General features: G+C 33.6%; 73 protein-coding genes and 1 tRNA gene (1 of these 74 running past the window's edge). 34 read left to right on the top strand and 40 right to left on the bottom strand.

The features are described 5' to 3' along the window. Window positions 1–205: 205 nt before the first annotated feature. The 4 genes from ACW9W4_RS08660 to ACW9W4_RS08645 form a co-directional block, all read right to left on the bottom strand. Window positions 206–1,150, bottom strand: a complete 945-nt coding sequence (locus ACW9W4_RS08660; RefSeq protein WP_457762064.1) for a zinc metalloprotease HtpX — start codon at window positions 1,148–1,150, stop codon at window positions 206–208. 74 nt (window positions 1,151–1,224) lie between these two features. Beyond that, on the bottom strand, window positions 1,225–1,668 hold the full coding sequence (locus tag ACW9W4_RS08655; RefSeq protein WP_457762063.1) for a universal stress protein: 444 nt from the start codon (window positions 1,666–1,668) through the stop codon (window positions 1,225–1,227). 229 nt (window positions 1,669–1,897) lie between these two features. Next, entirely contained in the window at window positions 1,898–2,140 is a 243-nt protein-coding gene (locus tag ACW9W4_RS08650) for a hypothetical protein (RefSeq protein ID WP_457762062.1), read from the bottom strand. A gap of 102 nt (window positions 2,141–2,242) precedes the next feature. Further along, window positions 2,243–2,488 carry a hypothetical protein gene (locus ACW9W4_RS08645; RefSeq protein WP_457762061.1) on the bottom strand — a complete coding sequence of 82 codons (246 nt, stop codon included), beginning with the start codon at window positions 2,486–2,488 and terminating at the stop codon, window positions 2,243–2,245. Between the two features lie 256 nt (window positions 2,489–2,744). Here ACW9W4_RS08645 and ACW9W4_RS08640 point away from each other — a divergent pair, with 256 nt between their 5' ends. The 11 genes from ACW9W4_RS08640 to ACW9W4_RS08590 all read left to right on the top strand — a co-directional run bounded on the left by ACW9W4_RS08640 (window position 2,745) and on the right by ACW9W4_RS08590 (window position 11,445). Continuing rightward, on the top strand, window positions 2,745–3,878 hold the full coding sequence (locus tag ACW9W4_RS08640; RefSeq protein ID WP_457762060.1) for a hypothetical protein: 1,134 nt from the start codon (window positions 2,745–2,747) through the stop codon (window positions 3,876–3,878). 4 nt (window positions 3,879–3,882) lie between these two features. Next, a complete protein-coding gene (locus ACW9W4_RS08635) occupies window positions 3,883–4,179 on the top strand; it encodes a hypothetical protein (RefSeq protein WP_457762059.1) in 297 nt (98 codons plus the stop codon). Next, a complete protein-coding gene (locus tag ACW9W4_RS08630; RefSeq protein ID WP_457762058.1) occupies window positions 4,169–5,284 on the top strand; it encodes a hypothetical protein in 1,116 nt (371 codons plus the stop codon). Before ACW9W4_RS08635 ends, ACW9W4_RS08630 begins: the two co-directional genes overlap by 11 nt. A 63-nt stretch (window positions 5,285–5,347) precedes the next feature. Further along, on the top strand, window positions 5,348–6,091 hold the full coding sequence (locus ACW9W4_RS08625) for a hypothetical protein (RefSeq protein ID WP_457762057.1): 744 nt from the start codon (window positions 5,348–5,350) through the stop codon (window positions 6,089–6,091). Further along, on the top strand, window positions 6,081–7,091 hold the full coding sequence (locus ACW9W4_RS08620; RefSeq protein ID WP_457762056.1) for a hypothetical protein: 1,011 nt from the start codon (window positions 6,081–6,083) through the stop codon (window positions 7,089–7,091). Before ACW9W4_RS08625 ends, ACW9W4_RS08620 begins: the two co-directional genes overlap by 11 nt. Before the next feature lie 3 nt (window positions 7,092–7,094). Beyond that, on the top strand, window positions 7,095–7,640 hold the full coding sequence (locus ACW9W4_RS08615; RefSeq protein WP_457762055.1) for a methane monooxygenase/ammonia monooxygenase subunit B: 546 nt from the start codon (window positions 7,095–7,097) through the stop codon (window positions 7,638–7,640). Continuing rightward, window positions 7,637–7,813, top strand: a complete 177-nt coding sequence (locus ACW9W4_RS08610; protein WP_457762054.1) for a hypothetical protein — start codon at window positions 7,637–7,639, stop codon at window positions 7,811–7,813. Before ACW9W4_RS08615 ends, ACW9W4_RS08610 begins: the two co-directional genes overlap by 4 nt. A 59-nt stretch (window positions 7,814–7,872) precedes the next feature. Continuing rightward, window positions 7,873–9,144: a hypothetical protein gene (locus ACW9W4_RS08605; RefSeq protein WP_457762053.1), complete on the top strand. Its 1,272-nt coding sequence runs from the start codon at window positions 7,873–7,875 to the stop codon at window positions 9,142–9,144. 24 nt (window positions 9,145–9,168) lie between these two features. Then, window positions 9,169–9,837, top strand: coding sequence for a hypothetical protein (locus ACW9W4_RS08600; protein ID WP_457762052.1), 669 nt, complete (start codon window positions 9,169–9,171; stop codon window positions 9,835–9,837). A gap of 65 nt (window positions 9,838–9,902) precedes the next feature. Further along, window positions 9,903–10,751, top strand: coding sequence for a hypothetical protein (locus tag ACW9W4_RS08595; protein ID WP_457762051.1), 849 nt, complete (start codon window positions 9,903–9,905; stop codon window positions 10,749–10,751). Continuing rightward, complete coding sequence (locus ACW9W4_RS08590) at window positions 10,741–11,445, top strand: hypothetical protein (protein ID WP_457762050.1); 705 nt, start codon at window positions 10,741–10,743, stop codon at window positions 11,443–11,445. The genes ACW9W4_RS08595 and ACW9W4_RS08590 overlap by 11 nt, the downstream gene beginning before the upstream one ends. A 78-nt stretch (window positions 11,446–11,523) precedes the next feature. Here the strand turns inward: ACW9W4_RS08590 and ACW9W4_RS08585 are convergent, their stop codons facing one another. Beyond that, window positions 11,524–11,676, bottom strand: coding sequence for a hypothetical protein (locus tag ACW9W4_RS08585; RefSeq protein WP_457762049.1), 153 nt, complete (start codon window positions 11,674–11,676; stop codon window positions 11,524–11,526). 90 nt (window positions 11,677–11,766) lie between these two features. Between ACW9W4_RS08585 and ACW9W4_RS08580 the strand changes: the two genes are divergently transcribed. Together ACW9W4_RS08580 and ACW9W4_RS08575 are read left to right on the top strand one after the other, a co-directional pair. After that, window positions 11,767–12,384 carry an ArsR/SmtB family transcription factor gene (locus tag ACW9W4_RS08580; protein WP_457762048.1) on the top strand — a complete coding sequence of 206 codons (618 nt, stop codon included), beginning with the start codon at window positions 11,767–11,769 and terminating at the stop codon, window positions 12,382–12,384. A 3-nt stretch (window positions 12,385–12,387) separates the two neighbouring features. Then, complete coding sequence (locus ACW9W4_RS08575) at window positions 12,388–12,837, top strand: hypothetical protein (protein ID WP_457762047.1); 450 nt, start codon at window positions 12,388–12,390, stop codon at window positions 12,835–12,837. Between the two features lie 229 nt (window positions 12,838–13,066). Here the strand turns inward: ACW9W4_RS08575 and ACW9W4_RS08570 are convergent, their stop codons facing one another. After that, a complete protein-coding gene (locus ACW9W4_RS08570; RefSeq protein WP_457762046.1) occupies window positions 13,067–13,612 on the bottom strand; it encodes a hypothetical protein in 546 nt (181 codons plus the stop codon). Between the two features lie 194 nt (window positions 13,613–13,806). Here ACW9W4_RS08570 and ACW9W4_RS08565 point away from each other — a divergent pair, with 194 nt between their 5' ends. The 4 genes from ACW9W4_RS08565 (at window position 13,807) to ACW9W4_RS08550 (ending at window position 16,378) form a co-directional block, all read left to right on the top strand. Then, window positions 13,807–14,751: a matrixin family metalloprotease gene (locus tag ACW9W4_RS08565; protein WP_457762045.1), complete on the top strand. Its 945-nt coding sequence runs from the start codon at window positions 13,807–13,809 to the stop codon at window positions 14,749–14,751. A gap of 247 nt (window positions 14,752–14,998) precedes the next feature. Beyond that, the gene (locus ACW9W4_RS08560; RefSeq protein ID WP_457762044.1) at window positions 14,999–15,412 is read left to right on the top strand and encodes a hypothetical protein; all 414 of its coding nucleotides are present in this window, start codon (window positions 14,999–15,001) and stop codon (window positions 15,410–15,412) included. Next, on the top strand, window positions 15,409–15,570 hold the full coding sequence (locus tag ACW9W4_RS08555) for a hypothetical protein (protein ID WP_457762043.1): 162 nt from the start codon (window positions 15,409–15,411) through the stop codon (window positions 15,568–15,570). Before ACW9W4_RS08560 ends, ACW9W4_RS08555 begins: the two co-directional genes overlap by 4 nt. Before the next feature lie 127 nt (window positions 15,571–15,697). Further along, a complete protein-coding gene (locus ACW9W4_RS08550) occupies window positions 15,698–16,378 on the top strand; it encodes a hypothetical protein (protein ID WP_457762042.1) in 681 nt (226 codons plus the stop codon). Window positions 16,379–16,467: 89 nt separating this feature from the next. Here ACW9W4_RS08550 and ACW9W4_RS08545 read toward each other — a convergent pair whose 3' ends face one another. The 4 genes from ACW9W4_RS08545 to ACW9W4_RS08530 are packed head-to-tail and all read right to left on the bottom strand — an operon-like array spanning window position 16,468 to window position 19,702. Then, on the bottom strand, window positions 16,468–16,779 hold the full coding sequence (locus tag ACW9W4_RS08545; RefSeq protein WP_457762041.1) for a hypothetical protein: 312 nt from the start codon (window positions 16,777–16,779) through the stop codon (window positions 16,468–16,470). Then, window positions 16,776–17,756 (bottom strand): porphobilinogen synthase, encoded by a 981-nt coding sequence (hemB, locus tag ACW9W4_RS08540; protein ID WP_457762040.1) that lies wholly within the window; start codon window positions 17,754–17,756, stop codon window positions 16,776–16,778. The genes ACW9W4_RS08545 and hemB overlap by 4 nt, the downstream gene beginning before the upstream one ends. Before the next feature lie 30 nt (window positions 17,757–17,786). Beyond that, window positions 17,787–19,052, bottom strand: coding sequence for a glutamyl-tRNA reductase (gene hemA / locus ACW9W4_RS08535; protein ID WP_457762039.1), 1,266 nt, complete (start codon window positions 19,050–19,052; stop codon window positions 17,787–17,789). Beyond that, window positions 19,049–19,702: a precorrin-2 dehydrogenase/sirohydrochlorin ferrochelatase family protein gene (locus tag ACW9W4_RS08530; RefSeq protein WP_457762038.1), complete on the bottom strand. Its 654-nt coding sequence runs from the start codon at window positions 19,700–19,702 to the stop codon at window positions 19,049–19,051. The genes hemA and ACW9W4_RS08530 overlap by 4 nt, the downstream gene beginning before the upstream one ends. A 102-nt stretch (window positions 19,703–19,804) precedes the next feature. Here ACW9W4_RS08530 and ahbA point away from each other — a divergent pair, with 102 nt between their 5' ends. Next, window positions 19,805–20,821 carry a siroheme decarboxylase subunit alpha gene (gene ahbA, locus ACW9W4_RS08525; RefSeq protein WP_457762074.1) on the top strand — a complete coding sequence of 339 codons (1,017 nt, stop codon included), beginning with the start codon at window positions 19,805–19,807 and terminating at the stop codon, window positions 20,819–20,821. Here the strand turns inward: ahbA and ACW9W4_RS08520 are convergent. The 11 genes from ACW9W4_RS08520 to ACW9W4_RS08470 form a co-directional block, all read right to left on the bottom strand. Next, window positions 20,818–21,156: a hypothetical protein gene (locus ACW9W4_RS08520; protein ID WP_457762037.1), complete on the bottom strand. Its 339-nt coding sequence runs from the start codon at window positions 21,154–21,156 to the stop codon at window positions 20,818–20,820. The genes ahbA and ACW9W4_RS08520 overlap by 4 nt on opposite strands. 7 nt (window positions 21,157–21,163) lie before the next feature. Further along, the gene (locus tag ACW9W4_RS08515; protein ID WP_457762036.1) at window positions 21,164–22,162 is read right to left on the bottom strand and encodes an aldo/keto reductase; all 999 of its coding nucleotides are present in this window, start codon (window positions 22,160–22,162) and stop codon (window positions 21,164–21,166) included. Between the two features lie 78 nt (window positions 22,163–22,240). Further along, the gene (locus ACW9W4_RS08510; protein ID WP_457762035.1) at window positions 22,241–22,915 is read right to left on the bottom strand and encodes a chlorite dismutase family protein; all 675 of its coding nucleotides are present in this window, start codon (window positions 22,913–22,915) and stop codon (window positions 22,241–22,243) included. 45 nt (window positions 22,916–22,960) lie between these two features. Then, window positions 22,961–23,173, bottom strand: coding sequence for a DUF167 domain-containing protein (locus tag ACW9W4_RS08505; RefSeq protein ID WP_457762034.1), 213 nt, complete (start codon window positions 23,171–23,173; stop codon window positions 22,961–22,963). 33 nt (window positions 23,174–23,206) lie between these two features. Next, the gene (gene sufC, locus ACW9W4_RS08500) at window positions 23,207–23,977 is read right to left on the bottom strand and encodes a Fe-S cluster assembly ATPase SufC (protein WP_457762033.1); all 771 of its coding nucleotides are present in this window, start codon (window positions 23,975–23,977) and stop codon (window positions 23,207–23,209) included. Between the two features lie 94 nt (window positions 23,978–24,071). Then, entirely contained in the window at window positions 24,072–25,025 is a 954-nt protein-coding gene (locus tag ACW9W4_RS08495; RefSeq protein ID WP_457762032.1) for a transcription initiation factor IIB, read from the bottom strand. Then, on the bottom strand, window positions 25,025–25,291 hold the full coding sequence (locus ACW9W4_RS08490) for an H/ACA ribonucleoprotein complex subunit GAR1 (RefSeq protein ID WP_457762031.1): 267 nt from the start codon (window positions 25,289–25,291) through the stop codon (window positions 25,025–25,027). Before ACW9W4_RS08490 ends, ACW9W4_RS08495 begins: the two co-directional genes overlap by 1 nt. 74 nt (window positions 25,292–25,365) lie before the next feature. Further along, window positions 25,366–25,665: a signal recognition particle subunit SRP19/SEC65 family protein gene (locus tag ACW9W4_RS08485; RefSeq protein ID WP_457762030.1), complete on the bottom strand. Its 300-nt coding sequence runs from the start codon at window positions 25,663–25,665 to the stop codon at window positions 25,366–25,368. A gap of 2 nt (window positions 25,666–25,667) precedes the next feature. Then, window positions 25,668–26,051 carry a 30S ribosomal protein S8e gene (locus tag ACW9W4_RS08480; RefSeq protein ID WP_457762029.1) on the bottom strand — a complete coding sequence of 128 codons (384 nt, stop codon included), beginning with the start codon at window positions 26,049–26,051 and terminating at the stop codon, window positions 25,668–25,670. Between the two features lie 63 nt (window positions 26,052–26,114). After that, on the bottom strand, window positions 26,115–26,690 hold the full coding sequence (gene scpB, locus ACW9W4_RS08475; RefSeq protein ID WP_457762028.1) for an SMC-Scp complex subunit ScpB: 576 nt from the start codon (window positions 26,688–26,690) through the stop codon (window positions 26,115–26,117). Between the two features lie 14 nt (window positions 26,691–26,704). Next, on the bottom strand, window positions 26,705–27,382 hold the full coding sequence (locus ACW9W4_RS08470) for a chromosome segregation protein ScpA (protein ID WP_457762027.1): 678 nt from the start codon (window positions 27,380–27,382) through the stop codon (window positions 26,705–26,707). A gap of 94 nt (window positions 27,383–27,476) precedes the next feature. On the opposite strand from ACW9W4_RS08470, the gene ACW9W4_RS08465 reads away from it, so the two are divergent. Continuing rightward, the gene (locus ACW9W4_RS08465; protein ID WP_457762026.1) at window positions 27,477–28,529 is read left to right on the top strand and encodes an alcohol dehydrogenase; all 1,053 of its coding nucleotides are present in this window, start codon (window positions 27,477–27,479) and stop codon (window positions 28,527–28,529) included. Between the two features lie 51 nt (window positions 28,530–28,580). Further along, on the top strand, window positions 28,581–29,330 hold the full coding sequence (locus ACW9W4_RS08460; RefSeq protein WP_457762025.1) for a response regulator: 750 nt from the start codon (window positions 28,581–28,583) through the stop codon (window positions 29,328–29,330). Here the strand turns inward: ACW9W4_RS08460 and ACW9W4_RS08455 are convergent. Continuing rightward, the gene (locus ACW9W4_RS08455) at window positions 29,322–29,822 is read right to left on the bottom strand and encodes an Lrp/AsnC family transcriptional regulator (RefSeq protein ID WP_457762024.1); all 501 of its coding nucleotides are present in this window, start codon (window positions 29,820–29,822) and stop codon (window positions 29,322–29,324) included. The two genes, ACW9W4_RS08460 and ACW9W4_RS08455, sit on opposite strands and share 9 nt — an antisense overlap. Window positions 29,823–29,891: 69 nt before the next feature. Beyond that, window positions 29,892–30,455, bottom strand: coding sequence for a YkgJ family cysteine cluster protein (locus tag ACW9W4_RS08450; protein ID WP_457762023.1), 564 nt, complete (start codon window positions 30,453–30,455; stop codon window positions 29,892–29,894). A gap of 105 nt (window positions 30,456–30,560) precedes the next feature. Between ACW9W4_RS08450 and ACW9W4_RS08445 the strand changes: the two genes are divergently transcribed. Beyond that, the gene (locus ACW9W4_RS08445) at window positions 30,561–30,872 is read left to right on the top strand and encodes a translation initiation factor eIF-1A (RefSeq protein WP_457762022.1); all 312 of its coding nucleotides are present in this window, start codon (window positions 30,561–30,563) and stop codon (window positions 30,870–30,872) included. Between the two features lie 67 nt (window positions 30,873–30,939). Further along, a complete protein-coding gene (locus ACW9W4_RS08440; protein ID WP_179363254.1) occupies window positions 30,940–31,134 on the top strand; it encodes a cold-shock protein in 195 nt (64 codons plus the stop codon). 87 nt (window positions 31,135–31,221) lie between these two features. Here the strand turns inward: ACW9W4_RS08440 and ACW9W4_RS08435 are convergent. Further along, window positions 31,222–31,348: transfer RNA gene (locus tag ACW9W4_RS08435), tRNA-Tyr, on the bottom strand. A gap of 110 nt (window positions 31,349–31,458) precedes the next feature. On the opposite strand from ACW9W4_RS08435, the gene ACW9W4_RS08430 reads away from it, so the two are divergent. The 6 genes from ACW9W4_RS08430 to ACW9W4_RS08405 all read left to right on the top strand — a co-directional run bounded on the left by ACW9W4_RS08430 (window position 31,459) and on the right by ACW9W4_RS08405 (window position 36,680). Continuing rightward, window positions 31,459–32,070, top strand: coding sequence for a hypothetical protein (locus ACW9W4_RS08430; RefSeq protein ID WP_457762021.1), 612 nt, complete (start codon window positions 31,459–31,461; stop codon window positions 32,068–32,070). A gap of 33 nt (window positions 32,071–32,103) precedes the next feature. Beyond that, window positions 32,104–32,517: a translation initiation factor IF-5A gene (locus ACW9W4_RS08425; protein ID WP_457762020.1), complete on the top strand. Its 414-nt coding sequence runs from the start codon at window positions 32,104–32,106 to the stop codon at window positions 32,515–32,517. A gap of 113 nt (window positions 32,518–32,630) precedes the next feature. Beyond that, a complete protein-coding gene (locus tag ACW9W4_RS08420) occupies window positions 32,631–33,320 on the top strand; it encodes a diphthine--ammonia ligase (RefSeq protein WP_457762019.1) in 690 nt (229 codons plus the stop codon). Beyond that, complete coding sequence (locus ACW9W4_RS08415; RefSeq protein ID WP_457762018.1) at window positions 33,313–34,641, top strand: signal recognition particle receptor subunit alpha; 1,329 nt, start codon at window positions 33,313–33,315, stop codon at window positions 34,639–34,641. The genes ACW9W4_RS08420 and ACW9W4_RS08415 overlap by 8 nt, the downstream gene beginning before the upstream one ends. A 21-nt stretch (window positions 34,642–34,662) precedes the next feature. After that, the gene (locus ACW9W4_RS08410; protein ID WP_457762017.1) at window positions 34,663–35,802 is read left to right on the top strand and encodes a tRNA pseudouridine(54/55) synthase Pus10; all 1,140 of its coding nucleotides are present in this window, start codon (window positions 34,663–34,665) and stop codon (window positions 35,800–35,802) included. Window positions 35,803–35,972: 170 nt separating this feature from the next. Continuing rightward, window positions 35,973–36,680, top strand: coding sequence for a hypothetical protein (locus tag ACW9W4_RS08405; RefSeq protein ID WP_457762016.1), 708 nt, complete (start codon window positions 35,973–35,975; stop codon window positions 36,678–36,680). Between the two features lie 32 nt (window positions 36,681–36,712). On the opposite strand, the gene ACW9W4_RS08400 is transcribed toward ACW9W4_RS08405, so the two are convergent. Further along, window positions 36,713–36,898 carry a 30S ribosomal protein S27ae gene (locus ACW9W4_RS08400; RefSeq protein ID WP_179363264.1) on the bottom strand — a complete coding sequence of 62 codons (186 nt, stop codon included), beginning with the start codon at window positions 36,896–36,898 and terminating at the stop codon, window positions 36,713–36,715. Beyond that, entirely contained in the window at window positions 36,898–37,272 is a 375-nt protein-coding gene (locus ACW9W4_RS08395; RefSeq protein WP_457762015.1) for a hypothetical protein, read from the bottom strand. Before ACW9W4_RS08395 ends, ACW9W4_RS08400 begins: the two co-directional genes overlap by 1 nt. 82 nt (window positions 37,273–37,354) lie before the next feature. On the opposite strand from ACW9W4_RS08395, the gene ACW9W4_RS08390 reads away from it, so the two are divergent. Further along, the gene (locus tag ACW9W4_RS08390) at window positions 37,355–37,915 is read left to right on the top strand and encodes a DUF309 domain-containing protein (RefSeq protein ID WP_457762014.1); all 561 of its coding nucleotides are present in this window, start codon (window positions 37,355–37,357) and stop codon (window positions 37,913–37,915) included. Here ACW9W4_RS08390 and ACW9W4_RS08385 read toward each other — a convergent pair. After that, window positions 37,899–39,164 carry an alkaline phosphatase family protein gene (locus tag ACW9W4_RS08385; RefSeq protein WP_457762013.1) on the bottom strand — a complete coding sequence of 422 codons (1,266 nt, stop codon included), beginning with the start codon at window positions 39,162–39,164 and terminating at the stop codon, window positions 37,899–37,901. The genes ACW9W4_RS08390 and ACW9W4_RS08385 overlap by 17 nt on opposite strands. Before the next feature lie 255 nt (window positions 39,165–39,419). Between ACW9W4_RS08385 and ACW9W4_RS08380 the strand changes: the two genes are divergently transcribed. Together ACW9W4_RS08380 and ACW9W4_RS08375 are read left to right on the top strand one after the other, a co-directional pair. Further along, window positions 39,420–40,436 (top strand): galactose-1-phosphate uridylyltransferase, encoded by a 1,017-nt coding sequence (locus ACW9W4_RS08380; RefSeq protein WP_457762012.1) that lies wholly within the window; start codon window positions 39,420–39,422, stop codon window positions 40,434–40,436. Window positions 40,437–40,478: 42 nt separating this feature from the next. After that, window positions 40,479–40,919 (top strand): hypothetical protein, encoded by a 441-nt coding sequence (locus tag ACW9W4_RS08375; RefSeq protein WP_457762011.1) that lies wholly within the window; start codon window positions 40,479–40,481, stop codon window positions 40,917–40,919. On the opposite strand, the gene ACW9W4_RS08370 is transcribed toward ACW9W4_RS08375, so the two are convergent. From ACW9W4_RS08370 to thiD, 3 genes are read right to left on the bottom strand one after another with little or no spacing between them, the layout of a single operon-like run. Continuing rightward, window positions 40,916–41,353: a GNAT family N-acetyltransferase gene (locus tag ACW9W4_RS08370; RefSeq protein ID WP_457762010.1), complete on the bottom strand. Its 438-nt coding sequence runs from the start codon at window positions 41,351–41,353 to the stop codon at window positions 40,916–40,918. The two genes, ACW9W4_RS08375 and ACW9W4_RS08370, sit on opposite strands and share 4 nt — an antisense overlap. Further along, window positions 41,350–42,051: a nucleotidyltransferase family protein gene (locus ACW9W4_RS08365; protein WP_457762009.1), complete on the bottom strand. Its 702-nt coding sequence runs from the start codon at window positions 42,049–42,051 to the stop codon at window positions 41,350–41,352. Before ACW9W4_RS08365 ends, ACW9W4_RS08370 begins: the two co-directional genes overlap by 4 nt. 55 nt (window positions 42,052–42,106) lie before the next feature. Beyond that, complete coding sequence (gene thiD / locus ACW9W4_RS08360; protein ID WP_457762008.1) at window positions 42,107–43,408, bottom strand: bifunctional hydroxymethylpyrimidine kinase/phosphomethylpyrimidine kinase; 1,302 nt, start codon at window positions 43,406–43,408, stop codon at window positions 42,107–42,109. A gap of 93 nt (window positions 43,409–43,501) precedes the next feature. Here thiD and ACW9W4_RS08355 point away from each other — a divergent pair, with 93 nt between their 5' ends. The 3 genes from ACW9W4_RS08355 to thiC all read left to right on the top strand — a co-directional run bounded on the left by ACW9W4_RS08355 (window position 43,502) and on the right by thiC (window position 45,477). Next, window positions 43,502–43,693, top strand: a complete 192-nt coding sequence (locus tag ACW9W4_RS08355) for a hypothetical protein (protein ID WP_179363273.1) — start codon at window positions 43,502–43,504, stop codon at window positions 43,691–43,693. Beyond that, the gene (locus ACW9W4_RS08350; protein WP_457762007.1) at window positions 43,693–43,917 is read left to right on the top strand and encodes a hypothetical protein; all 225 of its coding nucleotides are present in this window, start codon (window positions 43,693–43,695) and stop codon (window positions 43,915–43,917) included. Before ACW9W4_RS08355 ends, ACW9W4_RS08350 begins: the two co-directional genes overlap by 1 nt. 231 nt (window positions 43,918–44,148) lie before the next feature. Continuing rightward, the gene (gene thiC / locus ACW9W4_RS08345) at window positions 44,149–45,477 is read left to right on the top strand and encodes a phosphomethylpyrimidine synthase ThiC (RefSeq protein WP_457762006.1); all 1,329 of its coding nucleotides are present in this window, start codon (window positions 44,149–44,151) and stop codon (window positions 45,475–45,477) included. Here thiC and ACW9W4_RS08340 read toward each other — a convergent pair. The 10 genes from ACW9W4_RS08340 to ACW9W4_RS08295 form a co-directional block, all read right to left on the bottom strand. After that, a complete protein-coding gene (locus ACW9W4_RS08340) occupies window positions 45,460–45,864 on the bottom strand; it encodes an NUDIX domain-containing protein (RefSeq protein ID WP_457762005.1) in 405 nt (134 codons plus the stop codon). The genes thiC and ACW9W4_RS08340 overlap by 18 nt on opposite strands. 5 nt (window positions 45,865–45,869) lie before the next feature. After that, on the bottom strand, window positions 45,870–46,721 hold the full coding sequence (locus tag ACW9W4_RS08335; protein ID WP_457762004.1) for a prephenate dehydrogenase/arogenate dehydrogenase family protein: 852 nt from the start codon (window positions 46,719–46,721) through the stop codon (window positions 45,870–45,872). Beyond that, a complete protein-coding gene (locus ACW9W4_RS08330) occupies window positions 46,718–48,088 on the bottom strand; it encodes an aminotransferase class I/II-fold pyridoxal phosphate-dependent enzyme (RefSeq protein ID WP_457762003.1) in 1,371 nt (456 codons plus the stop codon). The genes ACW9W4_RS08335 and ACW9W4_RS08330 overlap by 4 nt, the downstream gene beginning before the upstream one ends. Window positions 48,089–48,092: 4 nt before the next feature. Beyond that, complete coding sequence (aroC, locus tag ACW9W4_RS08325; RefSeq protein ID WP_457762002.1) at window positions 48,093–49,190, bottom strand: chorismate synthase; 1,098 nt, start codon at window positions 49,188–49,190, stop codon at window positions 48,093–48,095. 331 nt (window positions 49,191–49,521) lie between these two features. Next, a complete protein-coding gene (gene aroA, locus ACW9W4_RS08320) occupies window positions 49,522–50,790 on the bottom strand; it encodes a 3-phosphoshikimate 1-carboxyvinyltransferase (RefSeq protein ID WP_457762001.1) in 1,269 nt (422 codons plus the stop codon). Continuing rightward, window positions 50,780–51,634, bottom strand: a complete 855-nt coding sequence (locus tag ACW9W4_RS08315; protein WP_457762000.1) for a shikimate kinase — start codon at window positions 51,632–51,634, stop codon at window positions 50,780–50,782. Before ACW9W4_RS08315 ends, aroA begins: the two co-directional genes overlap by 11 nt. Next, window positions 51,634–52,455, bottom strand: coding sequence for a shikimate dehydrogenase (aroE, locus tag ACW9W4_RS08310; protein ID WP_457761999.1), 822 nt, complete (start codon window positions 52,453–52,455; stop codon window positions 51,634–51,636). Before aroE ends, ACW9W4_RS08315 begins: the two co-directional genes overlap by 1 nt. Before the next feature lie 42 nt (window positions 52,456–52,497). Then, window positions 52,498–53,169, bottom strand: a complete 672-nt coding sequence (gene aroD / locus ACW9W4_RS08305) for a type I 3-dehydroquinate dehydratase (RefSeq protein WP_457761998.1) — start codon at window positions 53,167–53,169, stop codon at window positions 52,498–52,500. Continuing rightward, window positions 53,166–54,224 carry a 3-dehydroquinate synthase II gene (locus ACW9W4_RS08300; protein ID WP_457761997.1) on the bottom strand — a complete coding sequence of 353 codons (1,059 nt, stop codon included), beginning with the start codon at window positions 54,222–54,224 and terminating at the stop codon, window positions 53,166–53,168. The genes aroD and ACW9W4_RS08300 overlap by 4 nt, the downstream gene beginning before the upstream one ends. Then, a protein-coding gene (locus ACW9W4_RS08295) for a 2-amino-3,7-dideoxy-D-threo-hept-6-ulosonate synthase (protein ID WP_457761996.1) crosses the window boundary here: on the bottom strand, window positions 54,217–54,726 show its 3' portion. The gene runs 273 nt beyond the window's last position; only the last 510 of its 783 coding nucleotides appear in the window; its start codon lies off the right edge, out of view — the gene reads right to left on this strand; its stop codon occupies window positions 54,217–54,219. Before ACW9W4_RS08295 ends, ACW9W4_RS08300 begins: the two co-directional genes overlap by 8 nt.

Genomic DNA, 54,726 nt, shown 5'->3' with positions numbered 1-54,726 from the left:
ATTTGAGGATTAACAATCCTCTTTTTTTATTTTAAAATTATGAACTTGAGTGTATTCCTGAATTAACTTAATTCAATTCCAATAATTAAACGATGGAAAAAAAAAATCTAACAATCCTTTCAATAGACTTGTCTGATTTTGTTAGATGAATTATTATCTGATTTGACAAACATGGAATTAGATGAAACCTAGAAATAAAATGAGATTAAAATCCTTTCTCAAGTTGATATAATTTTTCAATTCTTTTGAAAGTTAATGGATGTGTCCTGAAAATTTCCCCAAATTTACTAAAACTACTATTTCTTTCCCAATCCATTGCTTTCTTTACTTCTTCTTCTGAAATATTTTGATCTTCATAATATGAAGAAAATTTTGTTACCTCATAACTTGATGAAATCGGATCTACTGCATAAAATGAACGTAAAGTAGAGTTTTTTGCTTGTTGTTTTTGTAAGCTTAATCCATACGTGATCTTTGCTAAAGCATTTGCAAGCGTTGTTGGCTTTACTTGTCTTCCTGCAAAATCATCTGCATAATATTCCCTAAGACGTGAAAAGTAGAGAATCAATAAATTTGTAATAAAATATACTACGAATGCACCAATTCCAATTAGCATTGCAGAACCTCCTTGATTTCGTGTTCTTCCTCCAAACATAGTTGACAATGCAATAAAATATGCAATGGTTGGAATTACTGAAATGACTGTCATTACAACCATGTCGTTGTGTTTTATGTGAGCTATTTCATGAGCAATGACTCCTTTAACTTCATCTTTTGTCAATGTGCTAAGTAATCCTCTAGTTAGAGTCATTGTTGCAGATTTGCTTGTCCTGCCAAAAACAAACGCATTAGGCATACTTGTATTGGCTATTGTAATTTTTGGAATTTTCACTTTATTTTTGATACATATCTCATTAGTTGTTTCCTCAATCCAATGGTACTCTTCTTTGTTTAATGGAGTCATGTTTGTACTCCATCTAACTATTGATGGGCCAATGGCCCATTGAAACAAACCTAAACCTACTGCTAACCCTACTGTAACAAAGATTCCGAGATTAAAATAAAAACTCAAACCTGCAAGTAATGCAAAAAGTAAACCAAAAACTAGAACCATTGTAAGACCCATTGAAACCACAAGTCCCTTGATCATAGTAACCTAAAGTTTGACGTTGAGATATATTTGTTATAAAAAAAGAATACTTTCACTATGCCTGTATAATTTTACTATTCTTTTGTTGTTAAAAGATGACAATGAGATTCATGATGAATTGTGTTTATAATGTCATCATATAGTGTCATTTCTATTGTTGACAATTTGGGATAATCTACAATTAACAGATCAATTTTGTTATCTTTAACATAGTCTATCATCCAATGGGTGATAGAGTCAGTTAAGGCAAATTTAGTTTTAACATTAACTCCTTGGTCTTTTGCAATTTTTTTCCAATTATCTAATTCTGTTTTTAGTTTAGAAATTTGCGCTGCAGCTATTTTTTTGTCTGATTTTGTCTCAAAAAAATACAGTTTTGGCTGTATTTTGTACATGCATTCGATTATTGTTAGATCAGAACCTAATTCTTTTGCTAATTGAAGTCCAATGTTAAATGATTTTTTTGTATGAGTTGGAGTGATTATTCCTACTGCTATATTTTTGAATATTTTTGACATTGTGTGGGATCAGATGTTTACCTTCTATTCCAATATTTAATCATGTGGTTAATGTTAAAATCATCTTTACTTAGAAAGATAAAACCGCCAGAAGAAAAATGAAAATTATTGATTTTTTCCAATTTTAGATACAAAATCTATCCCTGAGATAGGGATTTTAGGTGTAAAATCTCTATTTTACAATAATCAACTAAATCTCAAATCATTGAAAAAAATCTAGAATTATGAATTAAATTAAAAAATTATTTGTTTTCAATTTTATAATTTCAGTAATTATCTCCTGATATGATTCTGTTGGATCTATACTAACTAATAATAAACAATTTTCATTAATTGGGGTACTCATACGTATTATTTTACTATATACAGCCATTGAGAAAATCCCATTCCCTAATTTTGAAATTAATTTTTTACGATCTTCCCATTTTGTAATTATATTACTGATAGATTCTTCTGTTTCAGAATCTGTCAATAACCTCACTAATCCTTTACGCTCTTTTGAAACAAATAATTTTTCATCAATAATCCCTGCAAATCTTATATGATCATTAATTTTTAAAAATTAAGAAATTGACTATTTTATTCTTGTAATCGTACAAAAAGTGTACGATAGTTTGTACGTTAGTGATTTTTTCATGTCTTGACAACACCACTCTTGAATGGTATGCCTGAACAATATCGGAGTTTCTGAATAATCCTGAATGCTTTTTTGAATTGGGTAGATGACATTTGTAACATACAAGCCTGAATATCTCTGAATATGAGATTTGACCGTTTTGTATGCCTGAACAATGTATGTATTCAAAGCATATTCAGGCATACAAAAAAAGAATAGAGTTTTGAATATTCAAAGATTCATTCAAATTCAATATGCTTCTGAATAATTCTGAAATTCAATGAATCAAAACATAAGTGAATGCTAGAAGTATCTGACTAGTTTGACAAAACTCTATAATGGTGCACATATTTTAGAAAAAATGCTTGTAGATACAAAACCTCAGAAGCACTTTTCAATGATACAATAGTCCGTACTTTTGATGGATGTTGTTCTCATTCTCATATCTTGGTTAATACTATTGGTTCCGGGATTTGATGACTCTGTTCCAGTTACTTCTGATAAAGTTTTCAAAATTGAGACTAGTCCTGATATGATTCAGTCGATAACAACACGTTCTGATGAATCTCTGGATTTTTTGGGTTTTGATATTAAATTAAAACAAGACTCTACTGGAATTCTTGATATCAAAATTCCAAAAAACCTGCCAACTCCTGCAAGCTTTACTACTTCGTGGCACCATGGTGAAAATCCAATCATGCTGACAGACGGTACTGAGATTGGTTATGACATAATCCCAAATCCGTGCTATTCTCATTACAAGATACATGTTGAGGGTGAGACAAACTTGGAGATTCTCTATCCCGTCATACTGGCAGGTTCGTGGCAGCTTTACAGTCCAGTACAATTTGATGAAAACCACCAATGCTACAACAATGTGTTTTATGAAAAATTTCCAGATTCTGCTCTAAACCAATTTCAAACTGGCATAATACAATGGGATTCTCGATGTTATTCTACTCATGATGTTGCAACTGTTACTGTGATTGATCAAGACATGAACGCTAATTCCAATGTTCCAGATCAGTTTCAAATTACTGTCTGGTCTGATTGGATGGAAGAAGAAACAGGAGAAAACAAGATTTTACCTGTAAATGTAATTGAGACTGGAAATTCTACTGGTGTTTTTGAGAGCCTTGTATTTCTTGGAAGTGCATATGATGAGACATCCGGACACAGAATTCCAGTTGGAATTGAAAATACTATCTTTGCAAAATATGTGGACTATACAGTATCGTCTTCTAATGAACTAAACATAATGGAGACTACCTCTGCAAAAATTCTTTCACTTGGAGGTTCTTGGGAGAGATGGGAAAAACTTTCATCTCTTTATGACATACCTCTGGTCTATGATCCATGCTTAAAAAAACAAATGGATCTTGTTGGCACTGGAGATGATTTTGCACACCTTGACATATTTTACCCTGCACCTCTCAAACAAATTGAATCTGGATTATATGTTGATGAGATACGATGTAAAGAAGGGCTAACAATGTTGTTGTCTCCTAAGGATTCCAGACCTGTTTGCGTAACTGGAGACACTTTTGACAAACTAATTCAAATGCATTGGAAAGTTTTAGTTTCCAGAGGATAGAAAGATGAAAACTAGATCTTGGATAATTATTGGAATAATGTTGTTAGGATTTGGAATTACATTGCATTTTTATTTTTTAAGTTTAGATATTGCATACTTTGAAACTTACTTAAATTCGTCTAGCTGTAAAATTATTTTATCTCAAATTTTTAATGATTTGAATGAATCTTTAGAAAATAATTGTCCTGTACAATTGCATTTGATTCAATCTGTTTTTGTTAAATTATTTTTGGGATTGGGAGTTATTTTGATTATCGGGCATTCCCTAATGTATTCAGGAGAAAAAGAAAATGAAAACTAGCATATTAATTTCATCAATAATTTTAGTTGTAATCGTGGCATCCATTGGTCTGCTTTTTGCAGACCATACACTTAGAACTTCAGAAAATACAAGCATTCAGAAGATTTTGTTTCCAACTACAATAGACTACAAGATGGCGCCACATAGTCATGTGGACATACAACGAAGTTGTGCAGGCTATTTTGTTCCAGCATTTCAAAACATCACGAATAACCAAGTACAGCAAAGCCAACTATTACAACAAGTAGTCTCTGGAAAAACAGGAGATGGTTTGTCATTTGATGCTACACATACAAGACAGATGCTCCAAGTTTTGGAAAAAATGCCAGACGAATCAGGAAAGGGCCAGTTTGGAATTAACCATGATGGAAAATCATACTATTTGAAATATGAATTTGTACATGAATTACGATCATATGTGGATCATGTAACAGGGTGCTACAGAGACGGGTTGCTCTCCCACTTTAAAGACGAACCAATAGTCAAGGCATTTGAAAGCCAATATGGTAACGATATTTTCAGAACTGCATCAGATGATTCGGTAAGCTTTTCTGATAGAGTAAGGGATGTATATTCTGCAAGGCTGCACATAGTTTTTGATGAAAATTTCAAAGCAGACAAGATTACTGTATTTTGCAATGATTATGAAAAAGAAATCTATTATGAAATCACAGAGTATGATGAAGCTTGGAATCATGTAAATAATTACCATTGCTATGACGACAAGTACCCTTATGCAAAAATCTCCATTAATGAGATTCAAAGCTCGTTTGCAGTAGGGGAAAAAGTAAATGACTTTACGATCAAACTGGAGGGATATTACCCTAGACCTCATGCCCCTGATATCAAATTAGTAAATGAGACAAATCATGTCCTGTGGACAAACTATGATGACATAGGACACGTCACACTCGGACGTATTTCTCCAGTTGATTTTTGCAAGGAATACAAATTCCATGACATTGGAGATCCTGTAATGCTAAACAACACCGGAGAATACAAGTTTGTCTTTTCTTTTGAAAAGTTTTCACTTGAGCACATATTTTTTGTGCGAGAAAACATATCCGGTAATATGGTTGACAAGTCAGGTTTTGGATGCAGTTAGGTTATGATTCAGATACAAAACATCAGAAGCACTTTTCAATGATAGGATGAAATTTCATACATTATGAAGTATTTTCTGATTTTGATTCTAACTGGATTCATTGCAATTACGTCTGTTGATATGGCATTTGGGATATGTGCTGTTCAGAATCCTGACTGGCCAGATGCTCCCTGTCATGACGCAGGAGAGTCTCTTGAAGAAAGAAGACAGGACTGGTCCCATTACTATGATCTAAAAGGCGATGACTGGATGACTGCGATGAAAATACAATTGATGATTGCATTGCGAGATGATGTTCTTAATGAGTGGCTTGATGAACAGGATGATGTGGCACATTGGAATGTGTATACATACTATGATCAGTTTGAAAATTTGGATAAATATGCCGGTGTTTTTTCGCCGTTAAAACAACTAGATTATGGATTCGGATTGGAAAATATAAAATGTAACGAGAATCTGGTTCTTGTCCAAAAATACGATGACTCTCCTGCATGCGTAACGGAACTGACTAAACAAAAACTGATTGAAAGAGAATGGACTAGAAATATTATATTGACACAATCACTGTTTCAAGATATTAAATCAAATATTTTGGGATTAGGTTATAGCATTTGTGAAATACAATTAGATGATGATAAAATTACAATTGACTTACACAAATTTTTCAAAGATTCAGAACCTGAAAAAAAGATAATATCGCAGATACCTTCTGTTGAATATGAAATAGTCTATCATGAAGGCTATTCTGATTATTTTATCAACACTATAACATCACATCAATGTGAAGGATTGGCAAATGAAGACTAGACTTTTGATAATGTTTACAATTGGAATAATTGGATTAACCGGACTATCTTTCCCTTTTGTTTTTGCGTGTGAGTGTGTAGGATCCACTCTTGAGCAAAGAATTGAAAACTCTGATGTGATCTTTTCTGGAAAACTATACCCAAACGTATGGGATTTTTCAGAACACAAAATTGCTGGAAATTTTAATGTGATCCAAGTCTGGAAAGGTGCCGACTCTTTTCCACAAATTGTGACAGGTGATGTTACAGTAGTTACTGGAGTGGATAGCGGAATATGCGGTGTCGAATTTGTTCCAAACAACAAATATCTGATATTTGCAAAAATTGATGGGGATGTTTTGGCAACAAGCAGTTGTTCAGGATCATGGTTTTTGGATGGGCGTGCAGATGATGTAAAGGCATTGAATGCCATGAAAGCAGAACCTGAAGAACCGGAACCTTATGAGGGAATATTTTCATTGCGTGAAAAACAAGTTAGGTACAACATTCCTTATGTCGTGTCAAACGGCATGATTGATGACATGACTCTGTTCTGTGAACATGGCTCGTTGCTGATTGACGTATCTTCTCAAAACGAATCTGATGTAACTCTAGACATTGAACTTCCAAGAAATGTACTTGATCCTAAAACAGATGGCAAGGACAGCCAATTTTTTATTCTGCGTGACGGTGATGAGATAGATTATGACGAGATCCCATATCAGGACTACCGAAAAATCTCTATGTCATTTTCACCTGATACAGATAAAATCGAAATCATTCATGCGTTCATACCTGAGTTGAAACCCGCTATGTGTAAAGTTGTAGACAGTCCGCCACACTCTTCAATACTGCCTCCTCTAAAGCAATTCAAATTCGGCATCCCTACAGATGAGATACTATGTAAAGATGGACTAACAATGTTGCTATCTCCTAAGGATTCCAGACCTGTCTGCGTAACTGGAGATACTGCTAGCAAACTAATTCCAAGACATTGGGGAATTTTAGTTTCAAGAGGATAGAAAATGAAAACTAGATTATTGATAATTATGGCAATTACAATCTCGATACTGTTTATGATTTCCAATGCGCATGCGCATGAAGTATTCTATCCCGCAACTACTTTTGTCAGGATAACTGATGAAACATTTGACAAATCACATATGCAGACAGGTGAGACTCTCACTATTGAAGGCAAGATTACAAGTAACGTGGACAAAGATATTCCAGCATGGATGTCTATTTTTTCTGAATCCTCTTATGCAGACAACAGGTGGGAAATATTGGCAAGGGATCCTCCTACAACTGTTTTTGATGTCGTGGGTGGCTCGTCTGTAGACTATTCCATAACTGTAAAAGCACTATATCCTGGTACATATCACATACACTCTCAGTTTAATCTGGACAAAATAGGGCCTCAATTAGGTCCTGGTCAAATGATAGTTGTTACCGGAGAACCAATTGACAAACCATCTGCATTTACAAATACTGCATACGAATTGATTCTGCTTGGCATTGGATGTGCGGTTGCAATTAGTATTGTGTATTGTTTTTGGAGAAAAATAAAATGAAGACTATTAGTGATAAATGCAAATGCGGTCATGGTATGACTTTACATCATCTGAAAATGGAATCAAAGAAAGGATTTGAATATTATTCATCAAACGACAAAAGAGTAAATTGTAGACAATGTGACTGTATAGAATACGTTCCAATAAAAAGAAAATGGGAGTTTTGGAAATAAAAACTAGATGTAAAACATCAGAAGACTTTTTCAATGACTGATCTTTCTTTTCATATGGTATGAAATATTTTGCAATATTTTTGATATTTGGTTTGTTGATTGCTGGTAGCATTGCGTTTGCACAGTCACAGAAAACCGAACAATACGTGCCATACACTGAAAACGAAAATGTAGAGTTTACTGAGAGTGGGAAAATTAATTATGATTTGCTTATTGCAAAAATAATGCCAGAAATATTTGAAAAAAAAATTCATGATGTTGGAATTGACGTAAGCAAGGAAGATATTGTACTTAACAGGGGATTCCAAATTCTGATTTATGAGCCACATAGCTATAACTGCGGCTTTGCAGTAAACCAAGAAAAGACCAAAGCATATTGGCTAGAGGCTGCAATTAACAGCACACACATACAGTATGCCAATATCTATGATGAGATTCCAAGAGAAGAAACATCTGTTGGTTTTTTTGGAGACTGTTTTGCGTTAATTGAATCTCAAGCTGCAGAGGTTTTACTAGATGAAAAATCCTTTTTTACTGATTTTGAGGAAAAACGTGCAGCTGCTATAGTCAAACATCACATAAGAGGAAATGACAATCTCAACAAGTATCAAGTCACTGTTGGCAAATTCAATTATGACTATGGCAATGAAAACAACATTTCGATTTGTGGAGAATTTGTAGGAAAAAATATTGGTTCTTCGTATTATCTGGCAGTATTGTATGAGACTGGAGAACTGCATTTTTCACTGGAGCAAAAACTATCTTCTCTTTGCGCAATCGAAGAAGATTCTACTCTTTATGATATCTTGTTTCAAGACTCTCCAAAAAATAAATTATTGCAGAGCTGGAAAAACTTTCGACATGAGCCTGTTTATCTGGAATCTGAATCTGCTGAAAGTCTTTTGGAGCGAAACTATCTTTTTGTAGATCACATCAAAGGACGCATCTTGTATTATTCGTCACACTTGGAGCTTGATTCAGTTGACTATCAACCAGAAAATAGTATCACTGTTCTAGGTTTTCCATCTGCTGAAAATGACAGATATGTGAAAATTAGACTAAATGATGATGGGGTCAATTATTACATGCCTTATGGAACCAAAGAATGGCAAATTGGAAAATTAATTGGCGTTTCTATCCAAGTTGACGACAAAGAAACAAACTATTCTACGTCTCATTATGTAAAATCCCCTGATGCCCCATATCCGACATACTTTACAGATTATGTTTTCATGGTTCCTGCAGGAGCATCTGCAATCTCAGTTCATCTTGATATTGAAAACTATGATTTCGATCCAGAAAAAGCTGACAAATCATGGGATGATTATTAATCATATCTAATTGAGAATAAGAAAATGAAAACTAGACTTTTGATAATTGTCGGAATGATTGTACTTCCCATGGTTTTTCCACAGGGATTCGCACAATGCCTATACAATGATGACTGGCCTGATGCTCCGTGCTTTGATATGGGTCCTGCAAGTCATCAGAAATTTCATGATGCATGGGCTCCGTACTATGAATACAAAGGTACAGAATGGATGGAATCAAAAAAAGTTGAAATGAATCAGGCACTAGATAATGGAATCATAGAAGAATGGGTCGAGGAAATAGAAAATTATAATGTCTATCGATATTATTTATCGCGAAATGAAATTCAAAGCAGTCTTCCTTATGATAGTCATTTTGTAAGGCTTGATCCTGATTTTACGACTCGTGCCTCTTTATCTGATGAAGATGTTTGTGGACCTAATGCTGTATTGGTAGATGGAATATGTACTCCTGATTGCAGGGAAGGAACTCGCTATGTAGATGGAGTTTGTTATGTTGATCTAGATCGTGACAATTCATCATATTTGGCAATACTCTTATTTTCTATGATTCCTGTTTGGTTTATTTTGTCAGGTGTGTATTTGATGTTTGGTAAAAGGCAGAAAAAACTAATTGTATCTGGCCTGGCGGTGATTGGGGTTGTTTGGATTTTGGGAATATACACAAACACCTTATCTGTATCATTTGGTTAGAGCATGAAGACTATGTGCAAAACATCAGAAGCCCTTTTCAATGATATGTTAGGATTTCATACAGTATGAAGTATTTTGTGATTTTTCTTGTAATATCATGCGTCATACTTGGGTTGGCAACTCCGGCACATACCGAAGAACAAAAACAATTTCATGAAGGATCTGTTGAATGGATAGGCAGTTGTTTCATGGTCGGCTCTGATGCTGTTCTTCAAGTAACTGATCCTGACATGAATCGTAACTCTGAACTTGTCGAGGAGATTAATGTAACGATGTGGTCTGATAATGACTACAGAAATGTAGAGTATGTTTTAACTGAAACCGAAAAGGATACGGGCATATTTGATGCCAATGTATTTTTTACTACAACGGACTCTAGTCCAGGCAAACGACTTCGTATAGTGGATGGCAGTACTATTTATGCAAAGTATGTTGATTACACATCTTTAGAATCCTATCGGGCAATTGACATAATTAATTCAGTTGTTACTGGACTATCGGTACTGGAAAGAAATACTAATGGCAGTATATCAAAAATCATCTATGATCAGTGTGCATTGGAGATTTTGATGCAAAACCCTGACATGTTTGAACAGATTGATGTTTTTTACCCTCCTCCACTAAAGCAGTTCAAGTCAGGTATTCCAATTTATAAAACAGAATGCAAAGAAACTTTACTTTTAATAAAAAAGCAAGACGGAACTCCAGTATGCGTAACTCCTGAAACTAGGGAGGAACTGATTGAAAGGGGATGGGCAAAAAATGATAACCATATGTTGCAAAAAGTTTTAGATCTTTGTGGTTGTCAGGAATCAGGAGGCCCATGCATTAACCCTATTATCCAATGGCAAAATGAAACCCATCATATTGACAGTATGGATTGTACATGGATGGAGTTTGAAAATGAAGACTAGATTTTTGATAATATTTGCAATTGGAATAATTGGATTTGTAGGAGTTTCTTTTGCAGAAAATAATTCTCAGCATAATTTGTTAGAGCACACTACTACAGATTCCCCACTAAAACAATTTAGTTTGGGAATTCCAATATTTGAAATCCAATGCAAAGAAAACCTAGTTCTTGTCCTAAAGCATGATGGAACACCTGCATGTGTAACAGAATCAACCAAACAGAAACTGGTTGAGCGAGGGTGGGCTAAAACTAGTAGCATTCAAATTCGAAAACCTGTTTCTGCATCGGCGTTACCAGATCCTATGTCTATTATGATAAATGACAATGACACACCACTTACAATTCCAATCAAAGTTGGGGAAACAAAGGAGATTAATGTTTTGTTAAAACCAAAAATTCCGATAATGTCTTCAACTATTGATGTTGAAAGTTATTTTGGCTCTGCAGGTAAATGTGATGACATTGACACAGATTCCTATTGTCCTGGACGAGGAATTGAAATGTATCTATCAGACACATTAGTCACATCACAAAAGGAACTACTATTGACAATTACCATTCCTGACAACATGACTGGTGGAACATATTCCTACCAAATCAATACTGATACCCTCTTTGAATCTACAGATCATAATGAATTAAGAACTGTAGGAAAGTCACTTCGGTTTGATCTCAAGGTGGAAAATGAAAACTAGGCTTTTGAATGTCAATCCGATAAGACCTGTTCCTTTGTAGGTGCATTTTTAGGGCAACTTTTTTGGGTTGAAAATAATTTAGAGGAGACTTGCCAATACAAATCCGCCAATACCTATTGCAACACTTGCAATGCCGATTGCACATGTTGTTTTTTCACAACCACATGGCTTTGCATCTGACTGCTCTGTATCGTCTCTGAATGTATTTTGTTCTTTTATGGTTTGACTCATAGTTATATTTGCAATATTTTCTAAATAAGACTTTGCTACAATCAGGATTGAACCAAAAGTTATAAGCAAAACAGACTAACCCAGAGATTCATGGGAACAAATAATGAGAAAGCAAACACACAAAGCTCTGTAGAGTATGAAAAAGATGCTATCCAGATTTTCCCAACAGATGATGACCGACTAAAATTACTAGGCGAGGTTTTCAGCAATGAGTCAAGCAGGAAAATTCTGATGCTGCTCTCAGAAAAAGAATTTACTATAATGGATATTTCAAAAGATTCAGGCCTCTCCCCTAATCTAATAATCCATCATCTTAAGAAAATGGTTGACACTGAAATTGTCACAATAACAAAAGAGTCTACAAACAGTCGCGGCCGTCCATTGAGGTTCTATCGTGCAAAGCCTGCAATAGTTATTCTATCAAAAGATGCAGCAAATCATGCCAACACTAGCAAGTCATTGAAAAAGACACTAGGCAAAATTACTAGATTTGCCTCTATTGGGTTAGCAGGTGTATTTACGTGGATTCTTGCATACTCTCCTCATGATCCTCTAGAGTCTGCAGCTAAATACCCACGACCAATATTGCCTCCATACATGACTTCAATAGAACCACAAGTGCAATCTGGAGAGTTTGTATTTGCAATAGTTATAACTGCAAGCGTTGTGGTTGCAGGACTTATGATCAATCGTATGGTTAAGAGATAGAAAATGAGAAATCATACGTTACTGTTTAAAGTTTCAATAATTACTGCAGGGATTCTTGTACCCTCTTCTGTTATTTTTTCTTATTTTCCATATTTTGGATTATGGGATGAGTCTAAAATATTTGCAAATTTCAATGAAATTGAAATAATTTCAAAGGCAAATCAATTAGAAGAAACCCAACTGTTCTTAGAAAAATATCCTGATGCCCAAACTGAAATCTTGTGGGAAAGAGGACATATTTTGTATGTCCAAGAACAGGATATTAAAACAGAATACGGTGATGAAAAAAGAAAACTAGACATGCAGATAAAATTTGATGCGTTTGGTATTCCTTCTCCATATATCATTGGATGTTCTGGGGAGAATGTTTCTGTTGGAGGGTTTGCAGATGTCTTGAAGAAACTAGAATCTGGTTGGTGCCTTGATGGCAAAATAATATCTGTTAAGGACTAGAATTCCATTTTAATCGGATCGCTGAAATAAACAAGCTCGCAAAACCAACTTATTTAATTCAAAATGATAGCATTAACTAATTTCACAAAACTTACCTCTGGTAAATTCAAAAAACGTGGACTATTTTTAAAGAATTAAAGTGTGATTTTATACTTTGAAAATAATTTGAATGCATTAATCGTACATTTTACGATGTTTTAAAATATCATTACATATTTCACGATAATTTTCAAAGTTTGACATTTTTAACCTCCTGTATTCTATTAATTTCAAAAGAAATGTGGTTTGTGTTAGAATCGATATTGGTTAATGAAATTTTTAATTCATTTAGAATTTTTTCTACTAGTGAATTTAGGAATACTGAAAAATTATGCCCTAATTCATGTTTGATGATGTATCTGTCAAATCCTGAATTAGATATGTGTCTATAACTGATATTGGATGTATCAAGCCACATATCAAAAACGCTTAAAAAATTATCAATTGTGAATTCTCCTTTGGAAAACAATATTGCATCTTTCATAGATATCATTGGATTCATTTTACATATTTCATCTAGTTTAACGGGTTCTATACTATTTAGTAAAACCGTTAGTGTTTTTTTGTTTATACTTACACTATCTATTTCACGAGAAAATCTATCCCATCTGATATGTCTAGAGATAATTTTATCAACCAGTGCATTTAATGTAATTCCTGTTAAATCCCCTTCTATTTCAAGAGCCTTTTTTTCATCATCATTAATTCGAATGGATACTACGGATGTTTTTTTCAAACAAATAACTCGTGTAAAATGATATCCACACACACATAGTGCTGTTCTAGGATTTATACCGTGTCAATTTTCTCTATTATCATCTCATGATTTGAGATTATTAGGCGTGCTTATGTAATATAAAATAGTTACACGTTTACAAACGATCACATTATGATCATTCCAGTTAACTTATAATCATACTATGTTATGGTATGAGCCTAATAGATAGCTACACTATCTTTGAATTAGATAAAAAAATTGAGTATCTTTTACAAGAAAAGTCATGTGTTTTAGAAGATGAACTTAGAATGACTAATGAAGTTCTTGAAAAAATCAAATTAAGTTGCCAAACATACTATGAATCAAATCTACAAGTTAAAAATCAAAAAAGTATCAAAATACCAAAAAAACACAAACCTGTTGCATTTCTTAGCATGGGCATTGTTATTCCTGTGTTGTTGCTGGTGATATTTTCAAGTAATTCCATTGATGCAACGAATGGCGATGTCCTTACAGGTGGTTATCTTGTCCAAAATCTAAGGGGAGACACAATAGATACTTGGAGTTATTGGGATATTCCATCTAACCGACCTTTGTATGTCAGTATCATTGGTTCTGATTTGATCAGTGAAGAGTATTATCTAGAATTAAAAAATGCCATTTTCTCTGAAGAAAAAATTAATATCGATAATTCACTATTGCAAAAAGGTCCTAAAGGCACTTCATCCATAAACTATCTCGGATGGAGTGGTGCACTAAAAAGCATTACAGATGAAACAATCCACCCAATACCATCTGTTTTTGAAATTCTCTCTCCAGATAAATCCAAAACATCAGGGGACATTATAATCACATTAACTACTAAGAGGAGCCCTAATGGCGTAACTGGATTTACAACTGCATTATTAGAAGAGAATCGAATTCTAAAATCACATATTACTATTTACGGTGTAGATCAATTATCAAAAAGTCAACTATCTACCATAATGAGACATGAATTTGGGCACGCAGTTGGATTGGCACATTCTACTGCCCCTGAAGATTTGATGTATCCTACCATTACTACCTCAATACCCCTCATTTCTGAATGTGATGTTGATGGAATTATTTCATTGTACGGTGGTAGTAAACAAAGTGAGGTTGTCTGTGAGATATGACCAAAAAAATATGTCGTTGTTGTAATGTCTTATTTGAGTTAACATCAGGTGATGTTTTCTATGATAATTATTTTTTTCATAAAAAATGTGATCCACAACCAAGCATCCAATGCCTAGGAATTGAAAATAATGTGGAGATGTCTTAATGTCTAAAATTTATGAGTATCCAACTTTTGAGGAAATACATCAAAGGCATCAAGCTAGACAAAAAGAATTTCTTAGACGCATGCAGGAATCGGTGGACTAGATGGCACTTGAAGAAAAATATTCTAAAACATTTCAATCTGAATGCGATTCACTTTCACAAGCCATTCTTGGAAGTTTGCAAAAATTATCTAAAAATCCCAAAGACCCGAAAGAAATTTGCAATTTAATTCAATCAGCAGACACAGTTATGGGTAATGCACGTTTTCTCCAAAATAAAAAATTAGAACAAAATGCTACAAGTATAATTAAATCATTTAGAGGTGTATCAGATGTCCGAAAGAAGATTGAAGAATTTGGAATTGCAGTTGAACAGTTTGGTTCATTAGTTGGGAGTAAGGGGGCTTGCCCCAAAGGCTATGTGTTAGTTAATGGAAAATGTGTTTCAGACAATGCATCTTACATTAAGAATCATACTAAACAAAGAAGTTACAAAGATGGGACATGTTTGCAATGAAACTATCTTGTTTGTATTGTTGTAAATCTTTTGAAGGCAAATCTACTGTTTTTTGCTCTCAAAATTGTAGATATTCCCATATTGCAGCTATTGATAGACGTGTACGGGAAGCAGTGAAAAATGATCCTAGTCACATGAATTATCTTAGTAGAAACTAGATAAATCTCCAATTTTATTTTCCTATTTTCAAATCTACTGGGAAGTTCATCAATTATATTTACAAATTTCTCTTTTAGCCTTGAAATTCTATGATCATTTAAATGAAATTTTAAATTTCAATTATTTGTGAAATTAATTCTTTTTGCACTAATTCCATTAATTCTGTCAATAGGAATAATCTCTGTATCTGCTACAGACTCTGAAATTCCTCAATGGATTAAAAATAATGCAAAGTGGTGGTCTGAAGGTTCAATCAGCGAAGCCGATTACATTACATCCCTAGAATATCTAATAAGTAATGGAATAATCCAAATCCCTATTCCAATTACTGAAGTAACAGCTGCTCAAACTTCATTAACTGAAGAAGAACGCGCTCAATCATTTAAAGTAACGATTTCAGATATTGTTGCACCAATCTCTGTTTCATATTTTGAGAAATTTGAAATTGCAACATCTCAAGTTGGTACAGGAGATGATCCACGTGGAAGAATGTATGAATTTCGAGATGTCAATCCAAAATTCTTTCTAGAATCATTGCCAAGTACAGACAAAAAACAATTCTATAAATTTATTGGGGATTGGATGGATAAAGGAGATCTTCTAAACGAATTTGATGTAGATGTTGAGGTACTAGATGGAACAGGATCTACAATTCAGACTTGGGAGTTTAACAGTTGTGAGATTACTAGCTATGGAACATATCTGCAAGATACTGTTTTCGTATACCAATTTTCAGGAGTTCAAGATTCTGAAATTAGAGATAGAACTCACTTTAGTTGTGTTGGAGTTCATCTGAGAGTTTCTTAGTAACTAATTTTATTCTATTTTAGCCATATTTTCAATGCTATTACTTTGGTAATATTTTACACAGAAAATCTGTTACAGAGTCAGGAACTTTAACCATAATCGACATATCTGTCATAACGAGTTTCGATTTCTTTGTTCTCTCCTGATTTTATTTTGGTGTATTCCTCGTTTTTTCTAAATTCGATATACTTTACAATTTCTTCAAATTCTTTACTATTTGGATAAGATGTGAAGACAGGCTCAACTAGTTGTAAATATTCCAAAGTTTTCTCTCTAAATTCTTCCCTGGTTGGTTTTTTGATGCCATTCATTCTAAACCAGACCGCAGTCCAACTGGCGCCAACTACATGTGGCAGTAAGTCAAAGGCTCTTTGAATTTCAAAACGCTCGTCGTTTCTCATGATTCTTGAAGGAATCTAGAAGCTGATTTTGCAAAATATGTTACTATCATATCTGCTCCTGCTCTCTTAATTGAATGTAAAATTTCCAATGTGATATCTTTCTCATTTACATATCCTAACTGCGAAGCTGCTTTTACCAATGCATATTCTCCAGAAACACTATACGCTGAAACTGGAACGTTGTATTTTCGTCTAGTCTCTGCAATTAAATCCAAATATGCCAAAGCTGGTTTGATCATAACTATATCTACTCCTTCTTCAATGTCTGTTTCTACTTCCATCATTGCCTCTCTAGCATTTGTATATGGAACTTGGTATGTTTTCCTGTCTCCAAACTTTGGAGCACATTCTGCTGCATCTCTAAATGGAGAGTAAAAGTTTGAACGGTGTTTTGCAGAGTGTGACATGATTGATACGTCTGTAAACCCTGCAGCATCCAATGCTTTTCGTATTGCTGAAACTTGACCATCCATCATCGCTGATGGTGATACTGTATCTACTCCGGCTTTTGCTTGACTGACTGCAATTTTTGCAAGCGTATCTAGACTTGTATCATTATCAATTTTATCCCCTTGAATAATTCCACAGTGACCTGTGGATGTAAATTGACATAGACAAACATCTGCCATGATTACTATTTTATCTCCAAATTTTTCTCTAATTTGAGAAATTGCCTTTTGAACTATTCCATTATCATCAAATGCTGAACTTCCGGCTTCATTTTTTTCAGATGGTATTCCAAATAGCATGATTGCTGGAATTCCTAAATCTATAATGGTTGCAACTTCTTCATTTACATCGCTTAATGGTAGTCTTTCAATCTCTGACATTGATTCAACTTTGATCTTTTCCTTCAAACCTTCTTGAACAAATACTGGACAAATGAAATCATTTGGAGAAAGTATTGTCTCTTGAACTAGATTCCTCATCTTCTCTGATGTTCTTAGTCGACGGAGCCGTCTAGTTGGAAATGACATGATGAAATTCTCTTTAGGTAAAATATAATCCTAGTCTGCCTCATTCTGTTTTTTATAGTTAAACAGCTTGCCTGCTAATTCTACCACATCTGGATTGCCTTGTTCTGATGCTTTTCTGATATTGTTCATTGGGGTAGACACGATACTTTCAACAACGGCTTTTGTTAGTGCTTCGATAATCTTGATTTTTTTCTCATCTGTTTCATTTAGCATTTGAAGAGCTTTTTGCAATTCTTTTTCTCGAATATTTTCAATATTCTTGAATACATCTATTACAAGTGGTTCTGCATCTAGTCTTTTCATTGAGGCTTCTAATACAGATACTTCCTCACTAATTATATTTTCAACGCTTTTCACCTTGTTTAATCTGGCATTCATGTTTTTCTCTACCATTTCTGCAATTTGATCTAAATTCATAAGTTTTACACCTCCAATAGTTGCAACTTTTTCATCTACAGTTCTAGGGTTTGATAAATCTAAAATCATCATTCCATTCTTTTTGTTTTTCATAGCTTCTGTAATTTTTTCATTTGTAACAAGAAAATATGGTGCAGTTGTTGCTACAAATATTACATCATAATTATCAAACCCTGAGAGTACTGATTCGAACTTGATTGCACTACCTCCCATTGTTTCACAAAATGTTTTTGATCTTCCAATTGTTCTACTTGTAACATCAAAGGCATAGCCACGTCTTTGTAATGATTTTGCAACTAGAGTTGAAACTTCTCCAGTTCCAATTAGTAAAACTTTTTTTGTTTTTAATTCATCAATGTTTTCTTCAGCTAATTTTACTGCCATAGATCCAACTGAAATACCTCCTGCACCAATTCCACTTGAATTTCTAATTCTGGTTCCTATTCGAATTGCTTTATCAAATAGTGTATTGAGGTGCTGACCTGATGCTTTTTCTTCTCTGGCTGATGTAATTGAATTTTTTATTTGACCTAGAATTTGGTCTTCTCCCAAGACCATCGAATCTAATCCTGATGTTAGTTTCAATAAATGGTGTAACGCATCATGATTTTCTACAAATTCTATATTTTCATCAAATACCTCTCCCTGAAGTCCTGTAATTGTGGCCCATGTCTTCTTTATCTTTTCTAAATCATATGTTTCAGATTTTCCAAATATCTCTATTCTGTTACATGTTTGAATAATTACACATTCGTCCAACCCTGAATCTTTTTTGAATTGCTCATACGCATTCTTCATATCCTTAATTGTAAATTGTTCAAGAATGTGAATTGGTGAGTTACGAAAAGTAACACGTGCATTGATGATATTTTGTTTCATTTCCAATTCCTCAATATTGTACTGACTTTCTTTTCAGCTTTTTTCATCTGACCGTCTTTAATTAACTGATCAATCTCATTATCCCTCATGATGCTACGTAGGCATTCTCGTCTTTGTTCTTGGGTATCCATTACTTCCTTTGCTAATTTCCTTGCCATTTTCTGAATTTTAATCTGTGCAACGTCTTCTTTTGTAATTATTTTTTTGAGCGCTTTTTCTGATTTTTCCTTGATCTTCTTTGACATGACTGGACTTTGCCCTCCTGTAAAAATTGCAATCTGTATCATATTTTCAAAATCAATGATTGCTGGATTAGAAAAGTCACTATCTTCTGGATTGTCTGAACTGTATACTGTGATTCCTTTCTTTTTTGCAGCGTTGATGATTTTCTGATTTATCTTTCTATCATTTGTAGTTGTAATGATCAAATTTGGTTTTAATTTTGAAATAAATTTTGTATCTACTACTTTTTGTTTTATGACTTTGATTTTTTTAGTTTTGGTTAGTTTGGTTATTTGTGAATTTATTGAATCTGCAATTATTGTAATCTCGCATTCTTCTTTGAGTAGTGAATTGATTCTTTTCTGTGCCTCATTTCCTCCTCCTATAATGACGATTATTTTGTTTTGGAGATTCAGATTAACTATCATCGATCAAAGGCACCCCAGTTTCTATTTATGTATTAAATTTCAGAGCGTGAAATACCAGCTACATTTTTAATTGAATGGTCAGGTTACTGACTTATGACTTCTATGGATGAATCTGATAAAGAACTTCTAAATGAAATCCAATGGACATTTCCTCTAGTAACAAGGCCTTTTGATGCTATTGCTAAAAAATTCAATACTACTCCTGAAGATATCAAGTCTCGTCTAAAAGAACTAAAAGAAATTGGTGTTCTAAGACAACTAAGTGCAATTTTCGATACCCGAAAACTAGGATATACTAGTTCTCTAGTTGCCATGGAGATTGAATCTGACAAATTAGATTATGTTGCAAGCCAAATCAATCGTCATCCTGGTGTAAGTCACAATTATGAACGAGATCACGAGTTTAATCTATGGTTTACATTGGCTGTTCCTCCAGGTGCTGATTTGAAAGCAGAGCTTGAAAAATTCAATGTCCTTAAAGGAATTAAAAAAGTAAGGATGCTTCCTACATTACAATTATTCAAAATTGGTGTTAAACTTGACATGGTAGATGACAAGAAACATGAAATTGCACCTAGTGAAGAGAAAAAAGAAGTTAAAAATATAGAGTTTAATCCAACTGAAGAAGATAAAGATTTTATCCGTGAATTACAAAAAGACATGGATATTATTGATGAGCCATTTATCCTTGCAGCAAAAAATCTTGGGATGACTGAAAACGAATTATTTGAAAAAATGAAACACTATGAAAATATTGGAGTCATGCGAAGATTTGCTGCAATCTTGAGACATAGACAAGTTGGGTTTACTGCAAATGGTATGATTGTATGGAAAGTTCCTGAAGATAGAATTAAACAAGTTGGAGAAACATTAGGCTCATTCCCACAGGTAAGTCATTGTTATGAGAGACCTACATATGCTGATTGGCCTTACAATGTTTTTTCCATGATTCATTGCAAAACTCATGATGAGGCATATGAGGTGGCAAAAACAATTCAAGGACAAATCAATGTAGATGAGTACAATATTCTTTTCAGCTCTCGTGAATTCAAAAAAACACGTGTTGAATATTTTGTAGAGAATTCCTTTAATTTAGAAGAAACACTTTCAGCATCTTAGATCTCATTTTTATCGTGTCCTACGACATGAATTGTACAAAAGTATTGATCATTCATGTTGCAATAGTAGGTTGAATCATCTCCACATTCTTTACATGGTGGTTTTTCATCTAACTCTGATAATTTAGTGTGGTATAGTTTACTTCTAGTTGTGATGTTTGAATTTTTGTAGATTCTTGTAATGTTGGAGTAATATTCTAATTCTTCAGGATTTAATTTCTGCTCATTTTTTATCTTTTTAATCATAGATTCCCATTTTTTGTATTTGCCAATTTTGGCTAGTTTCATTCTTTCAATAATTTCAATGGTCTTTTCTGAATCTATGGGGGTATCCATTTACAAATTAACTTGCTTGCGGTGTTGCTTTTAATTCGTATGGAGGCCAAGAATTGTACAACTCTTCAACTTCTTTCATGTCGGAGTCTGAGATGTATTTGCCATCTGACATTTGGGCATAATTTACAATCTCTTCTTCACTGATCATTGTTGGAAGTACTGTTGCAAATCCTTTCTTAGTCATCATGTGTTTCATTGCAAATTCTGTAATGGTTAGACCATTTCTGTCCGCAATTGGTTTGAATTGTTCAACTTTTTCTAATGATGCTTTGAGCCATTCTCTTTTTCTAACTGATCTATGATCATTGTCATCAAATTTTGTATCTGCATTAACTTTCCCTGTTAAAATTCCTGATGCTTCTGGAACTCTAACTAATATCCCTACATCTTTCTCTTCAGCTTTTTTCATTAATTCATTCCCTGGTGTCTGCTCTAAAATATTGTAAACTGTTTGAACTGCACTGATATTTGGTTTATCCATTGCTTCCAATCCTTCCTGTGTCCATCCAATTGCTGGACCTAGAGCAATTTGATATGTTTTGATTGAACCGTCTTCGATAAAACTATCAAGTAAATTGTATATTGAATCATCTCTTACATCTTTGAGCTTTGGATTATGCACTCCATACATGTCAAGATGATCTGTTTGTAATCTCTCTAAACTATTCCTTAGTGCCATTCTAGTATAATCTTCATCAAATTTTTGTGGAAGTTCTTTGTGTCCAATTTGTTCGACATCTCTAAAATCATAACCATATTTTGTTGAAATAACAACTTCGTCCCTCATGTCTTTGAAGACCTCACCGATTAATTTCTCACTTAATCCTTTACCATACAAATCCCCTGTTTCAAAGAAATTAATTCCGACATCATAAGCTTTTTTGAGCATTCTTTTTGCTTCGTCTTCTTCAATCTTTTTGCCCCACCAATCAAGAGCAATTGCCCATGCTCCAAATCCTATCTCTGAGATTTTGATATCTGTTTTCCCTAGTTTATTGTATTTCAAAACTGTCTTCTGATCTGAAATTTCATCATTTATGTTTATCCAAGATTTGCACCTATGATTTTAAAATTATTTGATGGATTATCCTAAACTGGAAATCAGTGGGACTAGGTCTTTTTTAACACATACGATCATTGGAATGTCATTTTTTACATATGTTGAGACTTGAGTTTCTCGCAAATCCATGATCAAGTCTTGAAAATCTCTGATATCATCTACTTCAAATGCTAACATGAAATCTTCATCATGTATTCCAAAAGAGTATGTGGTGTTGAGGACAATCTGTGGGTATTTTCTACTTACTTCGATATGTTCATCCATAATTTCTTGACGCTTTTCTTTAGGAAGTAGATACCATTCTCTTGTTTTTGTAAATGGGTAAACTACGACGTGCTTTTTTGGATCATTTCCTGTAAGAAATCCGTGCACTTTTTGTTCTTGTACGTATAGAGAAGGTCTTGTGCATGACAAATATGTCCTTGATGGAACAATGTATTTTCCAAATACAGTTTTGTAAATTTTTTCAATGACTATTTGAATTTCTTCAACTGTTTTTGCTGCAAACCAGAATAGAAAATCAGCATCATCTCTTAATCCTAAATTAGAATATGTTCTATACATAATCCCTGAATTATTCATTACATTTTCCACCTCTTTTGCAGACTCTTCTTTTGCAAGGTCTGCCATCCATCTCCATTTAGGATCCACTTTGAAAAATGAGAAATTAAAATAATATTGATTATCTTCTTCTGACATATCAATCTCAATTTTGAAACCCTATTTAAACAAAAACTAGATTCTCTACTGTGAAATTTCTATAATTTTTTCAGATGTTTTATGTCCTGACTTTATTTGTACAAGTGCCGTAGATATTTTGAAATGTTTTGCAATTTTCTTAATGATTTCTTTGTTTGCCTCTCCTTTAATCGGCTTTGATTTTATTCCAATTGTAATTTCATCATTAATTATTTCTAAAACATCTTTAGAGAATTCAACATGTACTTTGTATATCAATAATTTTTTAGAATATTCTTTAGTTAAAATTGATTAGGCTGATTGTTCTAAAGCCCATTCGTATCCTTCTGCTTCAAGTTTGTCTGCAAGTGATGCATCACCTGTTTTCAATACTTGACCTCTGGCAAATACGTGAACAAAGTCTAATTTGTCTAAGAATTTTAAAATTCTGGCATAGTGAGTAATGATGATAATTGTTGCATCTTTGTCTGCAACTTTGCTGATTGCTTGTGCAACTGCTTGTACGGCATCAATATCTAATCCTGAATCTGGTTCATCTAAAATTGAAATTTTTGGTTTCAATACTGCCATTTGTAATACTTCGGCACGTTTCTTTTCTCCGCCAGAAAATCCTTCATTGAGATATCTTGATAGGAATTCTTCTTTTAATCCAACTTTTTCTAAATTTTCTTTAAGATATTTTTGAAATTCTCTAACTGTGATGAATACTTCTCTGTTATCTCCCTCCATTGCTTTACTTAGAGAGTTGTATGCTGTTCTTAGAAAGTGAGAAAATCCTACACCTGAAACTTCAGTTGGATATTGAAATCCTAAGAATAATCCTTTCTTTGCTCTCTCATCTGCTGATAAATCTAAGATGCTTTCACCATTTAACAAAATATCTCCTTTTGTAACTTCGTATTTTGGGTGTGCAAGTAATGTGTATGCTAGTGTACTCTTTCCTGAACCGTTTGGTCCCATAATGGCATGTACTTCGCCTGGGCCTGTTTTCAAATTGACCCCTTTTAGAATCTCTTTACCTTCTCTAGATACGTGAAGATCTTTGATTTCTAGTACTGCCATGTTTCGATTTGTTTTGATTCTCTATATAATACCGACGAAATTTAGCTAATCCTAACCGTGATGATAAATAATAAAATGAAAAAGGGGGGTGTAATTAGTTGGCCAGAGATGGTCTCAAAGTAATTTTGAGCTTATAGCATGTTAGAATCTCTTTACATCTATTTCTGATAGTGACCTCTGTAACTCCTGCAATACTTGAAACGTCTCTTTGTAGGACATTTTGACCAAGTAGAACTGATGCTACATACAGATATGCTGCGGCTATACCATTTGGTGCCTTTCCGTCAGCGATGCTGCTGTCTTTAGTTTTCTCAGCAATTTCTAAGGCTAGTCTTTCAACTCTTACCTCAGTCTGTGTCATATTTGCTATCTTTGAGATGTATTTGTCCATGGTTACAACTGGGGCGTGTAGATGTCCCATTTCCATTACCATGGTTCGATAGTATCTAGCTGCAAGTTTTGTTTTTGATTTAACATCTTTTGCTGGACAAATTCCTCGGCAAATTTCTTCTAATGATCTTACTACTTCACATTGTTTGCATGCCATGTAAATCGTAGCTGCTGTAATGCTTACTACTGATTTTCCCTTTACATCCACATGTCCATCCAAGTTTCTGTATATCATAGATGAGGTTTCCAAAACATTCTTTGAAAGATTTAGACTTTCACATGTTTCACCCATTTTTGTTAAAACATTTGCTAATCTTCTTTCTTTTGGTGAGGAAACTCGTACTCTTTGTTGCCACTTTCTGAGATTGTTCATTTGATTTGCGACACCGTGGTTGATTGTTTTTCCACTATAGTCTTTTGAACTAATTGATATCTCAGTAGTTATTCCCAAATCATGTTGGGAATAGGTTGTTTGTCCTGTTGCTCTTGCTAGCTTCATCTTGTCTTCGAAGTTTGAGCTTATTGTTTCTGGACCAAAGTCTGCAATCTGATCATCGACTACTACGCCGCAACCAGAGCAGATTATTTCGCCATTCTGCATGTCATCTACTAATGTAGATTTACATTCAGGACAGTTTTGTTTTTCTAGTATGTTCATTATTTTTTTCTCCTAAATCTTTTTGGTTTATTAGCAGGTGATTCTTGATCAACGTAAACTTGTTTGCCGATGTATTTTTTGATATTATTTGTTAATGGCGTTGCTGATGCATACGGCCTTTTTACTGGACCTATCAGTTCGTTTACTTTTGCAACTCTAGTTCCCGTTTTGTCACAGAGTATCTGTCCTTCAACTAATTCTGTTGATAGTTGAATGATTACCCTGCCACTACCGGCTAGGTGCATTATTTCGCCTACCTCCTGCAATTAGAATTACTAATGATCGTAGTCTTATCATAGACTTCTGTCAACTTTACTTTAGCTAAGAGCTAGAATTCATTTTATTTGGATTGCTTTGATCTTTTTGCCACTAACTTTTCTGAAATTTTGTTTAGTATTTTTGTCTTGGAGGATCCTTTTGGTATGATGACATATCCTGACCTTACAAATGGTCTTTTAGGAAATCTTACCTTGTCATCTGATTCTGTAATTTCAAATCCTCCGGCCTTTGTTGCATCCATCAATTCTTTTAATGAAGGATCAAAAACACATTTTTCTAAACCAACTCTTCTACCTTTAGATTTTTTTAAATTCTTGTTGAAATAATCCAACCAGATTACGACGTGCTCGTAATCTTTCATGTTTACTCCTTTACTAAAATTGCGTTAACGATTCCGTTTTTTCCTGGTTTTGAAACAACTCTGCATTTGCCTTCTGCTGTTTCAAGAATTGCACCTTTTGTAATGATGCCGCGTCTTTGATAATCATTGTTTGTAGCATTTTCTAATACTTTGATGATTTTTGTTTTCTTTACTTTAGCTTCACCTGTTGCTAAATTTACAAAGTCAATTGATTTCAAAGCTGTCTTTAGATTATTTCCTCTAACTCTTCTAGTTACTGTAACTTGAGCTCCATTGATTGGCTCATTTGGATATCTATCAGTTTCATATTTTCTTCTAATTCTAAGTGGAACTCTTCTACCACCAGTAATTTTACTGGTTGCTAAATTCTCTACGGATTTTCTCACGAATGTTCTCTAAATTACTCTAATTTATACAAAACGCAAAAAATTAGCCTTGAGTTAAAATTTTCAGTTAACTTCTGATGCGACAGGTGGTGTTGGAGTTGATTGTCTACTGGCAGTTTTTCTTACTTTGGAGAATAGTCTTTGTTTTAGATCTTCTACATCTCCTTGAATTCCAAAGTATTTTTGGAATTTGTCCGTTGTTGAAAAAATTTTCATTCGTCCTACGTTTTGACTAGAGATGTAGTCTAGTTGTCGTAATTCTTTGAGATGTGCATATACTCCAGATCCTCTTGTTTCAACAAGTTGTTTTGATGAGATGGGTTGCATGTATGCAATGTATGATAATGTTTTGAGTGTTGCATTTGGTAACACTGGTTTTGATGCATATCTTTTGACAGTTGAACTGTATTCTGGTTTTAATTGCATCACATATGATCCATCTGGAAGTATTACAATTTCTAATGCCTTGAAAGCTGACTTTGTCTTTTTCATAATGCTCTCAAGTAGGCCAAGTGTTTTTGTTCTAGATTCTGTGCCTGAAGCTCGTACAATGTCTTCAATTCTAAGTGGCCTACCTGCAGAATATAGTGCTGATTCTATTCTTGCTGTAGCCTCATCTAAATTCTCAACTTTTACCATTTTTTCACCTTTGATTAATTTGTCAATTCATCTTTCATGACGATAATTTTGATGTCATCTTCTGCTTGTTCCAAGTCTACTTTTTGGTCCCTTGCCAAAAATAATGCTGCAAAGAAACATCTGATAGAGTCTACTTGATCAAGGTCTGCGATGATGTCTTGTAATAATCCAAATCCTGCAGCAGCTATTTTTTTCATAATTAGATCTTCGTATTTTCCAATGATGCTTTCAAGTGATATGAAAAATTCTTGAAAGTCTGGTGCTTCAATTGGTTCAATTTCTAAATGCCTGTTTCGTCTGGATTGTGGATTTGCAATTGTACCTATGAGATTTTGTAATAATCCTAACAAATCATCTAGTGATACTGGATATGTGGATTCATGTCTATATGGAATATCTATTAATTCGATATCTACATCCGTTCTTTGATGCATTGGTTTTTTCTCCATTGCTGCTTTTTGTAATGCAAAAATACTTTCTACTTTCATTCTGTAAATTAATGATGATGATAAAGCGGCCATTCCTGCAACTTTGAGATCTTTCTTTCCTGTTTTTTCAAGAATTTTTATTAATAAATTCAAAATTTGAATTAAGTCAATTTCCCAAACGTCTTTTTTAACAACTGATGATGGGCTAAAGAGAATGTTTACTGGTTCCTGAGAAATGCTGTTGGGTGTTTGTGATTCGCTCACATACTTTATCTTTGACTATTCAATAATATCTAAGGGCTCTACTTTTTTCTCACATCCAGTCAACTCTTATATTGTTAGTGTGGAAAAGTGAACTATGAAATCTGCTCGGATCTTGGGCCCAAATGAGCCTCTTGCAGTCTCTGAAAGTGATACCCCAAAACCTCAAGGTACACAAGTTCTAGTTAAAGTAAAATCAGTTGGTGTATGTCATAGTGATTTACATTTGTGGGAAGGTGGATACGATCTAGGTGATGGCCAATTTATGAAAGTCACCGATAGAGGAGTAAAATACCCTGTAACGCCTGGCCATGAAATTGTGGGATCTGTTGAGGAGATTGGAGATTCTGTTTCTGGAATTTCAATAGGAGATCAAGTTTTAGTTTTTCCATGGATTGGATGTGGTGAATGCCCTGCTTGTAAAGTAGGGAATGAAAATCTTTGTGATACCCCAAGATCTATGGGTGTTTTCCAAGATGGAGGTTATTCTGATTATGCGTTAATTCCTGATTCAAAATATTTGGCAAAACTTGATGGTGTTGATCCTGATGCTGCTACTTCACTTGCATGTTCTGGACTTACTGCTTACACTGCCATCAAAAAAGCAAACCAAAATTCACCTGAGTTCATTGTAATTGTTGGCGCTGGTGGCTTGGGATTGATGGGTGTACAAATTGCATCGGCAATCACTGATGCTAAAATTATTTGTGTTGACTTGGATGATAAAAAATTAGAAACAGCAAAAGAGATGGGTGCTCATTTCACAGTAAATTCCAAAGATCCTGAAACAGCTAAAAAAATAATGTCTATCTGTAATGATAAAGGTGCAGACAGCGTTGTTGATTTTGTTAATGCCCCTCCAACTGCAAAATTAGACTTTGCAATTCTTAGAAAACGTGGTAATCTGGTTCTTGTTGGATTATTTGGCGGCTCTATTGAATTATCCCTTGTAACCATTCCTCTAAAATCTATTATCATTCAAGGTGCATACACTGGAAATTACACTGATATGGTGGAACTGCTTGATCTTGCACGAAAAGGTACAATTAATCCAGTAATTTCAAAAAGATATTCTTTAGATGAGGCAAACACTGCTCTTGAAGATCTCAAAGCCCGAAAGATTATTGGGCGTGCTGTGATAAATCCATAGTTCATTAGGCTGCTACAAAATTTTATAACAGAAAAAAATTGAGTGTTACTATTGGATACTAAAACAAGTTGCGAGATTGCATTAACTCATCTTAAAAATAAACAATTCATTACTGCTCATAATCTTTTTCTAAACCAAGCTGAATTAATAAAAAAATCAGACCTTCTAAAGTCTGCCTTGTTATTTATGTTAGCAAGTGAATGCAGAAATAGACAAGGGAAGAATTCTGAAAATGAAATTAAACAGGCAAGTGATTTATTTTTAAAATATTCCAAAGCAAAAGATTCTACAAATGTTAAAGGTGCTTTACTGTGTGCATCAAAATGTCTTCTAAGTTTAGGTGAGTTTGAGAAAGCTAAAGTTGCATATCAAAAAGCAAAATTAATGTTTCAAACACCGATCTCTATTACTAGACCAATTGTAATCATTGATGACAGTAAATCAATTGCAATGAAACTAAAAACATATGCAGAAAAATTGGGCTATTCTGAAATTCATATTTTTGAAAATGGAAAAGACGGAGTAAAGGGTTGCAAAAAACTATTTTCTGAAAATAAGACCCCTGTAGTTTTACTTGACATGGGATTGCCTGATTTAGAAGGCGATGTTGTTGCTACAAAATTATTAAATGAAAAAATCGACTTACAAATTGTAGTAATTACTGCTGATGAGAAAACAACTACTCGTGTTAACAAAACTATTAGTTCTGGTGTTTCTGCATTTATTCAAAAACCCTTCACTCTTGATGAAGTTAAAAAAGCTATGGATATTGCAGAATCTGAATATTCATTACTACAATAACAACAATGACATGTTCAGAATGTTTACATCTTTGATGTCAATCTCATTTATTCTATAATCAATTAACTCATCTGAAAATTTCTCTACAATTTTTTGAGATGTGTTTGTTTTTTCTGAATTTATTTGTAATAGTACAAGCATGTTCCATTCCCCTTCCATGTTTGATATGAGTAGATAATTATCCATTTTTAAAATGAAATCTTTGATTGAGTCTTTTACTGCTTCAAGTGATTTGGATGGCTTTAATTTCATTAACACTGCTTGGTATTGATTAATTCCTGATACGTCTGTTAGAACTGCTTTGTATCCTTTGATGATGCCGCTTTTTTCTAAACGTTCTATTCTTTTTCTAATTGTTCTATCTGAAACATCATCACCTGATTTTTTTAATTCAGATGCAATTTCTTTTGATGGGGTCCTTGCATTATTGTTAAGAATCTCAATAATTTTTTGATCAACCTTGTCTAAATTTGACCATGCATCTTCACTCATATTGTTTCAAATATGTAATGCCTTTTGAATTTTTGGCTGAATTTGTGCTAATTCCTATACTTGGGAAATTCACTCTTCTAAAATCCAACCTGATTCCAATATGCTTTGGTCCTCTATCTCTCCAACGTTTGTAGCATATCTCCAGATGACTTGAGCATCTGAAGTCATCCTCTCTTTAATTTTTAAAAGCGCTTCAGTTTCTGCATTTAGATTTCCATCTGCATTTCCATGCTCTTTGCAAAATTTACATTTTTGATCAAGTGTGATTGGCTCTGTTTCAATCAAAGGATATGCAGTACATGCAAGAGGTCTTTCATTGTATATCTTACATGGTAACCCTCCATGTGGTGATTTGTCTCCACTATCTCTATCTAAAAATGGACATGTATTCCCGTTTTTCTCAGCACCCATTAATTGATATGCTAAAATTTTTGTTGGAAATGTATTTTTATTTTCAGACATTCCAATTCTTGGTAAGATCTTAATTTCTAAATTATTTTTAATTGCAAGATTTTCAATTCTTTCTTTCTCTTCTGGTAAAATCAATACTCCTATTTTGCCGAATTTTTTACTTGGATAATACTCTCTTTCAATGCAGCATTGAGAGCACTCATCAATGCATCTAAATTCCATGTATTTTTTTATCATACTTGATAATAATCTCTTATGCTTAATTTCTGCTAATTTTTCTCATCAGATAACCCTACCAGTTATATGCTCATAATGGAAATAAGTAATATGGGTAAGCGCCAAGTAAAAAATGAGAGTGCACTAAAAGAAATTCGATTACCTGAAGAGGGTGAACTTTTTGGACGTGTTTTAAAAATGATGGGCGGAGAAAATGTCATGATAAAATGCGATGATAATATTACTCGTCGTGGAAGAATTCGTGGCAAACTAAAGAGAAGAGTCTGGATTAGAGATAATGATATTGTAATTATTGCTCCATGGGATTTCAAAGAGGATGAACGTGGTGATATTGTTTGGAGATTTACAATTCCTCAAGTTGAATGGCTCAAAGATAACAAGCACATTGCAAAAGATTTCTAATTTTCACGTGTAACTTTATTTCGTTTTAATGCTTTAGTTAATATAGTGAATATTTTATTTCCAAGTAATGTCAGAAACAGGAACTGTAAAATGGTTCAACCGAACAAAAGGCTTTGGTTTTATTGAAAGAGAAGGTGGAGACGATCTGTTTGTTCACAAATCAGATGTTGACGGATTCATCAACGAAGGCGATAAAGTCGAGTTTGTAGTAGGCGAAGGTCAAAAAGGCCCAGCAGCACAACAAGTCAAAAAATCAGCATAGGCAACAAATTTTTTAATTTAAGATTTCATCTTGTTTTCTTAAACTAGTCTATCTTTTTATTATTTTTAAATCGTTTTTAAAAAACTGTGGTCCCGCGGGACGGAATTGAACCATCGACAACCCGGTTTCTGTATGCCTGATGGGCTGTGTTTCGTTTAGCCATCTAAAGCCAACAACTACAGCCAGGAGCTCTACCAGGCTGAGCTACCACGGGACAAAAAATTTGAAGATCTCTACTATTAAAAAACTATCGTAGATGAAGCACAAATCTGATCGTCAAGATCTGTATATGCATAAATACCCTGAAAAGTTTTGCATGTAAGTATGTCCAGACTAGAACTCTCTCATCCTGGATATGTTTGTGCTCCGTATTTGCATAACCATGATTCTATTAATCTAAAAGAGATTTGGACAAAATCAAAAAATATTGAAGAAATGTACTTTGTTACAGGAACATTTTCTAGTGAAAGTAAACCTTACTTTTCTAATTCTACCAACCATTACATTTTAGCTAAATTCAAAGATAGTGGACTAATCTCAAAAGATCTTGCATCTCATAATCAAGAGAAAACATCATTTGTCTTTAACATCAAAGATGGTCTCTTTGAAAGAGAAGTTCAAGGTGATACAAATTTCATCTCTGTATATTATTTAGAATATGGGGATGAGGGGGATGATTTACAAGAAATTGCAAACCTCTTACTGAAAAGAGACAAAATTGAGATAGCCGGACTAGGAAACATGAATACATTTTGCTTAAACAGTTCAAAATTCACGTTTCCATACTCTGAAAATATTGTTGTAATTGAAGTTGCAAGCGAAAAAAGTCATCAAAGTGTAAAGAAATACTGTGATCAAACTAGACGAGATATTAATCGAAAAGGAATGACAATGACTAATTTGATGAGTCTTTCAATTCTTGAAAAACTAAAGTAGAAAAGTTAAATATTCGACCAAAAACTGTTTTTCATGAGTAAACCTTCTGACCTTGGTTCTTTGAAAATTGGATCATACATTCTATTGCCACACTCAGATCAACCTAGTGGGGAGCCATGTAGAATTGTAGAGTATGATACTTCAAAGCCAGGTAAACACGGAGCAGCAAAAGCAAGAATTGTTGGCCAAGGTGTTTTTGATGGTCAAAAAAGACCTCATGTCGGACCAGTCAGTATGCAAATTCACATCCCACTAATTAACAAAAAAATTGGTCAAATTATCTCAATTAATGGTGATACCATTCAAGTTATGGATTCAGAATCCTTTGAGACTATTGACATATCTTTGATTGATGATGAAGTAAAAGGTAAGTTGGTAAATGGTCAAAATGTAGAATACTGGGTTGTAATGGATAGAACTAAAATAATGCGTGTTAAGAACGATTGATGATGCTGATGATTATCGGAAAAGCCGTCTGATTTCGTGATGACGATTATGAGTATTGAAGCATCTTTTTCAATTAACATAAAAAATTTATTGAATTAAATATTTTTTAGATAATGAAATTAGCTTCTCTTTTTTCAGGAGGAAAAGATAGCACATATGCCATCTATCTGGCACAAAAACAAGGACATGAAGTAAAATGTCTGTTGAGTGTATTTCCAAAATCTGATGAAAGTCATTTGTTACATCATCCAAATATGAAATGGACAAAATTACAATCCGAAGTTATGGATATTCCCCAATTAACTATTGCATCCAATTCTGATGAAACTGATAATGAATTAATCCTTATTGAGAATTTATTGCAAAATGCAAAAGACCGATTCCAAATCGAGGGATTAGTTCACGGTGGAATACAAAGTAAATTTCAAAAAGATAAATTTGAAAATATTTGTTTGAAATTAAATCTAAAAGTTATTGCTCCTTTGTGGGATGCTGATCCAGAAAAATATATGAATGAATTAATTGATTTAGAATTTGATTTTATTATGACCACTGTATCCTCAGATGGATTGGATGATTCTTGGTTGGGAAAAATAATTTCAAAATCTGACATTGCCTCATTGAAACATTTGTCTGAAAAATTTGGTTTTAATTTAAATTTTGAAGGGGGTGAGGCTGAAACATTTGTAATTAATTGTCCTCTTTTTACAAACTCGATCAAAATTAATCAGTCTGAAAAAATATGGGATGGATATAGAGGAAGGTTTGAAATAGTGGATGCGGGGTTGAATTTCCATGCTTGATGGTCTTAAGGCTAGTTTAGGGGATGCAATCAAAAAAATTGTAAAATCTTCAGGTATAGATGAGGAATTAATCAAAGAATTATCAAAGGATGTTCAAAGGGCATTATTACAATCTGATGTCAATGTACGTCTTGTTTTAGAAATTACAAAGCACCTTGAGGAGCGTGCACTTAATGAGACTCCTCCTCCTGGACTCTCTCGAAAAGATCATATTGTAAAGATCCTATATGATGAACTCTCAAAATTACTGGGTAATGAATCTGAATTTGAGTTTAAACCTGATAGACAAAATAAGATTATTTTACTCGGAATTCAAGGCAGTGGTAAAACTACTGTCGCATCAAAACTTGCCAAATTTCTAACACACCAAGGATACAAAGTTGGGGTTGTGGGTGCTGATACGTACAGACCTGGAGCTTTGGTTCAACTCAAAACTATGTGTGAAAAATCAAATGTTGAAGTATATGGTGAAGAAAATAACAAAGATTCTCCAAATATTGTTAAAAATGGACTAAAACATTTTGCAGGACAAGCATTAGATGTAATTCTAATTGATACTGCTGGTCGTCATAAAGAAGAACAAGATCTTTTAGAGGAAATGGAAAGGATAAACAAAGTTGCAGATCCTGATTTAGCTTTACTAGTGATTGATGGAACAATAGGACAACAATGTTTCAATCAAGCTGAAGCATTTCATAAAACCATCCCTGTGGGAGGTGTCATTATTACTAAACTGGATAGTTCTGCAAAAGGTGGCGGTGCTCTTGCAGCATCAGCAGCTACTGGTGCACAAATAATGTACATTGGTACTGGGGAGAGAATTGATGATTTAGAAAAATTCTCACCTACTAGATTTGTTGGACGACTACTTGGCATGGGTGATATCCAAGCTGTTTTGGATTTAGCAAAACGATTAGAAAATGAGGGTGATGATGTAAGAATGAAAAGAATCTCTAGTGGAAAAATGAACATGGAAGACTTTCTTTCACAGTTAGAAGAAGTCAGCAAAATGGGTTCATTACAAGGAATTCTTGATAGCATGCCAGGACTTTCTGGAATGGTAAAGGGAGATCAAGTAGATCAAATGGAAGGCCGAGTTACAAAATGGAGATTCATAATTCAAAGTATGACCAAAGAAGAAAAAGCAGATCCTGAAGGGTTACTAAACTCATCTAGAATCAAAAGAATTTCTCGTGGTTCAGGATGGCCTGAAGGAGAAGTTAAAGAATTAATTAAAAATTACAAAAATTCTAAGAACATGATGAAAGCATCCAAAGGTCGTCAAATGCAAGGTACTCTTAGAAAATTAGGATTGGGATAATCTTTATTCCAATTTTAAAATATGTCTAATTATCAGAAAATTATTCCTATTGCAAATAAAATTACTAAAAAATATACATTATGTGATAATTGTTTAGGTAGATTATTTTCAAAAAAATTACATCTTTCATCAAATAAACTTCTTGGTAAAAAATTAAATCAAAATTCTGTCGAAAAATGTTATGTGTGTAAAAATCTATTTGATAATTTAGATCATTTTTTAAAACTAATGCTTGACAAATCTGCTGGATATTCTTTTAAAACATTTGGAATTGGAGTTATCGTAAAACCCTCAATTGTTGATAGGGATGATTTCATTAGATCTCAGTACAAACTACGGGGAATTGATAGCATCAAGACTGACATTACAAAAGAGGTGGGAAAATTATATTCTAAAGGAACAAAAAAAACATTTGATCCTTTTGATCCTGATGTTACTTTTACTATTAATTTCAAAGAAGAATTGTGTGATTTGCGTTCAAAATCTATCACTTTTTCTGGACGATATGTAAAGACTGAGCGAGGTTTTTCTCAAAAACAAAAGTCCTGTGATAATTGTTCTGGAAAAGGATGTAGAGTTTGTGATTTCCATGGTATTTCAGAATATGGTAGTGTGGAGGGCGCAATATCTAAATCCCTTTTTCAAAAATTTGGTGGTACAACTACAAAATTTACGTGGATTGGTGGTGAGGATAAATCTAGTCTTGTTTTGGGCTCTGGTAGACCATTTTTTGTAAAAATTCAAAATCCCCACAAGCAAAAGGCAAAATTCTCTGATGTTACAGTTGGTCCAATTAAAATTATTAATTTAAAACCAGTCTACGAATCTCCAAAAAAACCACTTAAGTTCAATTCTATTATCAGTGTAAAAATTACTACTGAATCTGAAATTGATTCAAATATGTTAAAGAAATTAAAAGATCTCACATTAAGTCCTGTGATGGTTTATGAAAAATCTGGAAAACGATCAGAGAAGAAAATTTTCAATGTAAAATCTAAAAAAAATTCAAAGAATCTGTTCACTCTAATTATCAAGGCTGAAGGGGGCCTTCCAATCAAACGATTTGTTACTGGAGATGACATTGTACCTGGAATTCCAACTATTGTTGATACTCCATGCGAATGTAGAGAATTTGATTTCCTTGAGATTGAAATGCAATGATAACAATTAACTAGCACTAAATATCGTAAATCATCATGCCAATGAGAAAAAAAAATAAACACATGAGACATGCTGATCAAAGGGCTGAAACTCGTAAAAAAAAGAAAGCAGGCAAACCACGTTCCTGATCTAACCAACCTTTTTACATTCAAAATTGTCGAGGTGTACTATTGGATCCGCTAGTACGTTTCAAAGATGCACATACTAAGGGAATTATTCCTGATGATGTCTTTGATTTAACCATGAAGAGATTTCCGCTAGTAATTGAAGGGATAAATCGAATTGAAAAAGCATCTGGAATTGCATATCCTATTGCATATGTTGAACCCACTCTTGTCATTTCATCCCCCAATCCTAATTCATACGAATTTGGAATCTTGTTTGCAAGAACTATTCCAGTAATGTTTGAAGAAAAATTCCAAGTCGTTATACAAATTTCTGCCCCCTTGATTGCCTATGGTCTAAAGGGAACAATTCATGCAATTTTGGCTCATGAATTTTTACATTTCTTGGATTTGATGAGAAAAATCTCTAAAATGGAATTGCTATCTGATGAAGTTTCTGGAAATTTATTTGAAAATGTTTACAGTGATGAAACTAGATTGTTTGAACCCCGTGCTGTCTTCAAAGATCGTACTTTGCTAAATCATATTACAAAAAAATTCCCTGCAGGATTCCGTGATTTTAAGCTTGAAGATAAGGTGATGAAATTCTGGGCTGAAAAAAATCTCCCAAAGACTAACATTTCTTTGGATACAAATACAGTCAAACTATCTGCTGAATCTCTTTCAAAAATAAAACTTGATCCTGCATTTATTTCAAAAATGGAGTTATTGGAAGAAAAAAGTTCTAAAATTCACAAAAAACGAATCTACTAAAATATTTTATAATTAATTTTGAAATAATTTTTTTATTGTTTAAATTCTGTCAAACCACATTTTCCACAAGTGTTTCTATCTTTATGTTGGGCCATGAAAGTTCCTTTACCACATCTAGAACATATTTTTCTGGTTCTTGATGCTTTGTCTCCTTCTACTTTGTAATATGATGCAATGCTAGGACTGGAACCTTTCTTGCCTTTTTTCTCTACAGGCATTATTCAGTTTTCTCCTCTTTTTTAGCTTCTTCTGCTGGTGCATCTGCTACTTCAGCTTCTTTTGCAGCTGCGTCAGCTTCTGCAAGTTTTGCTTTAGTTCTTTCTAGTCTTGAAAAGATTGTTGGATTGATGTGTTTTTTTGCCAATCCTTCATCATCATAAACATAGAATGTTCCTGTAATGAGGGACTTACCGACTTGAGTTCTTAATCTCATTGGGATGACGACTTTGCCATCTAACTTGAACTCTTTTGTAATCATATCTACAGCTTCTAGACTTTTGAGTTTGCCTCCCAAGCCTGCAAAATTACAAGTTAACTCTCTTCTAGATAAGAAGGAGTTGTTGACGTCTGTAATTGTCTCAATTATGGACATGTATCAAAAATCTCTGGATATTTCATATAAACCTTGATTGAAATTACAGAAGAAATTTAAGAAAATCCCTCAGTACTATATCGTGGAACGTTATTTACTGCATTTTAAAAATGAGAAATATTTGCCTCAGAATTGTAGAGAACTAGCACATAGGGCTCGAGATCTTGTATCTGACATGGATGTTTCAGTTAGACTTGCTAGAGTTGCCTCTAAATTTATTGAATTTGATGTAGCTTCAGAAAAAGTAAATCTAGATCCTCTTGTAGAAAGATTGTCTCCAATTGGAGAACTTGATAATGTAAGGCATGTTGTTGAAGAGCACATAGACAAAGACAAAGGAATTGAAGATGGGATATTTTATTTTAACAATGAACGTTTTTGGGAATGCCATGAAGCATTTGAAGGAGTTTGGAATCAGTGCTATGGGCGAGAAAAAGAACTTGTTCAAGGTATTATTCTAGTTGCAGTTGCATTTGCACATGAACAAGAAAATGAAGAAAGCATAGGTATTGGAATGTTGAAAAGAGCCTTGGAGAAATTGGGCACTTCCCCATCTATGTATTATTCAATAGATGTTGATAGAATTAGAAAAAAAGCAATTGAAATGCAGCAAGCAAAAAAACTAACTAGATTTGAGATTTAATTAATTCTAAGGCTTTTGAAACAACCTCTGCCCCTTGAAGTAATCCTATACTTCCTTTTTTTGCCTGCTCTTCAGTCATTCTAGTGGTTCCATCATTTTTGATAAAATCTCCTGAAACTAGAATTGGAACTGGGTCATCACTGTGTCCTTTGTTAATACATGGAGTTGAGTGGTCTGCAGAAATTATAATTGCAACTTTACTAGAATCAATATTTTCTACTAGTGTTTTGAAGAATCTTTGATCAATCTCTTCAATATTTTTCATTTTTCCAATTGCATCTCCGTCATGACCGAATTCATCTGGTCCTTTGAGGTGTACATAAATTGAATTTTGAGTCTCCATGGCCTTTGCAGCGACTCTAGCTTTTTCTTCATAATCTGTTAGACCTCCAGCTTCAAAGGCTTTCATTTTTAGAACCTCTGAAATTCCAAGCTCTACTGGCATATCTACTATGCATGAAAAATTCATTTCATACTTTTCATTAATTGGAATGACATCTGGATATTTGTTTCCTGCATCTCTTAACAAAATACAACTAAGTTGTTTTTTATTTTCTTCTTGTCTTTTTTTGTTAATTTGACTATTCTTCATAATTTCAATTGATTTGTCTGAAAATTCATTTACTAAATTTGCAGTAAATTTTGATTCTTCAGTATCCTCTAATGGTAAACATTTTTCAATTTTAAGAAAGTCCCCTACAGCTTTTGCAACTCCCATGCCTCCAATATTGCTATATGCTGGATCCGTATTGGTAATTCTTGAAGATAATTTTTGAGACTCTTTTCTAATTCTTACTGTAACTCTGTGTCCTATTGTTGGGGCCACTACTATTGAAACATCTGGAGATGATAGTTTGATCTTTTCTTCAATCTCTTTTGCAATTCCATCTGCATCTTCTTTTTCAATATGTCTTCCTGCCCTTCTATCGATAATTACTCCCTCATCATTTAATGTAGAATAATTTCCTCTAAGGGCCAAGTCGCCATCTTTGAAATCAATACCTATACCTATTGCTTCAATTACTCCTCTACCTGCATAATCTGCATGTTTGAATTTGTATCCTAGCATGTTGAATACTGCAATGTCTGATTCTGGAGCAATTCCTTTTCCTACTGAAATTACTTCTCCAATGGTGCCATTGCTGGCAATTTTGTCTAATGTTGGAGTATTTGCAGCCTCTAATGGTGTTTTTCCATCTAAATCAGGATGTGGAAGATCTCCTACTCCATCTAAAAGAACATAGATCATATGAATATCAGAATTATCCAAAATAGTCCCTGTTTATTCGAAATCCGATGCTCTGTTTTAAATCTTGCAACAAATTTTGCGATCAAAACAAAACAACTGTTCATGAAATTTTTAACTAAATTTTTTCATTGAAATCATTTGATGAAAATAGGATTCTCTTAATTTTTTAAAATAAAATTGGAAAATTATTTTTAAAATTGTTTTGAATAGATCTTAGTAAACGTTTTAACATACATTTTACTTCAACTAACCATTATGGGGGATATGCGCAAAGACTATGTTTCTGAGCGTTTTATGATTGTCTCAAAAAAAGATGATAAAATAATTGATCCTAAAAAATCTCCATTTGCTCCAGGTAACGAAGCTATGACAAATCCATCCGTTTTGTCTCTTGTGGCAAAAGATGGTATGTTACAACGTCTTCAAGATAATGATGATGATTATGTTAAAAATTGGGCTATACGAGTTTTTGAAAGCAAAAACCCTATCGTCTCAATTGAAACAGAAAATTCTTACAGTGACAAGCCATTTTACAGTGAACCTGCATATGGTTATCATTACATTGTAGTTGCATCGCCAAACGTCAAAGATACATTTGCAACAATAGATCCTGAACAATGGTCCAATGTGCTAGTTGTAGTTCAAGATAGATTACGATGGCTTTACACGCAAAAAGGTGTAACTTATGTTTCAATTTACGGTGACCATGGTGAATTAGGAGGCAATTCAAATCCTCATCCTCATCTTAATCTTTTAACGTTCTCAACTATTCCTCCTGTAATTGAGACTGAAGCTGAAGCATCTCATAAAATTTTGAATGAAAAAGGCGTTTGTCCAATGTGTCAGACAATAAATGAAGAAATCAGTGGTCCAAGACAGGTTCTTCAGACTGAAGGATTTATTGCATATTGCCCGTGGGCTCCTTCATATCCTTATGAATTCTGGATTTCTCCAAAAAAACACACTACTAGTTTTTCAAAAATAACTCAAAAAGAAATTAACGATTTATCATTAATTTTAAGAGCCACTCTTGGGGGATTGACAAAAACCGTAAAGAACGTATCATACAATTTGGTATTCCATCTTTCTCCTGAAAAGAAAAATAGTCGACAAATTCATTGGCATATTGAAATTTATCCAATTACAAAATCTTGGTCTGGATTAGAACGTGGATATGGTATTTTCTTAAATGATGTCTCTCCTGAACAAGCAGCAGAAAAACTTGGAGCTGCTTGCAGGAAAGAATTAGCCAACTTAGTTGGCATTGTATGATTTTTTGAATGGTTTATTTATCAACTAGAATCTGTTAGAATTATGGCAATTGAAAAATGGCTTGCAGTGACAAGTCTTGGATTATTTGCAATGTTTGCTGGTGAAATGATTTCTGTTTACAATTTTATGACCGACGTTCCAGAATCTATTGCGTTTTCAATAACTTTTGATGCTGATCCAAAAATATTCCAATTCATTTCCATTGGCGCTGCACCTGCTGGAATACTAGCTGCAGTTCCATACATCATGACAAGACAATATGGTTCAAAACCTATTGGTGGGCTGATAGTTGCAGGTGGAGTGGTCATGCTGATAGGAATGTTTGTCTCTTATTCTCTTGTTGAAAAAATTGATCCCGTCTATATCACAGATGTTGTAAAATATTCTCCTATACTGTTTATGGTATTGTCTATTCCTGTGATTGCTGTTGGTGCTTATTTGACAAAAGAAAAAAAGCGACGTCCAAAAAAAGAATTTTTCTAAATATTATCTAATCTTAATTCATTGCCTACTTGTTTGAAACCTAGTTTTTCATAAAATGGTTTTACATCCTCTGTACAATCTAAAATTGTCTTGTAACAGCCTCGATTTTTTGATATATTGATAAGATATTTCATGATTTTTTCACCAATTTTTTTACCTTGATGTTCTTTGTTCACCACTACGTCTTCAATATGTCCAACCAATCCTCCATTATGGATGAATTTTGATTCTATGAGGAGTGTTGTAGATCCAACTATTTTTCCATCTAATTCTGCAACTGCTATGATGTGATCTGGATTGGCATTAATTTTATCAAAAATTTCTTTTGCTTTAGATTTCTCAATGCCGCTTGCTTGTTTTAAAGAATCAAGTGATGTTAGGAATCCATTCCAAAGGTCATCTTCTTTTAATTCTCTAATTATTGCATCGCTCATTTCTTTCCTCGTTTTTGAGTATGTTCTTTAGCGGCTTTTTCATATGATGCTTTATTTCCTATATCTGTAAATCCGTTTTTTGTAATGAAACTGCTGACTAATTTTTTATTAGTCATGGCCTTTTTTATCACGTCATCCATTCCATATGGTTTGTTCTTTGGAATTAGATTGAGTACTTTAGGTTCCATTACATAGCAACCCATGTTTACATTGGCCTTTATCTCTGGTTTTTCTTTCCAACTTAGTACTTTGCCTGTTTTTGATACATCAATTACACCATATTCTAAATTAGTTTTGTATTCATTTAGACTCATTGTAACAAATGCTTTTTTTGTTTTGTGCTGTTTGATCATATTTCTAAGACTAAAATCAAATATTGAATCTCCGTACATACAAACAAAAGTATCATCAATGAATTCCTCTGCAGTTTTTAGTTGACCTGCAGTAGCAAGTGGTTTATTTGAAATTGCATATTCTATGTTTACTCCAAATTTCTCTCCGTCTCCAAAATAATCCTCAATTGTTTCTCGAAGATGACTTACACACAAAACAATTGATTTTACTCCGTTTTTTTTATTCCAATCTATGAGGTGCTCTAAAATTGGTTTTTTACCTAATAGTAACATTGGTTTTGGAGTTTTCTTTGTCAATGGAAGTAGTCTGGTACCTAGACCTCCTGCTAAAATTACTGTCTTCACAAATATTATTTGAAATATGACTATTTATGTTCGAGGATGTTTTTAGACTGGAATTTTATCCTGTAATTTTTGATAATTTTTTTAAAATGCTTTTGGGGTTATCTCCAAAAATTATTATCATTGGCTCTTTTCCAAAATCTCCCTTGTGAAAAATAATGTCTGGAGGGGATTTCAAATTTTTTATTGCATTTTTAATTCCCCATTCTACTGATGATCCTTTAATTTTTACATCATTGGGCTCTTTAATTCTGTCATAACTGGAAACTGATAACTTTGTTTTTTTAATTTTAGAAATTATTGATTTTTCATATTTTAAATTTATTGCAGAATAAATTTTTGGAAATTTTTTATTTACTGCAAGTAATGCGGTGGCAACATGTTTTGAGCCTCCATATGTCAGATTTCCTGCAACTATGACTTCATTTCCTGCTTTAACAATCCTTCCTGATAACCCTAAGATGTCTTTTGTAGATTTAGGTTTTGATTTTGAATATACAAAATTTGTTTGACATTCAGGAATATTTTTGTAAATATTTTTAATTTTTACAAATTCATTAATTGATTGGGATAATTCTGAATTTATCTTGTCATTGTTTTGAATATCTGTAATCTTTATTCCAATCCCAACTTTTTTTGCATTTTTAATTGAATTATATGCAAATTCTTTTGCAAATTTTATTGATTCACGAATTGTTTTCTTATTTGCTATTGCATAAATAATTGCGGCTGAATAATTACACCCACTTCCATGGTTTGTACTGCTAATTTTGTCACCTGAAATTAGATATTTTGTATTTTTCTCTAGGACAAAATCTACTATTTGGTTATTTTTCCCTTCAATTCCGGTGATTATCACATTCTTTGCTCCCATTTTTTGGATATTTTTTGCAATTTTCTCTACTGTGTTTTTTGAATTTATCTTTAATTTTGATAATATTTCAGCCTCAAATCTATTTGGGGTGATTACTGTCGCAAGTGGAATTATGTATTTTTGAAAATCTTTAATTGCTTTATTTTGTATTAGTGCTCCACCTGTTGTAGATTTGATAACTGGATCTACAACTATTGGAATTTTTAATTTTTTTAATTGCTGGTATAATGTTTTAATTATTTCAGAATTAAACACCATTCCAATTTTTATTCCGTCAATTTTAAAATCATTTAACACTGATTCGAGTTGATTTTCTAATATTTTTTTTGATACTGGTTCAATCATTCCAAAACTTGATGTATTTTGACCTGTAATAGCAGTGATTACTGTTAATCCATATGCTCCAAATTCTGAAAATGACTTTACATCACTTTGAATTCCAGCTCCTGATGATGGGTCTGATCCCCCGATAGAAAGTAGATTCATTATATTTTCTTAGTTTAAAGTACTAATCTGTATTTCCATTTAACGTAAGTTTTTGTAATATCTATTTTATACTTGAATGCCTATCTTTCTTTGATGACAAAAATCCCTATGGTGGATGATGCTACTCCTGACACACTACAGTGTACTACTTGTCTCTTACCAATGCAGTACCAAACAATAAAGGATGATAAATTTCTCTGGCAATGTTTCAAATGTGGCAAGCAATATCTTATTTCAAAAAATATGGATGATACTATGGAGGAGAGCTGGAGTCCACCAAGATAATGGATGTCTCTGAATTAAATTCTCTAAAATTTGAAAATAAAAAACTACGAAACTACATTTCACTAGTTTATGCTGAAATTGAGTTATCTCAACGCCTCTATGAAATAAAACAAAACTTTGCAGATTCTCCTGATTCTAAACGTATTATCGTGCCTATTGTGGATAGAATTTCTAAAATAAAGTTAGAAAAACAAGTTTTAGAAAATGAATTAAAACTGGTGTAATGGTTATGATGTTTGAGTTACACAATCAAAAGAACAGAATTCATCTTTCATACTGTAGAATTCTCTCCCACAATGTCTGCATTCTCTAATTGCTCTCACATCCTCTAATTGCACTTTCTGGCATAAAAGGTCGATCATTTTTCTTAATATAGTGCCAAAGAGTTTTGATGCGATCAGAACATTTCATGATTTTCACGATTGTTTAAATCAGGTAAAAACATTGTATACGTTATGGCAACCCAAATGACTTCTGCAAGACGTGGAGTGGCAACTGATGAAATGAAACAAGTTGCAAAAGATGAGGACGTTTCACTTGAATGGTTAATTCCTAAAATTGCAAAGGGCTCGATAATTATTCCAAGCAATAATGTGAGACCTCAAAAAATTCATAATGTCGGAATTGGTAAGGGTTTGAAAACTAAAGTTAATGTTAACATTGGAACATCTACATTAAATGTAAATCTTGAGGAAGAAGTAGAAAAAGCTAAAGTTGCAATAAAATATCATGCAGACACTATCATGGATCTCAGTGATGGTGGCGATGTTAAAAAAATACGTCGAACACTGATGGATGCTGCACCAATTACTTTTGGAACTGTTCCAATTTACGAAGCTTACAATTATGGAGTCGAAGTCCACAAGAATCCTTTGAATTTAACTGAAGATGATTACATCAAGGCATTTGAAAATAATGCAAAAGACGGAGTTGACTATACTACAGTTCACTGTGGAATTACAAAAGACATTGCAAAAAGAATTCTCAAAGTTCAACGATATGGTGGAGTTGTAAGTAAAGGTGGTACAATTACTGCTGCTTGGATGTTAAAACATGATAAAGAAAATCCATACATCACTCATTATGATTACATGATGGAAATAGCCAAAAAGTATGATGTTACATTTAGCCTTGGAGATGCATTGCGACCAGGCTCGATTTTAGATTCTCATGATGAATTACAAGTTCAAGAGATGATTAACATCTCTAGATTAACTAAACGTGCACATGAACAAGATATTCAAGTGATGGTTGAAGGACCAGGACACGTTCCATTAAATGAGGTTGCTGCAAATGTTAGACTTGCAAAATCTCTAATTGGTGATGTTCCATATTATGTTCTAGGTCCATTAGTAACTGACATTGCATCTGGACATGATCATATTGCCAGTGCAATTGGTGCAGCAGTTTCTGCAAGTGAAGGTGTAGATCTTTTATGTTATCTTACTCCTTCTGAACATTTAGCATTACCAAATGCTGATGATGTGAAGGCTGGATTAATTGCATATAGAATCGCAGCTCATGCTGGAGACCTTGTAAAGATTCGTGACAAAGTTATCAAATGGGATATGGAGATGACTGAAGCACGACGTACACTGGATTGGGAGAAACAACTAGCATTATCTATTGATCCTGAAGAGGCTGCAAAAATTCATAGTAGAACCGGTCAGCATCCTGGCAATAATGTTCCTTGTACTATGTGTGGTGGTGCGTGTGTCTACATGATGTTGCCACAACAGAAAAAATACGAAAAAGAAAATGAAAATTTACAACAAGTTGAATAATACTTTCTGAAGGCTTGGCACTGTTTCATAATTTTCTAATTCTTCAATGTTAATCCATTTGAATTCTGAGTTCTCCCAGTTTAGTTTGATTGTGGGGTTGCTTGATTCAAACAAAAATGGGAATATTTCCCATTCGTGATTTTTGTACTGGGGTGAATGAATTTTCATTTTTTCACTTGCTTTGATTAATGTAATTTTGTCTTCTGTGATTCCCGCTTCCTCAAAAATTTCAATTTTTGCTCTTGAAAGAGGCTCTTCATTATTTTCAATAATTCCACTAATTCCTGCCCATAATCCTTTCATTGATTTTACTTTATCACTTCGCTTGAGAATTAGTAATTTTTCATTATCTTTAATGAATGATGTAACGATCTTTGTAGAACGCATGTCGACTATTTTTCGACTGCTTTTACCATTTTTGTCATTCTTTTGTAGGATTCACTAACATCCGTATGTTTGGCAAGTCTTTCTTGACATTCTTTGATGTAATCTATCACTTCTTCTGTTTTTGATTCTTGAACAGCTGTTAGTAATTTACCAATGTCTTTCCAAAGTTCTTCTGCTACTCTTCGTATCTCTGGGTTTGCAATGATGGTCTCAATTAGTTCTGGAGATTCTGTCATGATACTTTCTGCTAATGTTTTTTGAACTCTGAAAGTTGTACCTGACATTTTTTCTGTGAGATTCATCTTTTCATCTTTTGAAATGATGTTTGCAAAAACTAAATTCATTAAATGTGTTAATCCTAAAATTACTGCTATTTTTTTGTCATGTTCTGCTGCATCTATTGTAACAAAGTTTGCTCCATTGAACAATGTTTTTGCAACCGTTAATTCTTTTTTGGCATCTTTGATTGGAACTGAAATAATATTTTGACCTTTAATTGTTTTTGTACCTGGACCAAACATTGGATGAATGCAAATTGGATTAATTTTTGCTGGCATTTTTGATAATGATGATACTACTTTAGATTTTTCAGATGATATTTCAATAAGATATGTGTCTCTTTTCATCTCTTTTGCAATTAGTCTGATGATTTCCGGTGTTCTTCTCGTAGGTGTACACAAAACAACATAATCTGCTTTTAAAATTCCACCTACTAGTGATTCTGATATTTTAACATCTTTTCCAGATACTTTGTTTTCAGAGTCATATCCTGTTACTTCAAATCCTTCACTTGCAAAATATTTTACAAACCATTGTCCCATTTGACCTCCTGCGCCTATTACTGTGAGTTTTTTCAATTATTACTCCTCATTATGTTACCAAGTATATTCATTCCTTCAACCAAAACCTCTTCATCTTGGCATGCAGACAATCTGATAAAGTTCTTGTAATTTCCAAATCCTTCGCCTGGAGCTACTGCCAAACCTTTCTCTAAGGCACTATTGGCAAAATTGACTCCATCAAACCCTTCTTGATTGATTCTTGCAAAAAGGTACATTGCACCATCAGGGACTATGAAATCTAGTCCCATCTCACTTGCTTTTTTAGACAACACATCTAGTCTGGTTTGTACTGTATTAGTATTGTTGGATGTGTCTGCTTCAAGGGCTTTCATGGCTACATATTGAATTGCTTCAGGGACATTTGTAAGACATAAAGCTTCTAGTTTTGCCATCTTTTCAATTATTTTTGAATCTGCAATACCATATCCTACTCTAAACCCAGTCATAGCATGTGATTTTGAAAATGATTGCGTTACGATACTTTTGTTATAATTGTAACTTAGAATGCTTTTCCAGCTAGTCTTTGCATATTGTGAATAAATTTCGTCACTGAGTATGTATAGATTATTTTCCTTGGCCAACTGAATAATCTCGTCTTGTAATTTTTCATTTAGAATTTTCCCTGTTGGGTTGTTTGGATAATTTAGAATGATCATTTTTGTATTTGAATTAATTGTATTTTTGATCTGCTCTACAGATGGTTCCCACTTGTCTTCAAAAGTTGTATTGATGGTTCTAACTTTAATTCCTGCATTTAGGGCACAATCTTTGTAAGCAGGCCATGCAGGCTCAATTACTATCATTTCATCTCCTGGATTCAAAAGAGTAGTTATTGCTGTGAAAATTGAAAATCTTGCTCCTGGACTTACAATTATGTTGTCTTGTTGAATATTTACATTGAATTTTTTTGATACATATTTTGCAAGTGCTTCTCTGAAGACTGGCATTCCTTTTGCTTGGCCATATTTTAGAAAGCCTTTGTCAAATACTTCTTCTAATGCGTCTTTGACTATTTTTGGAGGTAAAAAGTCTGGCTCTCCTACTTCCATGTGGATTATTTTCTTTCCTTGTGCTTCAAGTGATTTTGCTTTTAAGAAAATTGAAAGATGTGTTTGCTTATTTGTAGATTGAACTTTTACTGATTCATTTAATAGAAAATTCAGAAACTTTGTTGCCATTGTTTCATCTAATCCGATATTGTTACATAGTGAAATTACTTTTCCACGTAAACTGTCTTCTCTTACCTCATCTGTAACCCCTTTCCCGATATTCTTTTTGACTTCTCCAATCTCTTTTGCAATGTCTGTTCTAGTTTTTAGTAACTCTATCATTTTTAGAGTGACTTCATCCATTTTGTTTCGAAGATCGTTGATGTCTGACATTTTCTTAGAGAACTGGTTTAATTGCCCCTGATAGGAGTGCATGATCTGCTATTGTTAATGCCACAAGTGAATCTACTACTGGTGGGGCTCTAGGTACTACACATGGGTCATGTCTTCCTTTGACTTGAAGAATAGTTTCTTTTTTTGTTTTGATATCCACAGTTTTCTGCTTTTGAGCAATAGATGATGCTGGCTTGAAAGCAATTCTCATTGTAATTGGCATTCCATTTGAAATTCCTCCTAGGATTCCACCGGATCTATTAGTTTCAGTAACAATTTTTCCTTTCTTTATTACATACAAGTCATTATTCTCAGAACCATATAGTTCTGAACCTTGAAATCCTGAACCAAATTCTACTCCTTTCACTGATGGAATAGAAAAAATTGCTTTGCTTAAATCTGATTCTAATGAACTAAAAATTGGTTCTCCTAGTCCTACTGGAACATTAGTTGTAACTGATTCAATTATTCCACCAAGTGAGTCGCCTTTCTTTCTTGCATCTAGAATGTTTTTCCTCATGGTTTTTGCTGTTTTAGTCTCTGGACATCTAACTTCATTTTTATAAATTGAATTGATCATTTTACTATTGAATTCTTTTTCCATCTTTATTTTTCCAATCTGTGATGTGAATGAGTTTGTTTCAACACCTAGTGTTACTTTGAGTAATTTCCTTGCAATAGCTCCGCCCATAACATGGGTAGCTGTTAATCTTCCTGAAAATCTTCCTCCTCCTCTGTGATCATTATAGTGATTATATTTTGTCATGGCAGGATAATCAGAATGACCTGGTCTTAGCTTTGTTTTCAAATTTTCATAATCTTTTGATTTTTGATCACTGTTCCAAATTACCATTGTAATTGGTGCTCCTGTTGTGTGACCTCTAAAAACTCCTGAAATTATTTCAACAACGTCCCCTTCTTTTCTTTGAGTTGAAATTAAATTCTGACCTGGCTTTCTAAGATCTAGCATTTTTTGAATATCTTTCTCATCAATTTCTAATCCTGCAGGACATCCATCTAAAACTGCCCCAATTGATTTCCCATGACTTTCGCCAAAACTTGTTAAAACAAGACGCTGACCAATAGAACTTCCCGGCAACATACTATCAAAGTTAATTGATGTTTATAATTCCTCATTCTGGAATCTGCTGAAAATTTTATCCTGAAATTGATTCTTTTTTGGTTACCCTTTACACCTGTTTAAAAATTATATTATTATTGGATAAAACATGAAATAATTATAATATATTCTTAAATATAATAATAACATATACAATATATGGCAAAACGTGTAAATTATAACAAATAATTTGCGCGGCCCTGCGAAAAAGACATGTTATCACGCGAAAGCGTTGTGGGTGAGGAGAATGCTTTTCACTCTATACAGGGTCGCGCCTTTTACCTCCCTGAATAATTTTTTTCTAAAAATAGTATCAATCAACTAAGATTTTTGCACCCATACGATTCATCTCCTCTACAAAATTTGGATATGAAACTTTGACTGATTCCGGATCTGTAACTGTACAATTACCCACATACATTCCTGCAATACAAAATGCCATGAATAATCTGTGGTCTTCTTCTGATATCAAATCTGCACCCGAAATATTTTCTGACACTTCTAAAATCATACCGTCTTCTTTTTCTTGAATGTTAATTCCAAGTTTTACCAACTCTCTTGAAATGATTGCAATTCTATCTGTCTCTTTTAATCTCGCGTGTTTTACATTGAATATCTCAATTGGTCCAGATGAACATAGTGCCAAAATTGCAAGTGGTGGAAGAAGATCTGGTGAATTACTCAAATCAAATTTCCCTCCCTTTAATTTTTCAGGGGATTTAATTTTGATTTGTTCATCATCCATCATTATTTGAACTCCTAATTGTTCTAAAATGTCTATGAACACTTCATCGCCTTGAGGTAAATTTCCAATGTTTCCCTTTATTGTAATGTCTTCTCCGTTTAGAACAGTTGCAGAAAGAAGTAGTGCAAGACTCGAAAAATCTATTGGAACCGTAAATGTAGTTTCTTTGTAAATTTGTGGAGATATGTTGTACCTTTTGTATGGGATTAGTGTTTGCACTGTTACACCAAACTTTCGCATTGTAGCAATTGTAGCATCAAGATATGGCTTTGATACTAAATTTCCTTCAATGGTGAGATTAATTCCTTTTTCAGTTAGCGGTGCACAAATTAATAATGATGAGATAAATTGACTAGAGAAATTTCCTGGAATTTTTACTTCTCCTCCAATTATTTTTCCTTTAATTTTGATTGGCGGTTTTCCATCAGTTGAACTACACTGTGCTCCTATACTTGATAATGCATCTAAGAGCGGTTGCATTGGTCTTTTTTGTAAACTTGAATCTCCTGTTAGGGTGATTTCATCAGAATACAGACTTGCTATACCTGAGGCAATTCTCATTGTAGTGCCTGAATTCTCAGTATCAATTTCAGGTACTTTTGTGCCTATTTTTATTGGATTTTTAACAATTATTGATGAATTTACAATCTCAATTTCTGCTCCAAATTTCTTACATGTTTCAATTGTTGCTTTGGTATCTGCTGAAAGTAAAACATTCTCTACAGTGCTGTTTTTTCCAGCAAGTGATGCCAGAAAAATTGCTCTGTGTGTATAACTTTTGTTTGGAGGACAAATTATTTGCCCTGTTATTTTTGATTTTTGAATTTTACACTTCATGAACTTCTGCCTTTTTGTTGCTAATTTTTGAAACGATTACATTTCCTTCTAATGTTGAGAATACTTTTTTGATTGCCGTTTCATTTTCTTTTTTTGTAATTGCTGCAATCGATGGTCCATTTCCAGAAACTGATGCTCCTAATGCACCTTTTTCAATTAATTCTGTAATAATTTTAGAATCTGAATTTAATATTGATGCCGTAGCTAATCCGTTTATTATCATTGCATCCCAATAGTTTGCTTTTCTAGCCAACTCCCATGCATTTTCAAAAATCGATGAGAGAATCTTGAGTTTTTTTAGATTTCCTCTTTTTCTATTTTTTGGAATAAATATTACTGCAATTAAATTGGATGGTCCTTTTTCAAATTGTATTCTCTTCTTTTTTGCATTGTCTGTAACGTTAAATCCTCCATAATAACAAGAACATGCATCATCATATGCCCCGGTAATGCTAACTTTGGATTCAATTGATGCATCTACTCCTGCAAGTAAAATTTGTTGATCAGTAAATTTTGGTTTGAATATTTTTGCACATGCTAGGGCAACGGCTGAAGAAATAGCACTTGAACTTTTTAATCCATAACCTGTTGGGATTTCTGAATCTAATGTAACTATGATCTTGTTTTGCTCCAAGTCTTTTTTTGAAACAATTTTTTCAATTGTTTTGTTAATCAAGCGTGAACTCAGGCTCTTATTTTCCGATTGTATTGAAATCCCCTTTCCTGGGCTGGTCTCTATTGTAGCCTCTACTTTTAGCTCTATTCCTAAGGTGGCTCCTTTGTGGTTTGCAATTGCATTTACCAATGAAACTGCCCCATGGACTGTAGCCTTTGCTTTTGCCATCAAAATCCCCCTAACAATGCTTTTTTCATGGCATTATAAGGTGCTTCTATACCCTGCCAAATCTCAAAAGCCCTAACTGCTTGACCTAGAAGCATTTCATATCCGTAAATTATAATTGCTTTTTGTGCTTTTGCTTTTTTAATAAAATCTGTGTTCATTGGCATGTATACAATATCATATACAATTGTTTTTTCATTAATTCCATCCAATTCAATTACACTGGATTCGTTTTTGAGACCTACTGATGTTGCATTAACAATAATGTCGTAATTCTTTGCTGAATCTTTAATGTCTTCGATTTTTACGGCATTTGCATCTAGTCCGATTGTTTTTGCAAATTCTGAAAGACTGATTGCTTTTTCTAATGTTCTATTTGCAATGGTGATGTTGTTTGCTTTTTCTTTGGCAAACCCTGCAACTATTGCTCTAGCAGCTCCTCCGGCTCCAATCAAGAGAACTTTGGTTCCATTGATGTTTAATTCTTTTTTCTTAAATGGTTCTAGGAATCCGTCCATGTCTGTATTGTATCCTTTTAAAACTCCATCTTTGTTTGATACTGTATTAACTGCACCAATCAAACTACATGTTTCATCAATTTTATCTAAATATTTCATCATCTCTACTTTGTGTGGGATTGTGATGTTGAAGCCGTCTATCTTTATCTTCTTTAATCCTTCAATACCTTCAGCTAATTCTCCTTTTGGAATTCTATATGCAATGTATGATGAATCTAAATCTAATTCTCTAAATGCTGCACTATGAATATTTGGTGATAATGAATGATCAATGGGATCTCCAATGACAGCAAATGATTTACTCATCTTATTTTCTTGAGTACTATGATTGATTTAAACTCTCAACTATTATTTTTTTAAATCAATAATTTTTTTCACTTCATCTACACTGAATTGCCCTGGAGCTATTGCTTTTCCTAGTGAGACGTAGGTGTACGGACTACCCAAATATAGGCACAAAATCCTTGAAATTCTACCATAATCACCCATTGCAAATGAGATGAGATTATTTTTTCCTTTTTTACTGTACAATTCTAACATTCTAGTTGAATCATCAGTTGATTTTGCAGTGCTGACTATTTTCACATTTGAAGAAAATTTACTCATCTGAGTTATCTTCTTTTTTAGTTCTGTAGAACGTGGGGTCTTTTTAAAATCATGCCATGAAACAAGTAGTTTTGTTTTTGTTGATTGTAAATAATTTGTTAATGTTGCATTTCTCTTCAATGTGTTGAATTCTATATCTAGTAAGAATGGGTTGTATTCTGCAATTAATTTTATGATTGCGATTCTTTCTTTTTCATTTCCTGAAAACTTTCCGCCTTCATTTTTTGGTCTTAATGTGCATACTATTCTATTGAGATCCTTCTTTATCATCTCTAATGTTTCTGGAATTTGGTCTGATTTTAGAAAATCAAATCTGACTTCAACATAGTCTGATTTTGAAAGTGCAATTTTTAATATTTTTTTAGTTTTTGCTGGTGTTTGTTCTGCAATGGAGACACATGTTTTGTATATCATTTTTCTAAGATATATTCATCCGAGACTTCCATTCCAAAATGTCTGCCCATTGCAGCCTTTGAATGCACCATGACGGTATCGCCTTTCTTTAGGTGGGTGACTGAAACTAGTTGTCCGTTTGATTTTACAAAGCGAATTGTTTCTGCGTCTTGTGCAATAATTCCTCCTGTTTCTCCTCCTACAGTAGCTTTGATCATCAACATTGGTCTTCGTTCAATTTTTGATCTTCCTACGGTTGCTCTCCTTGCTTTACCTTTTGAATTAAGAATTAACACTTCAGAACCGGTCTCAATTTCTGAGAGATAACTTGTTGTTCCATCTGGTGATAGTGTATAGCAATGAACTGCACCTGCGTTTACTCGAAATGGTCTAGGTGATGTAAATGATGATCCTACTGATTCATTATGAACTAGAAACAAAAAGTTTGATCTACTGCCAATTAACATTCCTTCCCCTTTGTGAAGCATAGATGCAGTATCCACACAAACGCGTTCTCCGTCTCCTACCTCCTTGATTTCTGTAATCTTTGCTGGCTTCATCTCAAAACTTTTTGTTCCCAAGTATATCATGACTTCACGAACTTCACTAATTGATGATGTGCTGAATATTACGCCATCTACTCCGACTTCTAATATTGAAAACATCTTCCTGACTTCTTCAGGGGTTCTAGCTATTGCAAAGATTTTGGTGTGAATTTTATGCAATTTTGCAATAATGTTTTCTAGTGGAATTATTTTCCAATCTTTTACTTCGATAATTACAAAGTCTAATCCTTTCTTGGCTATGTTGAGGACATTTTCAATATCGGAGTTTGATAGAATTTGGAATTTTCTTCCAACTTTTTTGCCCTTTGGTTTTGGACCATCTTTTTCTAATACTACATAATTTGCAGAACTAGATGGAAATACTGTTTGAAGTTTAGTCTTTTTCTTACCTAGTTTTTTTGGGTCAAGATACACCATCTTGATTCCTTCCTCTTCTAATTGAGGAAGAAGTTTAGCTAATTGTGTCTGTGACACTTTAGGTGAAATTATTAATTCTCTTGATTTACTCAATTTTTTTCATTGCTTCCTTTGCGGTTCCTTTTCTGAAAATTATTTCGGCTAATGCTTCTACCATTTTTTCAGGTGTTTTATGTGCAAAGATGTTTCTACCATATGTAACTCCTTTAGCTCCTGCAGTCATTGCGTCTTCAGTCATTTGAAGAATATCTAAATCTGTTTTAGCTTTTGGTCCGCCAGCAATTACAATTGGAACTGGTGTGCTTTTTACAATTTTTGCAAATGAGTCGACATCACCTGTGTATAATGTTTTTACAATATCTGCACCGCATTCTGCCCCGATTCTTGCAACATGTCCGACAACTTCAGGGTCGTGTGGATTTTTGATATTTTCTCCTCTTGGATACATCATTGCTAAAAGTGGCATTCCCCATTTGTGACATTGATCTGCAGTCATTCCGAGCTGCTCTAACATCTCTGGTTCTTCTTTGCCTCCGATGTTAATGTGCAATGAAACTCCATCAGCTCCCATAGCTGCTGCCTCTTTTACAGTTCC

The sequence above is a fragment of the Candidatus Nitrosopumilus sp. bin_7KS genome, from assembly GCF_054095835.1.
This window is presented reverse-complemented; position numbering and strand designations above follow the sequence as displayed.

Excerpts from the sequence above, each read along its gene's own strand:
- ACW9W4_RS08445 (WP_457762022.1), top strand. The coding sequence starts at position 30,561 with ATGGGTAAGCGCCAAGTAAAAAATGAGAGTGCACTAAAAGAAATTCGA.
- ACW9W4_RS08520 (WP_457762037.1), bottom strand. The coding sequence starts at position 21,156 with ATGGATACCCCCATAGATTCAGAAAAGACCATTGAAATTATTGAAAGA.
- ACW9W4_RS08400 (WP_179363264.1), bottom strand. The coding sequence starts at position 36,898 with ATGCCTGTAGAGAAAAAAGGCAAGAAAGGTTCCAGTCCTAGCATTGCA.
- scpB (WP_457762028.1), bottom strand. The coding sequence starts at position 26,690 with ATGGTAAAAGTTGAGAATTTAGATGAGGCTACAGCAAGAATAGAATCA.
- ACW9W4_RS08450 (WP_457762023.1), bottom strand. The coding sequence starts at position 30,455 with ATGGAATTTAGATGCATTGATGAGTGCTCTCAATGCTGCATTGAAAGA.
- ACW9W4_RS08590 (WP_457762050.1), top strand. The coding sequence starts at position 10,741 with ATGAAGACTAGATTTTTGATAATATTTGCAATTGGAATAATTGGATTT.
- ACW9W4_RS08495 (WP_457762032.1), bottom strand. The coding sequence starts at position 25,025 with ATGAACATACTAGAAAAACAAAACTGTCCTGAATGTAAATCTACATTA.
- ACW9W4_RS08625 (WP_457762057.1), top strand. The coding sequence starts at position 5,348 with ATGAAGTATTTTCTGATTTTGATTCTAACTGGATTCATTGCAATTACG.
- thiC (WP_457762006.1), top strand. The coding sequence starts at position 44,149 with ATGGCAACCCAAATGACTTCTGCAAGACGTGGAGTGGCAACTGATGAA.
- ACW9W4_RS08330 (WP_457762003.1), bottom strand. The coding sequence starts at position 48,088 with ATGTCAGACATCAACGATCTTCGAAACAAAATGGATGAAGTCACTCTA.
- aroC (WP_457762002.1), bottom strand. The coding sequence starts at position 49,190 with ATGTTGCCGGGAAGTTCTATTGGTCAGCGTCTTGTTTTAACAAGTTTT.
- ACW9W4_RS08355 (WP_179363273.1), top strand. The coding sequence starts at position 43,502 with ATGACAAAAATCCCTATGGTGGATGATGCTACTCCTGACACACTACAG.
- ACW9W4_RS08630 (WP_457762058.1), top strand. The coding sequence starts at position 4,169 with ATGAAAACTAGCATATTAATTTCATCAATAATTTTAGTTGTAATCGTG.
- ACW9W4_RS08600 (WP_457762052.1), top strand. The coding sequence starts at position 9,169 with ATGAAAACTAGACTTTTGATAATTGTCGGAATGATTGTACTTCCCATG.
- ahbA (WP_457762074.1), top strand. The coding sequence starts at position 19,805 with ATGGATGAATCTGATAAAGAACTTCTAAATGAAATCCAATGGACATTT.
- ACW9W4_RS08375 (WP_457762011.1), top strand. The coding sequence starts at position 40,479 with ATGGCAATTGAAAAATGGCTTGCAGTGACAAGTCTTGGATTATTTGCA.
- ACW9W4_RS08350 (WP_457762007.1), top strand. The coding sequence starts at position 43,693 with ATGGATGTCTCTGAATTAAATTCTCTAAAATTTGAAAATAAAAAACTA.
- ACW9W4_RS08610 (WP_457762054.1), top strand. The coding sequence starts at position 7,637 with ATGAAGACTATTAGTGATAAATGCAAATGCGGTCATGGTATGACTTTA.
- ACW9W4_RS08545 (WP_457762041.1), bottom strand. The coding sequence starts at position 16,779 with ATGAGAAACGACGAGCGTTTTGAAATTCAAAGAGCCTTTGACTTACTG.
- aroD (WP_457761998.1), bottom strand. The coding sequence starts at position 53,169 with ATGATATACAAAACATGTGTCTCCATTGCAGAACAAACACCAGCAAAA.
- ACW9W4_RS08465 (WP_457762026.1), top strand. The coding sequence starts at position 27,477 with ATGAAATCTGCTCGGATCTTGGGCCCAAATGAGCCTCTTGCAGTCTCT.
- ACW9W4_RS08645 (WP_457762061.1), bottom strand. The coding sequence starts at position 2,488 with ATGCCTGAATATGCTTTGAATACATACATTGTTCAGGCATACAAAACG.
- ACW9W4_RS08380 (WP_457762012.1), top strand. The coding sequence starts at position 39,420 with ATGGGGGATATGCGCAAAGACTATGTTTCTGAGCGTTTTATGATTGTC.
- aroE (WP_457761999.1), bottom strand. The coding sequence starts at position 52,455 with ATGAGTAAATCATTTGCTGTCATTGGAGATCCCATTGATCATTCATTA.
- ACW9W4_RS08560 (WP_457762044.1), top strand. The coding sequence starts at position 14,999 with ATGGCACTTGAAGAAAAATATTCTAAAACATTTCAATCTGAATGCGAT.
- thiD (WP_457762008.1), bottom strand. The coding sequence starts at position 43,408 with ATGAATCTACTTTCTATCGGGGGATCAGACCCATCATCAGGAGCTGGA.
- ACW9W4_RS08575 (WP_457762047.1), top strand. The coding sequence starts at position 12,388 with ATGAGAAATCATACGTTACTGTTTAAAGTTTCAATAATTACTGCAGGG.
- ACW9W4_RS08415 (WP_457762018.1), top strand. The coding sequence starts at position 33,313 with ATGCTTGATGGTCTTAAGGCTAGTTTAGGGGATGCAATCAAAAAAATT.
- ACW9W4_RS08555 (WP_457762043.1), top strand. The coding sequence starts at position 15,409 with ATGAAACTATCTTGTTTGTATTGTTGTAAATCTTTTGAAGGCAAATCT.
- ACW9W4_RS08635 (WP_457762059.1), top strand. The coding sequence starts at position 3,883 with ATGAAAACTAGATCTTGGATAATTATTGGAATAATGTTGTTAGGATTT.
- ACW9W4_RS08340 (WP_457762005.1), bottom strand. The coding sequence starts at position 45,864 with ATGCGTTCTACAAAGATCGTTACATCATTCATTAAAGATAATGAAAAA.
- ACW9W4_RS08395 (WP_457762015.1), bottom strand. The coding sequence starts at position 37,272 with ATGTCCATAATTGAGACAATTACAGACGTCAACAACTCCTTCTTATCT.
- ACW9W4_RS08605 (WP_457762053.1), top strand. The coding sequence starts at position 7,873 with ATGAAATATTTTGCAATATTTTTGATATTTGGTTTGTTGATTGCTGGT.
- ACW9W4_RS08615 (WP_457762055.1), top strand. The coding sequence starts at position 7,095 with ATGAAAACTAGATTATTGATAATTATGGCAATTACAATCTCGATACTG.
- ACW9W4_RS08485 (WP_457762030.1), bottom strand. The coding sequence starts at position 25,665 with ATGAAAGATTACGAGCACGTCGTAATCTGGTTGGATTATTTCAACAAG.
- ACW9W4_RS08510 (WP_457762035.1), bottom strand. The coding sequence starts at position 22,915 with ATGTCAGAAGAAGATAATCAATATTATTTTAATTTCTCATTTTTCAAA.
- ACW9W4_RS08595 (WP_457762051.1), top strand. The coding sequence starts at position 9,903 with ATGAAGTATTTTGTGATTTTTCTTGTAATATCATGCGTCATACTTGGG.
- ACW9W4_RS08385 (WP_457762013.1), bottom strand. The coding sequence starts at position 39,164 with ATGATCTATGTTCTTTTAGATGGAGTAGGAGATCTTCCACATCCTGAT.
- ACW9W4_RS08370 (WP_457762010.1), bottom strand. The coding sequence starts at position 41,353 with ATGAGCGATGCAATAATTAGAGAATTAAAAGAAGATGACCTTTGGAAT.
- ACW9W4_RS08580 (WP_457762048.1), top strand. The coding sequence starts at position 11,767 with ATGGGAACAAATAATGAGAAAGCAAACACACAAAGCTCTGTAGAGTAT.
- ACW9W4_RS08530 (WP_457762038.1), bottom strand. The coding sequence starts at position 19,702 with ATGATAGTTAATCTGAATCTCCAAAACAAAATAATCGTCATTATAGGA.
- ACW9W4_RS08455 (WP_457762024.1), bottom strand. The coding sequence starts at position 29,822 with ATGAGTGAAGATGCATGGTCAAATTTAGACAAGGTTGATCAAAAAATT.
- ACW9W4_RS08585 (WP_457762049.1), bottom strand. The coding sequence starts at position 11,676 with ATGAGTCAAACCATAAAAGAACAAAATACATTCAGAGACGATACAGAG.
- ACW9W4_RS08440 (WP_179363254.1), top strand. The coding sequence starts at position 30,940 with ATGTCAGAAACAGGAACTGTAAAATGGTTCAACCGAACAAAAGGCTTT.
- aroA (WP_457762001.1), bottom strand. The coding sequence starts at position 50,790 with ATGAAGTGTAAAATTCAAAAATCAAAAATAACAGGGCAAATAATTTGT.
- ACW9W4_RS08620 (WP_457762056.1), top strand. The coding sequence starts at position 6,081 with ATGAAGACTAGACTTTTGATAATGTTTACAATTGGAATAATTGGATTA.
- ACW9W4_RS08655 (WP_457762063.1), bottom strand. The coding sequence starts at position 1,668 with ATGTCAAAAATATTCAAAAATATAGCAGTAGGAATAATCACTCCAACT.
- ACW9W4_RS08410 (WP_457762017.1), top strand. The coding sequence starts at position 34,663 with ATGTCTAATTATCAGAAAATTATTCCTATTGCAAATAAAATTACTAAA.
- ACW9W4_RS08425 (WP_457762020.1), top strand. The coding sequence starts at position 32,104 with ATGAGTAAACCTTCTGACCTTGGTTCTTTGAAAATTGGATCATACATT.
- ACW9W4_RS08565 (WP_457762045.1), top strand. The coding sequence starts at position 13,807 with ATGAGCCTAATAGATAGCTACACTATCTTTGAATTAGATAAAAAAATT.
- ACW9W4_RS08315 (WP_457762000.1), bottom strand. The coding sequence starts at position 51,634 with ATGGCAAAAGCAAAGGCTACAGTCCATGGGGCAGTTTCATTGGTAAAT.
- ACW9W4_RS08430 (WP_457762021.1), top strand. The coding sequence starts at position 31,459 with ATGTCCAGACTAGAACTCTCTCATCCTGGATATGTTTGTGCTCCGTAT.
- ACW9W4_RS08420 (WP_457762019.1), top strand. The coding sequence starts at position 32,631 with ATGAAATTAGCTTCTCTTTTTTCAGGAGGAAAAGATAGCACATATGCC.
- sufC (WP_457762033.1), bottom strand. The coding sequence starts at position 23,977 with ATGGCAGTACTAGAAATCAAAGATCTTCACGTATCTAGAGAAGGTAAA.
- hemB (WP_457762040.1), bottom strand. The coding sequence starts at position 17,756 with ATGTCATTTCCAACTAGACGGCTCCGTCGACTAAGAACATCAGAGAAG.
- hemA (WP_457762039.1), bottom strand. The coding sequence starts at position 19,052 with ATGAAACAAAATATCATCAATGCACGTGTTACTTTTCGTAACTCACCA.
- ACW9W4_RS08660 (WP_457762064.1), bottom strand. The coding sequence starts at position 1,150 with ATGATCAAGGGACTTGTGGTTTCAATGGGTCTTACAATGGTTCTAGTT.